Origin of the sequence: Nocardia sp. NPDC051911, from assembly GCF_040681035.1 — a bacterium.
Classification (GTDB): domain Bacteria; phylum Actinomycetota; class Actinomycetes; order Mycobacteriales; family Mycobacteriaceae; genus Nocardia; species Nocardia sichangensis.
This window is the reverse complement of sequence record NZ_JBFAXY010000005.1, coordinates 112,165-168,017: the sequence shown is the minus strand read 5'-3', so window position 1 is coordinate 168,017 and position 55,853 is coordinate 112,165. Positions and strand designations below refer to the sequence as shown.

General features: G+C 68.5%; 54 protein-coding genes and 4 pseudogenes (1 of these 58 running past the window's edge). 28 read left to right on the top strand and 30 right to left on the bottom strand.

Translation table 11 applies throughout. From position 1 onward, the window contains the following. The 3 genes from AB0L97_RS08435 to AB0L97_RS08425 all read right to left on the bottom strand — a co-directional run. Positions 1 to 146, bottom strand: partial view of a sigma-70 family RNA polymerase sigma factor gene (locus AB0L97_RS08435; protein ID WP_364426475.1) — the 5' portion only. Its footprint begins 796 nt before the window's first position; the window shows 146 of its 942 coding nt (coding positions 1-146); its start codon is at positions 144 to 146; the stop codon falls past the left edge of the window. 10 nt (positions 147 to 156) lie between these two features. Continuing rightward, the gene (locus tag AB0L97_RS08430) at positions 157 to 1,347 is read right to left on the bottom strand and encodes an FAD-dependent oxidoreductase (protein ID WP_364426472.1); all 1,191 of its coding nucleotides are present in this window, start codon (positions 1,345 to 1,347) and stop codon (positions 157 to 159) included. A 221-nt stretch (positions 1,348 to 1,568) separates the two neighbouring features. After that, entirely contained in the window at positions 1,569 to 2,261 is a 693-nt protein-coding gene (locus tag AB0L97_RS08425) for a GntR family transcriptional regulator (protein ID WP_364426469.1), read from the bottom strand. Between the two features lie 63 nt (positions 2,262 to 2,324). Here AB0L97_RS08425 and AB0L97_RS08420 point away from each other — a divergent pair. The 6 genes and pseudogenes from AB0L97_RS08420 to AB0L97_RS08395 all read left to right on the top strand — a co-directional run. After that, positions 2,325 to 2,852: pseudogene (locus AB0L97_RS08420) on the top strand (YbhB/YbcL family Raf kinase inhibitor-like protein); the annotation flags it as partial. Positions 2,853 to 3,244: 392 nt separating this feature from the next. Further along, positions 3,245 to 3,598, top strand: a complete 354-nt coding sequence (locus AB0L97_RS08415) for a phosphotransferase (protein ID WP_364426466.1) — start codon at positions 3,245 to 3,247, stop codon at positions 3,596 to 3,598. 362 nt (positions 3,599 to 3,960) lie between these two features. After that, a complete protein-coding gene (locus AB0L97_RS08410; protein WP_364426463.1) occupies positions 3,961 to 4,896 on the top strand; it encodes a hypothetical protein in 936 nt (311 codons plus the stop codon). A 90-nt stretch (positions 4,897 to 4,986) separates the two neighbouring features. Then, positions 4,987 to 5,664, top strand: a complete 678-nt coding sequence (locus AB0L97_RS08405) for a 1,4-alpha-glucan branching protein (RefSeq protein ID WP_364426460.1) — start codon at positions 4,987 to 4,989, stop codon at positions 5,662 to 5,664. Between the two features lie 90 nt (positions 5,665 to 5,754). Then, the gene (locus AB0L97_RS08400; protein ID WP_355074023.1) at positions 5,755 to 6,351 is read left to right on the top strand and encodes a DUF308 domain-containing protein; all 597 of its coding nucleotides are present in this window, start codon (positions 5,755 to 5,757) and stop codon (positions 6,349 to 6,351) included. Between the two features lie 44 nt (positions 6,352 to 6,395). Then, complete coding sequence (locus AB0L97_RS08395) at positions 6,396 to 7,826, top strand: S8 family peptidase (protein ID WP_364426456.1); 1,431 nt, start codon at positions 6,396 to 6,398, stop codon at positions 7,824 to 7,826. 335 nt (positions 7,827 to 8,161) lie between these two features. Here AB0L97_RS08395 and AB0L97_RS08390 read toward each other — a convergent pair whose 3' ends face one another. Together AB0L97_RS08390 and AB0L97_RS08385 are read right to left on the bottom strand one after the other, a co-directional pair. Further along, entirely contained in the window at positions 8,162 to 8,998 is an 837-nt protein-coding gene (locus AB0L97_RS08390; RefSeq protein WP_364426453.1) for an alpha/beta hydrolase, read from the bottom strand. Then, a complete protein-coding gene (locus tag AB0L97_RS08385) occupies positions 8,995 to 9,579 on the bottom strand; it encodes a WHG domain-containing protein (protein ID WP_364426450.1) in 585 nt (194 codons plus the stop codon). Before AB0L97_RS08385 ends, AB0L97_RS08390 begins: the two co-directional genes overlap by 4 nt. 194 nt (positions 9,580 to 9,773) lie before the next feature. On the opposite strand from AB0L97_RS08385, the gene AB0L97_RS08380 reads away from it, so the two are divergent. From AB0L97_RS08380 to AB0L97_RS08360, 5 genes and pseudogenes are all read left to right on the top strand, one after another. After that, a complete protein-coding gene (locus AB0L97_RS08380) occupies positions 9,774 to 10,271 on the top strand; it encodes a MarR family transcriptional regulator (RefSeq protein WP_364426447.1) in 498 nt (165 codons plus the stop codon). Positions 10,272 to 10,308: 37 nt separating this feature from the next. Next, positions 10,309 to 11,799 (top strand): annotated as a pseudogene (locus AB0L97_RS08375) (MFS transporter); the annotation flags it as partial. Positions 11,800 to 11,865: 66 nt separating this feature from the next. Further along, positions 11,866 to 12,849, top strand: coding sequence for a carboxypeptidase-like regulatory domain-containing protein (locus AB0L97_RS08370; protein ID WP_364426781.1), 984 nt, complete (start codon positions 11,866 to 11,868; stop codon positions 12,847 to 12,849). After that, positions 12,846 to 13,667, top strand: a complete 822-nt coding sequence (locus AB0L97_RS08365) for a YceI family protein (protein ID WP_364426444.1) — start codon at positions 12,846 to 12,848, stop codon at positions 13,665 to 13,667. The genes AB0L97_RS08370 and AB0L97_RS08365 overlap by 4 nt, the downstream gene beginning before the upstream one ends. A 96-nt stretch (positions 13,668 to 13,763) precedes the next feature. After that, positions 13,764 to 14,594 carry an alpha/beta hydrolase gene (locus AB0L97_RS08360; protein WP_364426441.1) on the top strand — a complete coding sequence of 277 codons (831 nt, stop codon included), beginning with the start codon at positions 13,764 to 13,766 and terminating at the stop codon, positions 14,592 to 14,594. Positions 14,595 to 14,631: 37 nt separating this feature from the next. Here the strand turns inward: AB0L97_RS08360 and AB0L97_RS08355 are convergent, their stop codons facing one another. Then, positions 14,632 to 14,874 carry a helix-turn-helix domain-containing protein gene (locus AB0L97_RS08355; protein ID WP_159929549.1) on the bottom strand — a complete coding sequence of 81 codons (243 nt, stop codon included), beginning with the start codon at positions 14,872 to 14,874 and terminating at the stop codon, positions 14,632 to 14,634. Between the two features lie 199 nt (positions 14,875 to 15,073). On the opposite strand from AB0L97_RS08355, the gene AB0L97_RS08350 reads away from it, so the two are divergent. Genes AB0L97_RS08350 through AB0L97_RS08340 form a run of 3 tightly spaced genes read left to right on the top strand, consistent with a single transcriptional unit; the run spans position 15,074 to position 16,739 of the window. Next, positions 15,074 to 15,358, top strand: coding sequence for a hypothetical protein (locus AB0L97_RS08350; RefSeq protein WP_364426436.1), 285 nt, complete (start codon positions 15,074 to 15,076; stop codon positions 15,356 to 15,358). Beyond that, a complete protein-coding gene (locus AB0L97_RS08345) occupies positions 15,358 to 15,906 on the top strand; it encodes a DUF6879 family protein (RefSeq protein ID WP_355074012.1) in 549 nt (182 codons plus the stop codon). Before AB0L97_RS08350 ends, AB0L97_RS08345 begins: the two co-directional genes overlap by 1 nt. Before the next feature lie 5 nt (positions 15,907 to 15,911). Next, a complete protein-coding gene (locus AB0L97_RS08340) occupies positions 15,912 to 16,739 on the top strand; it encodes a helix-turn-helix transcriptional regulator (protein ID WP_364426432.1) in 828 nt (275 codons plus the stop codon). Between the two features lie 66 nt (positions 16,740 to 16,805). Here the strand turns inward: AB0L97_RS08340 and nuoN are convergent, their stop codons facing one another. From nuoN to AB0L97_RS08265, 15 genes and pseudogenes are all read right to left on the bottom strand, one after another. Further along, positions 16,806 to 18,431, bottom strand: coding sequence for an NADH-quinone oxidoreductase subunit NuoN (nuoN, locus tag AB0L97_RS08335; RefSeq protein WP_364426429.1), 1,626 nt, complete (start codon positions 18,429 to 18,431; stop codon positions 16,806 to 16,808). Further along, a complete protein-coding gene (locus AB0L97_RS08330; protein ID WP_364426426.1) occupies positions 18,428 to 20,050 on the bottom strand; it encodes an NADH-quinone oxidoreductase subunit M in 1,623 nt (540 codons plus the stop codon). Before AB0L97_RS08330 ends, nuoN begins: the two co-directional genes overlap by 4 nt. Continuing rightward, positions 20,047 to 21,933, bottom strand: coding sequence for an NADH-quinone oxidoreductase subunit L (gene nuoL / locus AB0L97_RS08325; RefSeq protein WP_364426423.1), 1,887 nt, complete (start codon positions 21,931 to 21,933; stop codon positions 20,047 to 20,049). The genes AB0L97_RS08330 and nuoL overlap by 4 nt, the downstream gene beginning before the upstream one ends. A gap of 1 nt (position 21,934) precedes the next feature. Next, positions 21,935 to 22,234 carry an NADH-quinone oxidoreductase subunit NuoK gene (nuoK, locus tag AB0L97_RS08320; RefSeq protein WP_355074002.1) on the bottom strand — a complete coding sequence of 100 codons (300 nt, stop codon included), beginning with the start codon at positions 22,232 to 22,234 and terminating at the stop codon, positions 21,935 to 21,937. Further along, positions 22,231 to 23,061: an NADH-quinone oxidoreductase subunit J gene (locus AB0L97_RS08315; protein ID WP_355074000.1), complete on the bottom strand. Its 831-nt coding sequence runs from the start codon at positions 23,059 to 23,061 to the stop codon at positions 22,231 to 22,233. Before AB0L97_RS08315 ends, nuoK begins: the two co-directional genes overlap by 4 nt. Then, positions 23,058 to 23,642, bottom strand: a pseudogene (nuoI, locus tag AB0L97_RS08310) (NADH-quinone oxidoreductase subunit NuoI); the annotation flags it as partial. The pseudogene nuoI and the gene AB0L97_RS08315, both read right to left, overlap by 4 nt. 6 nt (positions 23,643 to 23,648) lie before the next feature. Further along, positions 23,649 to 24,926, bottom strand: a pseudogene (nuoH, locus tag AB0L97_RS08305) (NADH-quinone oxidoreductase subunit NuoH); the annotation flags it as partial. Between the two features lie 16 nt (positions 24,927 to 24,942). Continuing rightward, a complete protein-coding gene (locus AB0L97_RS08300) occupies positions 24,943 to 27,480 on the bottom strand; it encodes an NADH-quinone oxidoreductase subunit G (RefSeq protein WP_364426418.1) in 2,538 nt (845 codons plus the stop codon). Next, positions 27,477 to 28,799: an NADH-quinone oxidoreductase subunit NuoF gene (gene nuoF, locus AB0L97_RS08295; RefSeq protein WP_355073997.1), complete on the bottom strand. Its 1,323-nt coding sequence runs from the start codon at positions 28,797 to 28,799 to the stop codon at positions 27,477 to 27,479. The genes AB0L97_RS08300 and nuoF overlap by 4 nt, the downstream gene beginning before the upstream one ends. Next, positions 28,796 to 29,563 carry an NADH-quinone oxidoreductase subunit NuoE gene (nuoE, locus tag AB0L97_RS08290; protein ID WP_355073996.1) on the bottom strand — a complete coding sequence of 256 codons (768 nt, stop codon included), beginning with the start codon at positions 29,561 to 29,563 and terminating at the stop codon, positions 28,796 to 28,798. The genes nuoF and nuoE overlap by 4 nt, the downstream gene beginning before the upstream one ends. Beyond that, positions 29,560 to 30,885 (bottom strand): NADH-quinone oxidoreductase subunit D, encoded by a 1,326-nt coding sequence (locus AB0L97_RS08285; protein WP_364426413.1) that lies wholly within the window; start codon positions 30,883 to 30,885, stop codon positions 29,560 to 29,562. The genes nuoE and AB0L97_RS08285 overlap by 4 nt, the downstream gene beginning before the upstream one ends. Next, positions 30,885 to 31,661, bottom strand: coding sequence for an NADH-quinone oxidoreductase subunit C (locus AB0L97_RS08280; RefSeq protein ID WP_364426410.1), 777 nt, complete (start codon positions 31,659 to 31,661; stop codon positions 30,885 to 30,887). The genes AB0L97_RS08285 and AB0L97_RS08280 overlap by 1 nt, the downstream gene beginning before the upstream one ends. Next, positions 31,658 to 32,212: an NADH-quinone oxidoreductase subunit B gene (locus AB0L97_RS08275; protein WP_040866749.1), complete on the bottom strand. Its 555-nt coding sequence runs from the start codon at positions 32,210 to 32,212 to the stop codon at positions 31,658 to 31,660. The genes AB0L97_RS08280 and AB0L97_RS08275 overlap by 4 nt, the downstream gene beginning before the upstream one ends. 51 nt (positions 32,213 to 32,263) lie before the next feature. Continuing rightward, positions 32,264 to 32,644 carry an NADH-quinone oxidoreductase subunit A gene (locus AB0L97_RS08270; protein ID WP_067807371.1) on the bottom strand — a complete coding sequence of 127 codons (381 nt, stop codon included), beginning with the start codon at positions 32,642 to 32,644 and terminating at the stop codon, positions 32,264 to 32,266. 466 nt (positions 32,645 to 33,110) lie between these two features. After that, positions 33,111 to 33,530 (bottom strand): hypothetical protein, encoded by a 420-nt coding sequence (locus AB0L97_RS08265; RefSeq protein WP_355073991.1) that lies wholly within the window; start codon positions 33,528 to 33,530, stop codon positions 33,111 to 33,113. Between the two features lie 141 nt (positions 33,531 to 33,671). Here AB0L97_RS08265 and AB0L97_RS08260 point away from each other — a divergent pair, with 141 nt between their 5' ends. From AB0L97_RS08260 to AB0L97_RS08250, 3 genes are read left to right on the top strand one after another with little or no spacing between them, the layout of a single operon-like run. Further along, the gene (locus AB0L97_RS08260; protein ID WP_364426404.1) at positions 33,672 to 35,213 is read left to right on the top strand and encodes a hypothetical protein; all 1,542 of its coding nucleotides are present in this window, start codon (positions 33,672 to 33,674) and stop codon (positions 35,211 to 35,213) included. A 3-nt stretch (positions 35,214 to 35,216) separates the two neighbouring features. Next, entirely contained in the window at positions 35,217 to 35,660 is a 444-nt protein-coding gene (locus tag AB0L97_RS08255; RefSeq protein ID WP_364426401.1) for a hypothetical protein, read from the top strand. Further along, positions 35,657 to 37,201 (top strand): FHA domain-containing protein, encoded by a 1,545-nt coding sequence (locus tag AB0L97_RS08250; protein WP_364426398.1) that lies wholly within the window; start codon positions 35,657 to 35,659, stop codon positions 37,199 to 37,201. Before AB0L97_RS08255 ends, AB0L97_RS08250 begins: the two co-directional genes overlap by 4 nt. Before the next feature lie 16 nt (positions 37,202 to 37,217). On the opposite strand, the gene AB0L97_RS08245 is transcribed toward AB0L97_RS08250, so the two are convergent. Both AB0L97_RS08245 and AB0L97_RS08240 read right to left on the bottom strand, forming a co-directional pair. Next, positions 37,218 to 38,072 (bottom strand): SAM-dependent methyltransferase, encoded by an 855-nt coding sequence (locus AB0L97_RS08245; RefSeq protein WP_364426395.1) that lies wholly within the window; start codon positions 38,070 to 38,072, stop codon positions 37,218 to 37,220. Between the two features lie 74 nt (positions 38,073 to 38,146). After that, positions 38,147 to 39,010 (bottom strand): LysR family transcriptional regulator, encoded by an 864-nt coding sequence (locus AB0L97_RS08240; RefSeq protein ID WP_355074429.1) that lies wholly within the window; start codon positions 39,008 to 39,010, stop codon positions 38,147 to 38,149. Between the two features lie 156 nt (positions 39,011 to 39,166). Here AB0L97_RS08240 and AB0L97_RS08235 point away from each other — a divergent pair, with 156 nt between their 5' ends. The 5 genes from AB0L97_RS08235 to AB0L97_RS08215 are packed head-to-tail and all read left to right on the top strand — an operon-like array spanning position 39,167 to position 44,038. Beyond that, positions 39,167 to 40,609, top strand: coding sequence for a form I ribulose bisphosphate carboxylase large subunit (locus tag AB0L97_RS08235; protein ID WP_355073982.1), 1,443 nt, complete (start codon positions 39,167 to 39,169; stop codon positions 40,607 to 40,609). 21 nt (positions 40,610 to 40,630) lie between these two features. Then, on the top strand, positions 40,631 to 41,053 hold the full coding sequence (locus AB0L97_RS08230) for a ribulose bisphosphate carboxylase small subunit (protein WP_355073980.1): 423 nt from the start codon (positions 40,631 to 40,633) through the stop codon (positions 41,051 to 41,053). Beyond that, positions 41,043 to 42,047 carry an AAA family ATPase gene (locus AB0L97_RS08225; RefSeq protein ID WP_355073978.1) on the top strand — a complete coding sequence of 335 codons (1,005 nt, stop codon included), beginning with the start codon at positions 41,043 to 41,045 and terminating at the stop codon, positions 42,045 to 42,047. The genes AB0L97_RS08230 and AB0L97_RS08225 overlap by 11 nt, the downstream gene beginning before the upstream one ends. A 24-nt stretch (positions 42,048 to 42,071) precedes the next feature. Next, positions 42,072 to 43,148, top strand: coding sequence for a class 1 fructose-bisphosphatase (locus tag AB0L97_RS08220; protein WP_364426390.1), 1,077 nt, complete (start codon positions 42,072 to 42,074; stop codon positions 43,146 to 43,148). 11 nt (positions 43,149 to 43,159) lie between these two features. Continuing rightward, positions 43,160 to 44,038, top strand: coding sequence for a phosphoribulokinase (locus AB0L97_RS08215; protein ID WP_355073975.1), 879 nt, complete (start codon positions 43,160 to 43,162; stop codon positions 44,036 to 44,038). Between the two features lie 7 nt (positions 44,039 to 44,045). On the opposite strand, the gene dinB is transcribed toward AB0L97_RS08215, so the two are convergent. Next, a complete protein-coding gene (gene dinB, locus AB0L97_RS08210) occupies positions 44,046 to 45,287 on the bottom strand; it encodes a DNA polymerase IV (RefSeq protein ID WP_364426386.1) in 1,242 nt (413 codons plus the stop codon). Positions 45,288 to 45,416: 129 nt separating this feature from the next. Here dinB and AB0L97_RS08205 point away from each other — a divergent pair, with 129 nt between their 5' ends. From AB0L97_RS08205 to AB0L97_RS08195, 3 genes are read left to right on the top strand one after another with little or no spacing between them, the layout of a single operon-like run. Next, on the top strand, positions 45,417 to 45,797 hold the full coding sequence (locus AB0L97_RS08205) for a BlaI/MecI/CopY family transcriptional regulator (protein ID WP_043691105.1): 381 nt from the start codon (positions 45,417 to 45,419) through the stop codon (positions 45,795 to 45,797). Then, positions 45,794 to 46,744, top strand: coding sequence for a M56 family metallopeptidase (locus AB0L97_RS08200; RefSeq protein ID WP_364426382.1), 951 nt, complete (start codon positions 45,794 to 45,796; stop codon positions 46,742 to 46,744). The genes AB0L97_RS08205 and AB0L97_RS08200 overlap by 4 nt, the downstream gene beginning before the upstream one ends. An 18-nt stretch (positions 46,745 to 46,762) precedes the next feature. After that, positions 46,763 to 47,872: a crosslink repair DNA glycosylase YcaQ family protein gene (locus AB0L97_RS08195; protein ID WP_364426379.1), complete on the top strand. Its 1,110-nt coding sequence runs from the start codon at positions 46,763 to 46,765 to the stop codon at positions 47,870 to 47,872. Positions 47,873 to 48,186: 314 nt separating this feature from the next. On the opposite strand, the gene AB0L97_RS08190 is transcribed toward AB0L97_RS08195, so the two are convergent. Together AB0L97_RS08190 and AB0L97_RS08185 are read right to left on the bottom strand one after the other, a co-directional pair. Beyond that, entirely contained in the window at positions 48,187 to 49,614 is a 1,428-nt protein-coding gene (locus tag AB0L97_RS08190; protein WP_364426376.1) for a DHA2 family efflux MFS transporter permease subunit, read from the bottom strand. A gap of 12 nt (positions 49,615 to 49,626) precedes the next feature. Next, positions 49,627 to 50,427 carry a thioesterase family protein gene (locus AB0L97_RS08185; RefSeq protein ID WP_364426373.1) on the bottom strand — a complete coding sequence of 267 codons (801 nt, stop codon included), beginning with the start codon at positions 50,425 to 50,427 and terminating at the stop codon, positions 49,627 to 49,629. Positions 50,428 to 50,481: 54 nt separating this feature from the next. Between AB0L97_RS08185 and AB0L97_RS08180 the strand changes: the two genes are divergently transcribed. From AB0L97_RS08180 to AB0L97_RS08170, 3 genes are all read left to right on the top strand, one after another. After that, positions 50,482 to 50,955: a helix-turn-helix domain-containing protein gene (locus tag AB0L97_RS08180; protein ID WP_364426370.1), complete on the top strand. Its 474-nt coding sequence runs from the start codon at positions 50,482 to 50,484 to the stop codon at positions 50,953 to 50,955. Between the two features lie 52 nt (positions 50,956 to 51,007). Beyond that, entirely contained in the window at positions 51,008 to 51,421 is a 414-nt protein-coding gene (locus AB0L97_RS08175; protein WP_364426367.1) for an NUDIX domain-containing protein, read from the top strand. A 218-nt stretch (positions 51,422 to 51,639) separates the two neighbouring features. Next, entirely contained in the window at positions 51,640 to 51,951 is a 312-nt protein-coding gene (locus AB0L97_RS08170) for a hypothetical protein (protein WP_364426364.1), read from the top strand. A 62-nt stretch (positions 51,952 to 52,013) separates the two neighbouring features. On the opposite strand, the gene AB0L97_RS08165 is transcribed toward AB0L97_RS08170, so the two are convergent. Genes AB0L97_RS08165 through AB0L97_RS08150 form a run of 4 tightly spaced genes read right to left on the bottom strand, consistent with a single transcriptional unit; the run spans position 52,014 to position 55,735 of the window. After that, complete coding sequence (locus tag AB0L97_RS08165) at positions 52,014 to 52,613, bottom strand: ATP/GTP-binding protein (RefSeq protein ID WP_355074427.1); 600 nt, start codon at positions 52,611 to 52,613, stop codon at positions 52,014 to 52,016. Further along, the gene (locus AB0L97_RS08160) at positions 52,594 to 52,968 is read right to left on the bottom strand and encodes a DUF742 domain-containing protein (protein ID WP_356964326.1); all 375 of its coding nucleotides are present in this window, start codon (positions 52,966 to 52,968) and stop codon (positions 52,594 to 52,596) included. The genes AB0L97_RS08165 and AB0L97_RS08160 overlap by 20 nt, the downstream gene beginning before the upstream one ends. An 8-nt stretch (positions 52,969 to 52,976) precedes the next feature. Further along, a complete protein-coding gene (locus AB0L97_RS08155) occupies positions 52,977 to 53,390 on the bottom strand; it encodes a roadblock/LC7 domain-containing protein (RefSeq protein WP_355073958.1) in 414 nt (137 codons plus the stop codon). A gap of 2 nt (positions 53,391 to 53,392) precedes the next feature. After that, positions 53,393 to 55,735, bottom strand: a complete 2,343-nt coding sequence (locus AB0L97_RS08150; protein WP_364426359.1) for a nitrate- and nitrite sensing domain-containing protein — start codon at positions 55,733 to 55,735, stop codon at positions 53,393 to 53,395. Between the last annotated feature and the right edge of the window lie 118 nt (positions 55,736 to 55,853).

The following is a 55,853-nucleotide window of genomic DNA, read 5'->3' as shown; positions in this document are numbered from 1 at the left end:
ACGTACTCCTGGTCGGCGGCCTGCCACCGCAGGAACGCGTCCTGCACCGTGTCCTCGGCATCGGCGGCCGAGCCGAGCAGACGGTAGGCGAGGGAGGCCAGCCGATTGCGGCTGGCCTCGAAACGCGCCACGGTGGCAGTGTCCATGGGCACGACCCTATGCGGCGACCACGTGGGGCGAGTGCTCTGCGGTGGTGGCCGAGCGATAGTGGCGACTCGGCTTTCCGAAGGTCGGGTGGCTCACGCTCCAGGCGGCAGTCCGAAGGATCGCCGACTTGACGCGCGCGGCCGTCCCGCCGCACAGGGCCCACGACTTCGCACGTGCGTCACCGTCGACCAGCTGGAAGATCCCATCCTTGCGGCCGAGACTGATGTGGTTGCCGACATACGCCAGCGAGGTCGTCGAGACCTTGCGCCCGGTCCGGTCCCCGATGATCGCGGCGGTCGCCTGCATGCTGGTGAATCCCGCGGAAGCGCAGGACATCGGCAACGGCCGACCGTTGTCACCGATGACGAAGACGCTGTCACCGGCGACGTAGACGTCCGGGTGGGAGACCGACCGCATCTGACGGTCGACCGTGATCTGGCCGTTGGCCACCACCTCGAGGCCGCTGGCGGCGGCGATCGGGTGGACGGCGAAGCCTGCGGCCCACACGGTCGCGTCGGAGGCGAAAGCGGTGCCGTCGGCGGCGACCGCTGCCGCCTCCTCGACGCGCTCGATGGTGGTGTGCTGGTGGACCGTGATATCGAACCTGTCGAAGGCGCGCAGCAGGTGACGGCGAGCCTTCGTGCCCAGCCAGCCGCCCAGTTCGCCGCTGGTGGCCAGGCCGACCCGAAGGCCTGGGCGTGATTCGGCGATCTCGGTGGCGGTTTCGATCGCGGTCAGATTGCCGCCGACTACCAGCACCTTCCCGTCTCCGCCCAGCTCGTCCAGGCGTGCACGCAGGCGCAGCGCGGACGGCCGCGCGGCCACGGGGAAGGCGTGCTCGTGGACGCCCGGAACGCCGTGGTCGGCGGCAGCGCTGCCGAGCGCGTAGAGGAGGGTGTCGTATCCGAGCCACTCGACGCCCTCGGCGTCGGCGACTGTGACACTCCGGTGCTCGACGTCGATGTCGGTTACCCGCGCCAGTCGCAGCTGGATGCCGGTACCCGCGAACATCTCCGCCAGCGGCCGGTGGCGGAGATCCTGCCCGGCGGCGAGCTGATGCAGGCGCAGCCGCTCGACGAAATCGGGTTCGGCGTTGACGACGGTGATCTCGAAGTCGTCGGAATGGAGTTGGCGCGCCAGGTATCCGGCGGAGAAGGCTCCGGCGTATCCGGCCCCGAGGACGACGATGCGGTGCTTCATGGTTCGCTCCTGTCTGGTTCGCGTGCTCCCTGAACGAGACAGCTCCCCAATCCCTGACAGCATCGACCAGTGACGTGAGTCACTCCCGAAACTCGCATGACCTCACGGCTGTCGGGCGGAGAAGGCGATCCGTTCGCCGAAGGAAGCTGCTGGTGCTGTCCGCGTCCCCGGCGGCCCCACCGGGGGCGGGCTGCACCTGTCCGGCACTCCAGCCTCACCGATCACGGTTCCAGTCCGGCGGCAGTCAGGGTGAGGTGCCGGGCCAATGCGTCGGCTGCGGCGTCGGCGTCACGGGCCAGTGCCGCCTCTTCCAGACGGCGGTGTTCTTCGAGGCCGTCGCGGTCGGGGTTGCGGCGGGTCGACCAGCGGCGGGTCAGCTCGCTGGCGGTCCACAGCCGGTCGAAGGTCTCCAGTAGGACTGGGTTACCGCAGCCCTCGACCAGGGCGCGATGAAAGAGCCGGTGTGATTCGGACCATGCCTCGCTGTAGTGTTCGCCGTCTCCCGGTAGGTACACCGGAGTGCCGGCCAAGCGGTGGTGGGCGGCTCGCACGCGAGCCTCCCAGTCCAGGTCGCCGCGCTCGATGGACATACGCAAGAGGACTGGCTCGATAGTCCGGCGGGCCTCCGCGATCTCCTGCCATCGGCGGTCGGAGAAGGCGGGAACGGCGAAGCCGCGGTTGGGTAGCCGGTCGGCGAGGCCCTCGCCGACCACCCGCACCAGCGCCTCGCGGACGACGGCAAGGCTCACGTCCATCTTCTTCGCCAGATCCTGCGGCTTGAGGGCCTGACCGGGAGCGTATTCTCCGCGCATGATCGCGCCCCGTAGGTGCGCGTAGACCTGCTCGGAGAGCATCTTCTTTCCGGGTGAGTCCGGAGTGCGCAATGTCCGATGCATACTCAGATAATAGATCATCTAGAGAATAATCGATTATTTTTGTACCGTGGATGTCGGTAGATGAACGGAAAGAAGACACCGATGAGCGCCAACGACCCCTTCGCCCGCCTCCCCGAGGCGGCCTCCTTCACCGTCACCAGCACCACGGTCACCAACGGCGGCGCTTGGTCGCCCGCGCAGTTCTCCTCCGGCGTTCCCGGCGGGAAGGACGTCTCCCCGCAGCTGTCCTGGAGCGGCGCGCCGGAAGGCACGGCGAGCTACGCCGTCACCGTCTACGACCCCGACGCTCCGACCGGGTCGGGATTCTGGCACTGGGCGGTCGCCGACATCCCGGCCACCGTGACCGAGTTGCCCGAGGGTGCCGGCGACGACACGGGGGCGGGTCTGCCGACCGGCTCCTTCCAACTGCCCAACGACGCCCGCGCGGCCAGGTTCAGCGGCGTGGCCCCTCCGCCGGGGCACGGACCACACCGATATTTGGTCGTGGTGCATGCCCTCGACGTCGAATCCATCGGCGTGCCGGTCGATTCCACCCCGGCCCTGCTCGGCTTCGCCATGACCTCGCACATCCTCGGCAGGGCGGTTCTCATCGCCACTGCGGAAACGCCGCCTGCCGAAGGGAAACCGGCAGACGCCGAACGGGTCGAGGTCTCCCGGCTCATCCCCGCATCCCCCGATGCCGTCTTCGCGGTGCTGACCGACCCGAAAGGGCACGTGGACATCGACGCATCGGGAATGCTGATCGACGCCGAAGGGAAGCCGGTCGAGCGTCCCGGCGACCGATTCCTGGTCCACATGGATCGCGAGGCCCTCGGGGACGTTCCCCTGGGCAGGTACGAGGTCGAGGTCGTCATCACCAGGCTCGTTCCGGACGAGGAGATCGCCTGGACAGTCGAAACCGGTGGCCGCCGATTCGGCCACATCTACGGCTACCGGTTGGCACCGGCCGAGGGCGGCACCCTCGTCACGTCGTATTGCGACTGGTCACAGATCGATGAGAAGTGGAAGCAGCGGCTCAGCTTCCCGGTGGTTCCCCGGTCCTCCCTCAAAGCCACCCTCGGGATCCTCGAGCGCACCGTCCGCCGCCGAGCCGGCCTCTGACCACCGGGACCGCCAGACCCGGCCGGTGTGGGGCACCGTCCTCGACCGCGGCAGGGCAAACATCCGGCGCAGAACTGGAAGTCGTTGTCCGCGAAGGCATGCTCTCCGGCGTGCTCGATTTCGGCGCGCTGGGCGCTGGCGATCCGGCGACGGATCTGGCTGCTGCATGGCTGATTCTGCCGGTGGGCAAGTCCACGCGGTTCTTCGATGCCTACTCCGCTACTGCGGCCAGCCGGTGCCGAAACGTGACGTGAGCGCGTGAGCGCCTCCAATCCTTTCGGCCGCGCGGCGGATAGGGTCGCTGGTCAGCTCACGCTGGTCGTTGACCTCGTATTTACTGAGCCAGGACGGCCGCCGCACTGCCTGAAGTGCGTGATACGTCCTCGGTGGGGAAGCGAGGTTGCGCAGAATCGAACGCTACGATCTGGCCGTGTCGAAGGTGTGCAACTATCCGGGCTGTACGCGCCCGATTCCGAGCGGAGCAGGACCCGGTCGTCCCTCGGAGTACTGCGACCGGCCCGACCACACGCGCTGGCGTGCGTGGCGCGAGCGGCAACGGCAACAGCAGGAGGCCGAGACTGCGGCCACTGCCGTCACTGTGACGCAGCCGGGGCCGGTGACCGTTGCGCGATTGCGGGCCGATGAACTGCTCACCCAATTCCGGGGACTCGCCGAGCAGTTGAACACCACGCTGAACGCCGCGGTCGCGGAGTTGTCCACGCTGGCCGACCCGGCGGTCGCGGAAGCCCAGGTGCAGGCGGTTCAGGTGGACGCGGCGCGGCGGATCGCCGAGGCGGAAGGCGCGGCGGTAGTGGCCGAGCAGGCGCGGCGGGAGGCGCAGGAGGCGAGGGAACTCGCCGAATCCGCCGCCGACGACGCGGCCGGCGCCGCCGAACACGCCGAAGGGCTGGTCGCCGAGGCGAATTCGGCGCGCGACGACGCGCTGCGTGAGGTCGAACGCGTCACCAAGCAGGCGGCCGATGACGTGTTCGCCGCACGCAGCGCAGCGGAAGCCGAAGTCCGCACCGTGCGCCGCGAGTCCGCCGAGCAGATCGAACGCATCGAAAAGCAAGCCGCCGAACAAGTCGAGCGCGGCGAGCGTCGCGCGGAGACCGACATCGCACACGCCCGGCGTGAGGCGGAAGCCCTGGTCGCGGCCGCCCATTCCGAGCGCGATCTCGCCGTGCAGCGCGCGGCGGACGCCGAACGAGCGGCCGAACGAGCCGAGCGCGCCGCCGCGGAGCGCGCCGAAGCCGCCGACGAAGCGCGAGCCGAATGGCGCCGAGTACGCGCCGAACTCGACACCACCCGCGCCGAACTCGCCGAAACCCGTCGCGCCGCGGCCGCCGAACTGGCCGCCGTCCGCGCAGAGGCCGCCGCGACTGTCGACAAGGCGCGCGCGGAAGCCGCTCAGCGGCTCGAAGCGCTGGACGAAGCTCGCGTGCAGACCCTCGCGCGCGCCGAACGCGCCGAAGCCCAGCTCGACGAACTCCTCGCCGAAGCTCGCCGCAAATCACCCGCTACCGAGCCCGACCGGCGCGACGACGCCTGAGCGGGCGCAGGGCTTCCGTACTAGGCTCTCGGTGCATCTCGGTGCATCTCGGTGCATCTCGGTGCATCTCGGTGCATCTCGGTGTGCGACGTGCGCGACGTGCGCGACGCGCGCGACGTGGAGGAGGAGTCGAGCATGGCCGTCATCCATCGGACCACCATGGTTCCCACGAAGATGGAACTGCTGACCTCGTGGCTGCCCGGCCGCGCGTGGTGCCGCGGTGAAAAACCAGCGGATCTGCACAAAGCCGGTGGTTTCCGGCTCGATGACCCGGACGGGGAAGTCGGGATCGAATTCGTGGTGATCACCGATCACTCCGGCGCGCAGCCGCACACCTATCACGTGCCGCTGACCTACCGGGGCGCACCGCTGCCGGACGCCGCCGAGGCGCTTGTGGGCATTTCCGAACACGGTGTCCTCGGCACCCGGTGGGTGTACGACGCCACCCGTGACCCGGTCGCGGTGGCCCAGATCGTCTCCGCGCTCATCGGGAACGCGCGGCCTCAGGCCCAAAGCGAGAGCGACACGCCCGACCCCTCGGTCACGGTACACGTCGCGGATACGCTCTCTCTCGCAGGAGGTTTCGGTCCAGCTCGGGATGGATTGTTCTACACCGACATCCCGGTGGGCGATCGGATCCTTCGTATCCATCGCCTTCTGCAAGTGCCGGTCTCGCCTGTGGAGTCGGCGGTTGCCGGTCGGGTCGACGCGTGGTGGCGGCTCGACGACACCATTGCCACCGGCGTATTCATCAGCCTGACTGCGTAATTCGAACGGAGCGGTGTGCCCGCGCGCACGACGAGGATCGGGATGGGGCAAACGAGCCGCTAACCGCGGCTCTGGTCATATCATGTAGCTATGCCCGAAAACGGAGTCGAAGGGCGTACGGAACCACTGGCCGGGGCAGCCCGGCAGACGGTACTGGTGGCCGGTGCCTGCTCGATGATCATGGGTGTGGCCCTAGCGGTGTGGCCGCACAAATCGCTGCCGACAGCGGAACTGCTGTCCGGCGGCTACCTATTGCTCAACAGCGCCCTACAACTGGTCGTGGCGCTCGGTGCCCGCTTCGTGACCCCGCTGCGGATGCTGGTGCTGGTCAGTGGGGCGCTGTCGGCCCTACTCGCGGTGCTCTGCTTCGCGGGCGGGAATTCGGCTCCGCTGCTGTCGTTCTGGATCGGATTGGCGTGGGCGATCCGAGGGATCTGTCACGCCACCGTGGCGGTCTGGGTCGATGATCTGCCCGGGCGCGGACGGCAGGAGTTGTTCGGGCTGATCACGCTGGCACTCGGTCTACTGGTCGGTTCGGTGTCGTTCGAGTCACCGGACACGCTCGGCTGGGTAGCCGGATCGTGCATGATCGCGATCGGGACGCTGGAGGCCTTGTTCTCCGTGGGCTCCCGCCGCGACACGGTCGCGCTGCCGGGGATGGTGCCGACCTTGCGCTTGGATGGCTGATCTCGAGGTGGCGAGCAGGATGCTATCCAGGTTGACTGGGCGCCATGGCATCCCAGCAATCCGAGCTCCGGTCGCCCGCGGAACTCATCGTGGTCACCCATGGCGCCGGTACCGCGATCACGCCGATCGCTCTGAGCGACAGTCACAGCGCGCAAGCTCGTCTGACGGAACTACTTCCGGCCGGGAGCGAACTGGTGCGCATCTTCGGACCGGCGAACCGCTTGGAGCGCAGGCTCGCCGGCACCTCACGCCTGGAGACCGGAGCGGAGTATCTCAACTACTTCTACGTCCGCGGTGTCACCGGCCGACTCGACGAACTGGCCGAGCGGTTGCGGACCGCGGACGACATCGCGGCGGCATATGTGAAACCGCCCGCCGAGCCGCCGATAGCGCCGGAAGGCGCGCGAGCGATCACCGGCCGTTCCGCCGCCGAGGCCCCGCCGGTCACGCCGGATTTCGCGGTACGGCAAGGATATCTGGATGCCGCCCCGCAGGGGATCGACGCTCGGTGGGCGTGGACGGTGCCGGGGGGCCGCGGGACCGGTGTGCGAGTGGTGGATGTCGAGGGCGCGTGGCGGTTCACCCATGAGGACTTGCAGGTCAACCAGGGTGGGGTGATCGGAGGCACCCCGTCACCGGAGCAGGGTTGGCGCGACCACGGCACGGCGGTCGCCGGAGTGATCAGCGGTGACGTGAATGCCTACGGCATCACCGGGATCGTGCCCGAAGCGTACATCCGCGCGGTGTCGATCTTCGGGTCCGGATCGGCGTCCGCGATCCGCTCGGCGGCGGACGTGCTCAACCCTGGCGATGTGATGCTGCTCGAACTGCATCGGCCTGGCCCGCGTTTCGCCTACGCCAACCGGCCGGATCAGCGCGGCTATATCGCGATCGAATGGTGGCCCGACGACTTCGCGGCGATCAACTACGCGGTCGGTAAAGGCGTTGTCGTGGTGGAGGCGGGAGGCAATGGCGGCGAAGACCTCGACGCCGCGATCTACGACTCCCGCCCCGCGGAGTTCCCGAGCACGTGGCGCAATCCCTTTCGCGGCGGCGAAGCCGACTCCGGTGCGATCATCGTCGGAGCCGGCGCACCTCCACCCGGCTTCCATGGCCGCGACAACGGCACGGCCCGCTCCCGCTTGCCGTTCTCCAACTACGGAAAGCGGGTCGATGTGCAGGGCTGGGGGCTGGAAGTCACCACGACCGGGTACGGTGACCTGCAAGGCGGTCCGGACGAGGACCTCTGGTACACCGACGTGTTCAGCGGAACCTCGAGCGCGTCCCCGATCGTGGTCGGCGCGGTCACCAGCTATCAGGGCATGAGTGCGGCGGCGGCCGGACGCAAGACCCCTGCGGAAGTGCGCGCCCGGCTGCGGGAAACCGGATCACCGCAAACCGATGCCGCTGATCGGCCCGCATCCCAGCGCATCGGCAACCTGCCGGATCTGAAATCGATGATCCTGCCCCGGTAGGCCGCCGGGGTCGGGATACTCGACTCGATGCGTGCAGCCGACCGATTCCATAGGCCGCAATCCACTCATAAGATAGTTGATGGAAATGGAATCCGGCCCGAGTCGAGCGGCGACTCATCGCCTGCTGGTCTCCGCCGCCGAATCGGCAGGTCCGCGAGGAAGGTTCGAACCGCCGCGTTGACCGAACTGGCCGACGGGCGTGGCCGCCTCCGCCGTCACGCGGGTGACGTCCATCAGCACCAGCGGAAAGCCGAGCGGCGGCGAGGTGGACAGCCCGTCTTACCCGCTGCCGGTTCTCCGCGCATAGCCGCAATCGGTCGGTCGCACCGCACTGATCAGTCCACGCGCGCGGCGAGCAGCAAGTCGAGCAGCAGATCGGCGAATTCGGCAGGTGCGTCGGTGAATCCGCTGTGCCCGCCCGGGAATTCGGTGAGCGGAATGTTCAGCTGCTCGGCGAGCGCTTCCGCGGGACGGTGGGGGAGCTTGCCCTTGCTCTCTCGTCCTGCCCCGAGCACAAGGCGGTCGCTGACCGGCGCCAAGGCCGCGACGTCGGGGAGATGGGAGGTGATCGTGCGCAACTCGTGCGCCATGTTGCGCGGCGCGTTGGCGTGCAGGCGTTCGATCATCGCCGCGGCGCGCGGGGAGAGTTCGGCGGGCTCGGGCATCCGCACACCTCCGCCGATGCCTTCGAGGAAGCGGGCGCCCGCGGCGGCGAGACCGTCGGTGACGAACAGTTCGTACACCTCGTCGACGAACGCTTTGTGCTCGGCGGCATCGGGCAGCACCCCGAAGGAGGGCGGCTCGTGCGCGATAACCAGACGCAACCGCTCGGGATGCCGGGCGAGCAGGTCGAGCGCGACCACCGCCCCACCGCTGCCGCCGAACACGTAAGCGTCCTCGTCCTCGGGGGTGAGGTGCTCGAGGAGCAAGTGGGCGTCCTCGCTCTGCACCTCGACCTCGATGTCGGCCGGTGGGCCGGGGTCGAGCACACTGCGCGAGTAGCCGCGCGGGTCGATGGTGACCACGGTGAAGTGTTGTGCGAGTGGCTCGAGGATGGGATCGAACACCGCCGCGTCGCCTCCGCTGCCCGGCAGCAACAGCAGCACCGGCCCGGCGCCGCTGACCTCGTAGTACAGAGTGGCTCCCGGGACTCGCAGGGTGCCGGATCTCATGATTTCTCCTTGTCGGTCGGCCACTGCTCCAGGGCGACGTGCAGGGCGTCGATGATGCGTTCCCAGGACTCGGCGGTCGAGCGCGTGTGCCCGAAGCCGCCGGTCGCCTCCAGAACGCTGTATCCGTGGAAGGTGCTGCGCAGCAAGCGGACCGCGTCGGTCCGGTCGGGTTCGGCCAGACCGTAGGCGCGCAGCATGCCGTAGGTCAGCTCGATGGCGTGCAGCGCGCCGGTCGCGGTGGGCGTCATTTCGGGATCGAACGGAAGCTGGGTCGCGGCGTAGCGGCCGGGGTGACGCAGGGCGTAGTCCCGCCAGGCGTGGGCGTAGGCGGCGAGCGCATCACGTCCGGCGCGACCGGCCACGGCGGACGCGATCAGTTCGGTCTTCTCCGTAGCCGCCAGAACGGACACCCGCGCGCGGAGGTCTCGCAGATTCTTCACGTGCGAGTACAGGCTGGCGTCCTGGACGCCGAACTTCTTGGCCACCGCCGACATGGTGACGTTCTCCAAGCCGATTTCGTCGGCGAGATCGGCCGCGGCCCGCGTGATCCGATCCGCGGTCAGTCCCGCTCGGGCCATCATGTGCACACCTCCTCGCTCTTGGATTCCTAGTTTCTATCCTAGAACCCTTAAGTTTTGCAATCGGCGTCGCGGGCTCGGCCCTTCTCGTTCGCGGCGGGCCACCTGGGTCACCTGTGAGTGGTTAATTGCTTAGCGCAAGTAAGCACGCTATAGTTGCGTAGCACAAGCAACTAATTCTCGCGCTGGGAGTGGGCATGGCGGTATCACCCGATGCGGCTCGGAGCCTGATAACTGAGCTCTATTTCATGGGCCGTGCGATGCGCGCTGTTCTGTCGCACCCGGAAGAAGGGCACCTGCTTCCGGGTGGCGTCGGCGTGCTGGGGTCCCTCGAGGCCAGGGGGCGATGCCGGCAAGTGGATCTGGCCGTGGACTTGTGCATCAGCCCATCGACACTGAGCAGGCATGTCGCCGAGTTGGTGAGTTCCGGCGACATCGCCCGCCATGCCGATCCCAGCGATGGCCGGGCCACCCTCATCGAAATCACGGACCAAGGACGCGATCTGCTGCGACGCATCCGAGTGTCGCGGGCGCGGGGATTGCAGGCCGCTCTCGCCGATTGGAGTGAGGACGAGGCCGAGCAGGCCGTCGTGGTTGTTCAGAAGCTCAGGAATTCACTGGCCGCAGTCGCGCACCACACCGCGGTGGGCGGGAGCGAGCCGGTTTCGACAGAGAGTCAGGAAGTAGATGTCTAGTTCAGTCGAGTCGGTGACGCGACGCGACCCCTCCGCGATGACCCACCGCGAGGTCCTGGAAGCGATGACCGGGCTGCTGGCGGCGTTGTTCACGGCGCTGCTCAGCACGACGATCGTCTCGACCGCGCTGCCGACGATCATCGGCGAGCTGGAGGGATCGCAGACCGCCTACGCCTGGGTCATCACCACGGCGCTGCTGGCGAACGCCGCCTCCACCCCGATCTGGGGGAAATTCGCCGACCTCTTCAACAAGAAACTGCTGGTCCAATCGGCCATCGTGGTCTTCGTCATCGGCTCGATCATCGCCGGACTCGCCCACACCGTGCCGATACTGCTGGCCGCGCGCGTCGTCCAAGGCATCGGCATGGGCGGGCTGACCGCGCTCGTCGTCGCGATCATCGGCTCCATCGTCGCCCCCCGCGAACGCGGACGCTACTCCGGCTACATGGGCGCGGTGATGGCGGTCTCGATGTCCGGCGGCCCCATCCTCGGCGGCGTCATCGTCGACAGCCCACTCGGCTGGCGCTGGTGCTTCTTCGTATGCGTGCCACTGGCCGTGATCGCACTGGCGCTGCTGCAGCGCACCCTGCGGCTGCCCACCGAACGCAAGGACGGCGTGTCGATCGACTGGCTCGGCGCCGCGCTGCTGACCGCCGGTGTCTCGGTGCTGCTGATCTGGGTGTCCTTCGCCGGGAAGGCGAACTACTACGCGTGGATCTCCTCCGAGTCGGCGCTCTACGTCGGCGCCGGTGTGCTGCTGCTGGCGACCGTGTGGGTCGAGTCCCGCGCCAAGTCGCCGATCATCCCGCTGCCGATCGTCACCGAACCCACCACAGCCCTGGCGATCATCGCCTCCATCGCCGTCGGCGTCGGCATGTTCGGCGCGACCACCTTCCTGGGCCAATACTTCCAAACCGCACGCGGCTACTCCCCGACCATCGCCGGTGTTCTGACCATCCCGCTGGTCGCGGGCATGCTGATCGCCTCGGTCGGCTCCGGCCAGCTCATCACCCGACGCGGCAAATGGAAAAGCTTCGTCGTCGCCGGCGCCGCGCTGCTGGTAACCGGATTCGCACTGCTGTCCACCATCGACCACGCCACCAACCTGTGGCAGGTCGGCGCCTACATCACCATCGTCGGCCTCGGCGTCGGCATGATGATGCAGAACCTGGTCCTGGCCGTACAGAACACCGTAAGCGTGCACAACATCGGCGCCGCCTCCAGCAGCGTCGCCTTCTTCCGCACCTTCGGCGGCGCCATCGGCGTCTCGGTGCTCGGCTCGGTGCTGGCCAGCCGGGTCAGCGAACTGTCCGCGGAGGGATTCGCCAGGCTCGGCGTGCGGACCGGCACCACGGGCGGCGGCAATCTGAATCTCAATGCCTTGCCCGCGCCTATCGCGACCATCGTGCGCGCCTCCTACGGTGACGCGACCGGGCGGATCTTCCTCATCGCCGCCGCCGCGACGGTCGTCGCGCTCATCGCGGCGGCGTTGCTGCCGAACCGTCCGCTGCGCCGCACGATCGACATCGATCCCGCACTCGACCCGACCACGAAAAACTCTGCGGTGCAGGACGATCCGACTGCCACGGACGACATGGCCGCACTGGATGCCGAACTGGACGCATTCGCGGAGTCGAGCTGGGAGGAAAACCAACTCCGGGAAGGCGCCGAGCGGGTGTTGCCCGAGCCGGTCCCAGCCGCGTCGATCGGGCGGCATGCGGTGGTAGAGCAGAACGGTCGTGTGTACCGGATGGCCGCGCCGTCACAGAACGGTCAATCGACTGGCGGCTTGTCGGGGTCGGACTTCGATGGTGGGGCGTTGGGTGGTCGTGTCCATCGTGAAGACGGTCGTCCGGTGCCGGGTGCGGTGTTGACGTTGGTTGATCACGGTGGCCGTCAGGTCGCGCGGGCGAACAGCGCTGCTGATGGTGGTTATGCGATCACCGCGCCGGAGACGGGTGACTATGTGTTGATCGTGTCGGCGATGGGGCACCAGCCGACCGCGGTGAACGTGCCGGTCGGCCAGCGGCCCCATCGCCTGGATCTGACCTTGGTGGGCTCCGGCGAGTTGTCGGGTGTCGTTCGTACCGCCGGCCCCGGTGTGCCGCTGCCGGGTGCGACCGTCACGTTGACCGATCCGCGTGGCGAGGTGGTCGGGTCGGCTGTCACAGGCGGCGACGGCACCTACGTATGTCGCGGTGTGGTCTCAGGTGTCTATACCCTGGTCGCGGTCGCTGGACATATGCGTCCCAGTGCCACCACATTGACGGTGCCGGACAGCGGTGTCTTGCGTCATGACATCGAGTTGGCCACGATGGCGGTGCTTGCCGGCTCCGCGTGGGCCGAGGGCAGCCGAGCGGTGCCGGATGTCCTGGTCAGTGTGCTCGACGCCGCGGGGCAGGTGACCGCCACGGCACGCACCGACGAGAACGGCCGGTATGTCGTGACCGATCTGCCCGAAGGGCAGTACACCGTCGTTGCGCGCGGTTATCCGCCGGTGACCGGGCAGGTCACCGTGTCCGGTGGCGAGGTCGCCCACGATGTGCGGCTCGGTTACGAGATCGAGGATCGTCGATGAGCGGATTGACCGGTCGTGTTCGCACCGCACAAGGGTGGCCGGTGCCGAACGCGGTGTTGACAGTGACGGATATGACGGGGCGCCAGATCGCCCGTGCGGTCGTCGACGAGACCGGGGCGGTGGGCACTGAGCTGTTGCCCGCGGGTGTTCATACCGCGGTGCTCACCGCTGTCGGGTTCGAGCCCGTAGCCCGGACCGTGCGGATCTCTCCAGCAGGGACGGGTGTGCTCGGGGAGATGGTGTTGGCGCCGATCGCCGGGACGGTGGCGGCACCGCCACCGGGGCCGTGGACGATCGATCCGGTGCATTCGACGGTGATCGCAACGGTGCGTCATCTGGGTATAGCGAGTATCAAGGCCCGATTCGCCGAGGTGAGCGGGCGGCTCGATATCGGTGAGCCGTTCGAGCGGTCCACCGGACACGCGGAGATCAAAGCGGCGAGTATCGATACCGGTATCTCCGCGCGTGACAATCACCTCCGTTCGCCGGAGTTCTTGGATGTCGACACCTATCCGCTGATCGCATTCACCGGCAGCGGGTTGCGTCGTACCGGTGGTGACACCTGGGTGATGCCGGGTGAGCTCACCCTGCACGGGCAGCGCCGTCCGGTCGATCTCGAGGTCGCCTACGGTGGCTTCGGAGCGGATCCATGGGGCGGCGTGCGTGCTGCTTTCCACGCCGAAACAGTGTTGCATCGCAACGATTTCGCGATCGATTACAACGCGGTCGTGCGCGCGGGAGTGGCCGCCGTCGGCACCACCGTCAAAATCGACCTCGACATCGAAGTCGTACAAGGCGAGCAGCTACCCGCGATCTAGCCGGCTGCGGAGAAATCATCTGCGCTGGGTCGATGAATTTCGTTCGTGCACATCGTCTGCATTCCGAAGAGGGAACCGACTGCACGAGGAGAACCCATGACCCATCTGCCGTCCGCGGTCACCGCGCGGACCCTCGACGTCCCGGGTGCGCACCTGTACTACGAACTGCGTGGCACGGGCCCGCTGGTCGTACTGGCGGGCGCGCCGATGGACGCCGCCGCGTTCGCGCCGTTGGCCGACCTGCTGGCCGTGGACCACACCGTGCTCACCACCGACCCGCGTGGGCACCAAGGTTCCACGCTGAAGGACGCCGAAGCGGACTCGACGCCGGAACTGCGCGCCGACGACCTCGTCCGGCTGATCGCGCATGTCGACGCCGGGCCCGCCGTGGTCTTCGGTTCCAGTGGCGGTGCGGTGACCGCGCTCGCACTCGCCCGGTCTCGTCCTGATCTCGTCACTACGGCGATCGCGCACGAACCACCGATCAACGCGCTGATCGCCGACCGGGACGCGCATCGAGCCGCGACCGACGACCTCGTCGCCACCTATGCCCGAGGCGACGTGCTCGGCGCTTGGCGGAAGTTCTTCGCGGCCGCGAACATTGCGATGCCCGAGCCGGTGCTCGAGCAGATGTTCGGCCCGGAGCGCGACCCGCGGCAGCTGGCCAGTGAACGTTACTGGTTCGCCCACGAGATCCGCGGCACCACCACCTGGGAACCCGATATCCGCGCCCTGCGCCACGCGTCCACTCGTCTCGTCATCGGTATCGGCGCGGAATCCGCCGGGCAATTCTGTGATCGCACCTCGCGCGCGCTCGCCGCGGCGCTCGACCTGACGCCAACGCTGTTCCCCGGTGGACACACCGGATTCGTCGACGATCCCGGCGCCTTCGCCGACCGGCTGCGCGAAATCCTCGACAAGTCCTGAATCGGCTGGAGTCGCCTGCGAAGTCTCGGGATCCGGCTCACAACGTGAATCTGCGGCCCTTCGCGGCCCACTCGCCGCGGCCGCGCGGCGTGATGGCCCAGCGGCCGCGGTGCTGGCAGTCCATGATCAAACCGCGCGACTGCAGGCGCAGCAATGCGCTGCGCACCGACCAGGCGGTCAGCCGCGCCTGCTGCGCCAGCTGCTCCACAGTGAGCAACCCGCCCGGCGCCAGCACACCCAGCACCGCGAAATCGGCGGCAGTCCTGGGGCGTCTCATCATGTCGCGGCCCTTTCCCTCGAGGAGAAGGCAGCCCGGGACCGACATCGGCGCGGTGGCCCGGGTTGCCGAATCGACGGTAGAAGCCACACCGATACCGCCGCCCACATTTTGCGCGACTTTGCGAAGTGCGTTGACCGGCATCGGGTCCGGTGGGGACGATTGCACGACATCGTCCGCCAGCTCTCGCAAAGGATCAGCTATGAACCTGCGACTTCTCGGATCCGGATCCGACCATGGAGCTTGCCCCGCCGTGTATGCGACCGACACCGGCGTGCTCGTGGTGCAGGGCGATGCCACCGACCGCACGGGCACGGTGCGTGTACCGCACCAATTGCTGGACTGGCTGGAACCAGGCATGTGGCTACGGGTGGAGCCGAGTGGAACCTGCGGATCGGTGCTGGTGGCCGGCGAACCGGTCACCGACCCCGAACTGCTCGCCCAGTTGACCCTCGACTGTCACGAAACCGCCGTGGTGGTGCGCTGATGCTGCACGTCGCCGGTGACCGCTGTTTCGAGCCGCTCTTTCGGGCGGCTCGATTCCGCGCTTTCCACTTGGAGGTGAGAGATCAGTACCTGATGGAGGACGAGCAGGAAGCGTTGCGCCGCTTCGATGCCGGAGTAGCGTACGAGCGAGAGGAACAGCCCGAGTCGTGGAAAGCCTGGGATGCTCTGATGGTCGAGTCGGCCACCCGCGGAGTCACGCTGGAGCGACTACGTGTCGTGACGGTCCCGCATACCGGCTACACCCGGTGGTTGTTGTCGGCGACCGACGACAACATCGCCACCGGCGAGGCGGTGCGCTGGCTACCGCGGCATCTGGTCGACGCGGCGGATCTGCCGCACGACGACTACTGGCTGTTCGACTCGGACACGGTGGCCTTCAACACCTTCGCCGAGAACGGGGCGTTCACCGGGCTGTCGATCAGTACTGATCCGGCGCTGGTCGCCCGGTACCTGCGGGTGCGGGAACGGCTGTGGCCCATGGGCATCGATCATCAACGATATTGCGAGAGTGAGCACGTACCCGAGTGAACGGTGTGTCGGACGCACGCGAGGTGCTGGGCGCGCGCCTGCGTGAACTTCGTCGCGCTGCCCACCTCACCGGCCTGGAGCTGGCCGCGAGGTGCGGCTGGCATTCGAGCAAGGTCTCCCGGATCGAGGGCGGCAAGCAGACGCCGTCGGAAGCGGACCTCGCCGCGTGGTGTGAAGCGTGCGGTAACACCGCCGTGCTGGACGATCTGGTCGCCAATGCGCGCAATCTGCAGTCGATGTACCTGGAATGGCAGCGCACCGTCGCCTCCGGGCACGCGCGCAGGCAACGGCAATCGATCCATTTGGAATCGCAGACCTCGCAGATCCGCTGGTACGCGCCGGACACGTTGCCGGGGCTGCTGCAAACCGAGGGCTACGCGCGCGCGATCCTGACCGCCTGCATCGCGGTGACCGGTGGGCGCGACGACCTGGAAGAAGCGGTGGCCGCGCGCATGACCCGTAAGCAGGTGCTCTTCCGGGCGAAACACCGGTTCCACTTCGTGGTCAACCAGGCCGCGCTCTGGCGCACGGTCGGCGACGCGATCGTCATGGCCGAGCAACTCGCCCACCTGCTCGCGGTGATGGCCAACCCGACTGTGCGGTTGGGCATCATCCCGATCTGCGCCGAGTACCGCGCCCCCGCGACGAACTTCGTCATCTACGACCGCTCACAGGTGCTGACCGAGACGGTCTCGGCGGAGCTGACCATCACGCGCCCGTCCGAGATCGCGCTGCACGAGAAGACCTTCGCGATCCTTGCCGACCAAGCCGAGTACGGCGATCGAGCCCGGGCGCTGATCGCGAAAGCGCTGCAAGGCCGGCGCGGCGCCTGAGTGCGTCGAGCCGTGAGACGACGATGCCGCCGCGGTCGTGCGGCGGCATCGGGGCGAGCGGGCCGGTCAGCGAACGAACGTCGCCGCCTGATCGGCGAGATCGAGCAACGGCTGCGGAAAGACACCGAGCGCGAACGTGATCGCCGCGGTGACCGCCACGATCGTCGTCGTCAGCGGCGGGCTGACCAGCAGCGGCGCGTCGGCGGGCGGGTCGGTGAAGAACATGAGCACGATGACCCGCAGGTAGAAGAACGCCGCGACGGCGCTGCAGATCACGCCGATGACGACCAGTGGCGCCGCGCCGCCCGAAGCGGCGGCTTCGAAGACGGTGAACTTGCTGACGAAGCCGCTGGTGAGCGGCAACCCCGCGAAGGAAAGCAGGAACAGCGCGAATACCGTTGCCAGCCAGGGTGATCTGCGGCCCAGCCCCGCCCACCGTGGCAGGCCGGTGGCCTCGTCACCGTCCGGCTCGCGGACCGAGCTGACCACCGCGAACGCGCCGAGTGTGCCGATTCCGTAAGCCAGCAGATAGAACAGCACGGCCGCGACACCGCGGTCGTTGGCCGCCACCGGGCCGGTGAGCAGGAACCCGGCATGCGCCACCGAGGAATACGCAAGCATTCGTTTGACGTCGGTCTGCGTGATCGCCATGACCGCGCCGACGGCCATGGTGGCGATCGCGACGGCCGCGAGGATGGGCCGCCAGTCGTCGCGCAGACCGGGCACCGCGACCTGCAGCACACGCACCAACGCGCCGACCGCCGCGATTTTGGTGGCGGCGGCCATGAACCCGGTGATCGCGGTGGGAGCGCCCTGGTAGACGTCGGGCACCCAGGACTGGAACGGCACCGCGCCGATCTTGAACAGCAGGCCGACCGCGAGCATCGCGATCCCGAGGACCGCCAGCGTCGCGTTGTCCGGATGCTGGGCGATCGCGTCGGCGATGCCGCCGAGTCGCACCGTAGCCGCCTGGCCGTACAGCAGCGCGACGCCGTAGAGGAAGAACGCCGAGGAGAACGCGCCGAGCAGGAAGTACTTCAGCGCCGCCTCTTGGGAGAGCAACCGCTTGCGCCGGGCCAGACCGCACAGCAGATACAGCGGCAGCGACAGCACTTCGAGGGCGACGAACATGGTCAGCAGGTCATTGGACGCCGGGAACAGCAGCAATCCGCCGACGGCCAACAGCGTCAGGGGGAACACCTCGGTGGTCGCGACACCCGCGCGCAGCGCCGCGGCTTCGGTCGCGCTGCCGGGCACCGCCGAGGCCTGGGGCGTGAACGCGTCCACACCGCGTTCGAGGGTGGCGGCGGCTCGGCTCCAGGTTCCGGGGCCCGACCGCGCCCGCAGACGCGGCTCGGCTCCGCGCTCGGCGATGAACAGGATCCCGAGCAGCGACACCACCAGGATCGTGCCCTGCAGGAACAGCGTCACGCCGTCGATCGCGACCGCACCGGCGACAGCGGTGGATTCGGTGCCCGCCAGCAGCACCACCGCGATCAGCGCGGCGACCAAGCCGACCACGCTCAGTACCAGATGGGTGGCATAGCGGTAGTGCCGGGCGACGAACGCTTCGGCCAGTACACCGAGTACGGCGGCGCCGAACACGATGAGCATGGGGGACAGGGCGCCGTATTCGATGCTCGGCGCGGGAACGCTCGCGGCGAGCGTCGCGGTGGAGGCGAGGTCGGTCATTTGTGGACACCTCCGGGATGGTGGGTCGATCCCGCTTCCGCCGGTGGTGTCGACGGTGCGGGGTCGGTCCGGCCGATGGTGGTGAGGGTCTGGCTCACCGCGGGATTGATGAAGTCGGTCAAGACTTTCGGGTAGATGCCGAGGAACAGCAGCGCGGCGATCAGCGGTACCACGACGGCGAGTTCGCGCGGGGCGAGATCCCAGATCCGCTCGTTGCCTTTCTTCACCGGTCCGGTCATCATCCGCTGGTAGAGCCACAGGACGTAGAGGGCAGCGAGCACCAGCGCGCTCGCGGCGATCACGGCGGCGAACTGGTAGCGGGTGAAGGTACCGATCAGCACCAGGAATTCGCTGACGAAGGGTGCGAGCCCGGGTAGCGAGAGCGTCGCGAGACCGGCGATGAAGAACGTGCCCGCCAGCACCGGGGCCACCTTCTGCACGCCGCCGTACTCGGCGATGAGCCGGGTTCCGCGCCGGGACACCAGGAACCCGGCCACCAGGAACAGTGCGGCGGTGGAGATGCCGTGATTGACCATGTACAGCGTCGCGCCGGTCTGCCCCTGGCTGGTCATGGCGAAGACGCCGAGGATGATGAAACCGAAGTGGGAGATCGAGGTGTAGGCGATCAGGCGCATCACGTCGGTCTGCCCGATGGCCAGCAGCGCGCCGTAGACGATGCCGATCACCGCGAGCGTGATCACCAGCGGCGCATAGGTGCTCGACGCGTCGGGGAACAGGGGCAGGCAGTAGCGCAGCATGCCGAAGGTGCCCACTTTGTCGACCACCGCCATCATCAGCACCGCGCTGGAAGGCGTGGCGGCGACGGCGGCGTCGGGCAGCCAGGTGTGCAGCGGCCACAAGGGCGCCTTCACCGCGAAAGCGAACATGAACCCGAGGAACAGGGCATTGAGCACCGCGGGACCCGCGCCGAGCTGCCCGGCGTTGGCGGCGGCGACGACGGTGCGGAAATCGAACGTGCCCGAGGACCCTTCGCCCAAACCTTCGCGGGCGGTGAGTACGTACAACCCGATGACCGCGGCCAGCATGATCAGCCCGCCGAACAGGTTGTACAGCAAGAACTTCACCGCCGCGCGCGAGCGCTGCCTGCGCACCAGCGCGTCGCCGGTGCGCGGCCCGAACCCGCCGATGAGGAAGTACATCGGGATGAGCATCGCCTCGAAGAAGACGTAGAACAGCAGGATGTCCAAGGCGACGAAGGAGACCAGCACCATCGCCTCGACGAGCATGATGAGCGCGACGTAGGTGTGGGCCACCCGCCTGCCGCTGCCGACTTCGCGTTCGTCGTGCCAGCCCGCCAGGATCAGCAGGGGCACCAGTGCCGCGGTCAGCAGCACCAGCACCAGTGCGATGCCGTCCAGTCCGAGGGTGTATCCGGCGCCGAACGCCGGAATCCACTGATGGGATTCGACGAACTGGTATTGCGCGCCGCCGGGATCGAAGCGCACCGCCAGCGCGATGCCGATACCGAGCGTGAGCACCGAGATGGCCAGTGCCACCGCGCGCGCGAGCGTGCGTCGCGCGGCGGGCAGCACGAGCACGATCGCCGCACCGACGACCGGCGCCAGCCACAGCGTCGTCAACCAGGGGAACTCGCTCACCACAACCTCACCGCCAGCAGGGCTGCGGCCACCAGGGCCGCGCCGGTGAACATGGACAGGGCATAGGAGCGCACGAAGCCGGACTGCACACGCCGGGCTCGTGCGGACAACCCGCCGATCAGCGCCGCGGTGCCGTTCACGACGCCGTCGATGCCGCGATTGTCTAGGAAGACCAGCGCCCGGGTGAGGTACTGTCCCGGCCGCATGAACGCCGTTTCGTTGACCGTGTCGCCGTAGAGGTCGCGGCGCGCCGCGACGGTGAGCGCGGAGACGGCTTCGGGTGCGGTCTCGGGGATGTCGCGCTGCGCGTATTGCGAGTAGGCCACCCAGACTCCGACGGCGACCACGCCCAGCGCCAGGATGGTGACCAGCGCCGCGGGAACGGCTTCGGTGCCGTGGTGGGCGCCCACGACCGGTTCGAGCCAGTTCTGCAATGAGGAGCCGAAGACGAACACCGCGCCCGCCCCGATCGAGCCGAGGGCGAGCAGGATCATCGGCCCGGTCATCACCGCGGGGGCTTCGTGCGGGTGGGTGTCCGGTTTCCAGCGCCGTTCGCCGAAGAACGTCATCAGCATGACCCGCGTCATGTAGAACGCGGTCAGTCCCGCGCCCAGCAGCGTGACCAGTCCCAAGGCGACTCCACCGAGACCGCCTTGGTTGAACGCCGCCTCGATGATCCGGTCTTTGGAGAAGAATCCGGCGAACGGCGGAACACCGATGATGGCGAGGTAGCCGAGGCCGAAGGTGACGTAGGTGATCGGCAGCAGGGTGCGCAGTCCGCCGTAGCGGCGCATGTCGGTTTCGTCGTTCATCGCGTGCATCACCGAACCGGCGCCGAGGAACAGCCCGGCCTTGAAGAACCCGTGGGTGAGCAGATGCATGATGGCGAAGGCGTATCCGGCGGGGCCGAGTCCGGCGGCCAGCACCATGTAGCCGATCTGGCTCATGGTGGAGGCGGCGAGCGCCTTCTTGATGTCGTCCTTCGCGCAGCCGATGATCGCGCCGAACAGCAGGGTGACCGCGCCGACCAGCACCACGCCGAGGCGCGCGTTCGGTGCGAGGTCGAAGATCGCGTTGGAGCGCGCGATCAGGTACACGCCCGCGGTGACCATGGTTGCCGCGTGGATGAGCGCCGACACCGGGGTGGGGCCTTCCATCGCGTCACCGAGCCAGGATTGCAGCGGCACCTGCGCGGACTTGCCGCACGCGGCCAGCAGCAGCAACAGGCCGATCGCGGTGAGTGTGCCCTCGCCCGCGGCGGACGCGGCGCCGAACACGACGTCGAAGTCGATCGACCCGAACGTCGCGAACATGACCATCATCGCGATCGCCAAGCCCATGTCGCCGACCCGGTTGACGACGAAGGCCTTCTTGGCCGCCGTTGCCGCCGAGGGCTTTTCGTGCCAGAACCCGATCAGCAGGTAGGAGGCCAGGCCGACGCCCTCCCAGCCGAGGTAGAGCACGAGGTAGTTGTTCGCCAGGACCAGCAGCAGCATGGCCGCGAGGAAGAGGTTCAGGTAGGCGAAGAACCGCCGCCGAGCCGGATCGTGGCTCATGTAGCCGATCGAGTAGATGTGGATCAACGAGCCGACGCCGGTGATCAGCAGCGCGAAACAGATCGACAGCTGATCGAGTCGCAGCGAGAAGTCGACCTGCAGACCGGCTACCGGAACCCAGCTGAACAAATCCTCGCGCACCGCGCGGTCGGCGGTGTCGCGCCCGAGCATGTCGGCGAACGCGAGCGCGGCGACCACGAACGAGGCCAGGGCCAGCGCGGTGCCGAGCAGATGGCCCCACTTGTCGGCGTAACGTCCGGTCAGCAGCAGGACGATCGCGCCCGCCAGGGGGAGGGCGGGCAGCAGCCACAGCGTTGCGGTGTCCACGTCAGAACTTCAGCAGGTTGGCGTCGTCGACCGAGGTCGAGCGGCGGGTGCGGAAGATGGTCATGATGATGGCCAGGCCGACGACCACCTCGGCCGCGGCGACCACCATCGTGAAGAACGCGAACACCTGTCCGTCGAGGTTGGCGTGCATCCGGGCGAAGGTGACGAACGCGAGGTTCACCGCGTTGAGCATCAACTCGATACACATGAACACGACGATGGCGTTGCGCCGCAGCAGCACTCCGGCCGCGCCGATCGTGAACAACAGGGCGGACAGGAACAGGTAGTTCTCGGGATTCACCGGTTGCCTTCCTCGTCGCTGGGTGTGTCGGCCGCGTCCGCCGCGGGCGTGGTGCCGACCGAGATGACGGCCGCTTCGGTGAGCGCCCTGGTGCGGCGGTGCCGCAGGATGGTGCTGACCGACAGTTCCTCGAACGACCCGTCGGGCAGCCGCGCGGGAATGTCCACCGCGTTGTGCCTGGCGTAGACGCCGGGGGTGGGCAGTGGTGTGGCGCGGTGGCCCTTCTCACGGAAGCGGCGGCGCGACAGTTCACGCTGATCGGTGCGGGGGCCGAAGTGCTCGCGGTGCGCGAGCACCATGGCGCCGATGGTTGCGGTGATCAGCAGGGCGCCGGTGAGTTCGAAGGCCCACACGTAGCGCAGGAAGATCAGTTCGGCCAATTCGGCGATCACGTTGCGGCCGGGGAAACCGTTGGCGGGGAAAGTGGTTCCGGATTCGCGCACGCCGTGGGCGATGCCGCCGCTGAGCAGCAGCCCGAAGCCGATGCCTACCGCGGCGGCGGCGAGTCGCTGGCCGCGGATGGTCTCCTTCAGCGATTCGGCGGAGTCGACGCCGACGAGCATCAGCACGAACAGGAAAAGCATCATGACCGCGCCGGTGTAGACCACGATCTGCACGATGCCGAGGAACAGTGCGTCCTGGGCGATGTAGAACGCGGCCAGCGCGATCATCGTCGCGGCCAGGCACAGTGCGGAGTGCACGGCCTTGGGGGCGAACACCATGCCGAGCGCGCCGAGCACGGCGATAGGGGCGAGGATCCAGAATTGGACGGTCTCGCCGGTGGATGCGCGGGTCAGTGGCTCCGCGGCCAGGATCAGTTCGGTCATCGTGTCACTCCTTCCGCGCCGGCGGCGGCGGGTTTGCGGAGCGCGTCGGTCGCCGTGGCACCGCTGGTGGCAGGCGCGCCGGGCACCCGGCCGAGGTAGTAGTCGGCCTCGTCGGCGCCGGGGTGCATGGCGTGCGGCGGTGGGGTCATCCCGGGCTGCAACGGGGCGAGCAATCGGTCCTTCTCGTAGATCAGGTCGGCCCGGTTGTCATCGGTCATCTCGTAGTCGTTGGTCATCGTCAGCGCCCGGGTGGGGCAGGCTTCGATGCACAGGCCGCAGCCGATGCAGCGCAGGTAGTTGATCTGATAGACCCGGCCGTATCGTTCACCGGGCGAGAACCGTTCGGTCTCGGTGTTGTCGGCGCCCTCGACGTAGATCGCGTCGGCGGGGCAGGCCCATGCGCACAGCTCACAGCCGATGCACTTCTCCAAGCCGTCGGGATGCCGGTTGAGCTGGTGTCTGCCGTGGTAACGCGGCGCGGTCGGCGTCCTCTGCTCGGGATAGAACTCGGTGTTCGGCTTCTTGAACATGGTGCCCGCGGTGACCGCGAACCCGCCCAGTGGATCGAACAGCCCGGCTTTGGTGCGGGTGGCGTCGCGTGTGTGCGCGTCGGCGGGCAGCGGCGGAACCGGGAAGCCGAGGAAGACCGTCGACTCGGGGGAATCCGCGGTCACGGGTTGCTCGACCGGTGGCGGCGCCGCCTGCGCCCGGCCCGCCCGCAGGAATTGCAGCACCAGCAGACCGGTGACCACCAAGCCGCCGATCACCAGGATGGGGGTTTGCACCCGATAGCCCTCGGCCTGCAACACCCGTGCGGTGGCCACCACCATGACCCAAGCCAGCGAGGTCGGGATCAGCAGTTTCCAACCGAGGTTCATGAACTGGTCGTAGCGCAGCCGGGGCAGTGTGCCGCGCAGCCAGATGAAAACGAACAGGAACGTCCAGACCTTCGCGGTGAACCACAGCACCGGCCACCAACCGGAATTGGCGCCGTCCCACATGTTCAGCGGCCACGGGGCGTGCCAGCCACCCAGGAACAAGGTGGTGGCCAGCGCGGACACCGTTCCCATGTTGACGTACTCGGCCAGCATGAACATGGCGAACTTGAGCGAGGAGTACTCGGTGTGGAAGCCGCCGACCAGCTCGCCCTCGGCCTCCGGCAGGTCGAACGGCGCCCGGTTGGTCTCGCCGACCATCGAGACGCAGTAGATCAGGAACGACGGCAGCAGCAGGAAGACATACCAGGTGCCTTCCTGCGCGGACACGATGCCGGAGGTGGCCATGGTGCCCGCGAGCAGGAACACCGTCGCGAAGCACAGCGCCATCGCGATCTCGTAGGAGATGACCTGCGCGGTCGAGCGCAACCCGCCCAGCAGCGGATAGGTCGAGCCCGACGACCATCCGGCCAGCACGATGCCGTAGACGCCGATGGAGGTGATCGCGAGGATGTACAGCACCGCCACCGGCAGATCGGTGAGCTGCAACGGCGTGATGACACCGAAGAACGACACCTCGGGCCCGAAGGGGATCACCGCGAACGCCATGAAGGCGGGCACCACCGAGATGACCGGCGCCAGGATGTAGATCGGCTTGTCCACGATCGCCGGGACGATGTCCTCCTTGAGGGCCATCTTCACGCCGTCGGCGATGCTCTGCAACGAGCCGAACGGCCCGGTCCGGTTGGGGCCGATCCGCATTTGCATGCGTGCCACGATCTTTCGTTCCGCGAGCACGGCGATCAGCGGAATCAGCATCAGGTAGACGAAGACGGCCAGCGCCTTGACGATCACCAGCCACAAAGGGTCGTGCCCGAAGCCGGCGGGCGCGTAGGGATCGGAGGCGGCGCGGGTAACCGTGGAGGTCAAGGCGAGCGCGGCGAGATCACTCATGACGGTGCTCCTTCATCCTCTCGTCGGCGTGCCGCAGATGCACGATCGCGCCGGGCTGCACGGCGAGTTGCTCGGCGATGGAGCAGCCGGGCGAGTGCTGCGGCAGCCAGACCACCCGGTCGGGCAGGTCGCTGATCATCAGCGGGAGCGTGACCGTGCCGCGGCTGGTGGCGACCGTGACCGGGTCGTCGGGTTGTACGCCGATCTCGGCGGCGGTGGCGGCCGACAGGCGCACCACCGGGGGCCGGGCGATGCCGGCCAGATTCGGTTCGCCGTCCTGCATCCGGCCTTCGTCCAGCAGCATGCGCCAACTGGCGAGCACCGCCGTTCCCGGCTCGAGCCGCGGCAACGGGTTCGGCCCGTGCGCGGGGGCGGTGACGGGTGCGCCGTCCCACGCGCCGAGTTCGGCGAGTTCGGCGCGGGCGGATTCGATGTCGGGCAGGCCGAGGCGCACCGACATCTCTTCGGCGATGGCGTGCAGCACGCGCTGATCCGACAGCGGCGCGGTCTGGCGGCGCACCATGTCGTCACCGAGCGCGGCGGCGAACGGGCGCGGCCTGCCCTCCCAGGTGCGGAAGGTGCCGGATTTCTCCATGGCCGCGGCTACCGGGAAGACCACGTCGGCGCGTTCGGTGACCGGGCTGCGGCGCAGTTCCAGACTCACCACGAACCTGGCCGCGTCGATCGCGGCCAGCGCTGCGGCCGGATCGGGCAGGTCGGCGACATCGACTCCGCCGATGACCAGCGCGCCGAGGCCGGAGGCGGCCTCCAGGATCGCCGTGGTGTCCCGGCCCGCGCCGACGGGCAGCTCCGGCACGTTCCAGACAGCGCGGACCTGTTGGCGGGCACGGGGATCGGCGACGGGCCTGCCGCCGGGAAGCAGGCCGGGCATGGCGCCCGCTTCGACCGCGCCACGTTCGCCTGCCCGGCGCGGCACCCAGGCGAGGGCGGCCGAGGTTTCGTCGGCGAGGCGCACCGCGGCCGACAGCGCGCCCGCGACGCCCGCCATCCGCTCGCCGACCATGATCACCGCACCGGGTTCGCGCAGCAGCCGGGCCAGATCGGCCAGCTGGGCGGGATCCGCGCCGGGCGTGGTGATCTCGCCGGTGCGGATGGCGTCGAGCAGATGCGGTTCGGCGCCCGGCGCGGCGCGCATCAGCCGTCCGGACATGCGCTCGAGCCCGCGCGAGGAGTACGGCGCGAGCGAGTAGATCGGCAGGCCGCGCTTGCGGGCCGCCTTGCGCAGGCGCAGGTAGACGATCGGCGATTCTTCCTCGGGTTCGAATCCGACGAGCAGGACGACCGGTGCGGCTTCCATGCTGTCGTAGGTGACCGCGCCGTCCTGGCCCGCGACGCGGGCGGCGAGGAAATCGGCCTCCTCGGCAGAATGCGCGCGGGAGCGGAAGTCGACATCGTTGGTGCCGAGGGCGACTCGCGCGAACTTCGCGTAGGCGTAGGCGTCCTCCTCGGTGACCCGGCCGCCGACCAGCACGCCGGCGTTGCCGAAGGACGCGGCCAGCCCCTCCGCGGCCGCGGCCAGCGCTTGCGACCACGAGGCGGGGGCGAGTTCGCCGTCCCAGCCGCGCACCAGGGGGGTGGTGAGCCGGTCGGGTCCGGTGGCGTAGGCGAAAGCCCACCGGCCCTTGTCGCAGTTCCACTCCTCGTTGACCTGCGGGTCGTCTCCGGCCAGCCTGCGCAACACCTTGCCGCGCCGGTGGTCGGTGCGCTGGGCGCAGCCGGAGGCACAGTGCTCGCAGACGTTCGGGCTGGACACCAGGTCGAACGGGCGCGCGCGGAATCGGTAGGCGGTGCCGGTGAGCGCGCCGACGGGGCAGATCTGCACGGTGTTGCCGGAGAAATAAGAATCCAGCGGTTCGGCCTGCGCGGTGCCGACCTGTTGCAGCGCGCCGCGATCCATCAGTTCGATGAACGGGTCGCCCGCGATCTGCTGGGAGAAACGGGTGCAGCGGGCGCAGAGTACACAGCGTTCCCGGTCCAGCAGCACGGCCGTGGACAGCGGAATCGGTTTGGGATAGGTGCGTTTGCGGCCGTCGAACCGGCTTTCGGCGCGGCCGGTGGACATCGCCTGGTTCTGCAACGGGCACTCGCCGCCCTTGTCGCACACCGGACAGTCCAGCGGATGGTTGATCAGCAGCAGCTCCATCACGCCCTCCTGCGCCTTGTCGGCGGCGGGGGAGGTGAGCTGGGTGCGCACCACCATGCCGTCGGCGACGGCCATGGTGCAGGAGGCGACCGGCTTGCGCTGCCCTTCGACTTCGACCAGGCATTGACGGCATGCGCCGACCGGGTCGAGCAGTGGATGGTCGCAGAAGCGGGGGATCTGGATGCCGATGAGCTCGGCGGCCCGGATCAGCAGTGTGCCGGGCGGCACGCTGACGGCGGTGTCGTCGATGGTCACGGTCACCAGGTCGGCGGGCGCGGGCCCGCCGTTGTTGTCACGCACGGCGGCAGGCCCGTTCGCCGCCCGGCCGCCACCCCTGATCGAATCGCTCCGCGATACCGGTTTCATCGGACCTCTTCTCCTGACTCGGCCCATGCCGTGCTGCGCGCCGGGTCGAACGGGCAGCGGCCCAGCCGCAGGTGTTCGACGTACTCCTCGCGGAAGTACTTCAGCGAGGAGATGATCGGGCTGGCCGCGCCGTCGCCGAGGGCGCAGAACGACTTGCCGTTGATGGTGTCGCTGATGTCGAGCAGCTTGTCCAGGTCGGATGCGACGCCGGTGCCCGCCTCGATACGGTGCAGCAGCTGCACCAGCCAGTAGGTGCCCTCCCGGCATGGGGTGCACTTGCCGCAGGACTCGTGGGCGTAGAACTCCGTCCAGCGCAGCACGGCGCGCACCACGCAGGTGGTGTCGTCGAAGATCTGCAAGGCTTTGGTGCCGAGCATGGATCCCGCACCCGCGACGCCTTCGTAGTCGAGCGGCACGTCGAGGTGTTCCTCGGTGAACAGCGGCGTGGACGAGCCGCCCGGAGTCCAGAACTTCACCCGATGCCCGGCGCGCACGCCACCGGCGTAGCCGAGTAGTTCGCGCAGCGTCACGCCCAGCGGGGCCTCGTACTGCCCGGGCCGGGTGACGTGACCCGACAGCGAATAGAGCGTGAAGCCGGGCGAGCGCTCGCTGCCCATGGAGCGGAACCACGCGATGCCGTTGCGGATGATGGGCGGCACGCTGGCGATGGACTCGACGTTGTTCACCACGGTCGGGCAGGCGTACAGACCCGCGACGGCGGGGAACGGCGGGCGCAGCCGAGGCTGGCCGCGGCGCCCTTCCAGCGAGTCCAGCAGTGCGGTCTCCTCACCGCAGATGTAGGCGCCCGCGCCCGCGTGCACGATCAGCTCGAGGTCGTAGCCGGAGCCGAGGATGTCATGACCGAGAAAGCCCGCCTGGTAGGCCTGGGCCACCGCGGCCTGTAGCCGCCGCAGCACCGGAACCACCTCGCCGCGCACGTAGATGAACGCGTGCGCCGCGCGGATGGCGTAGGCGGCGATGACGACGCCTTCGATCAGCGCGTGCGGGGCGGCCAGCATGAGCGGAATATCTTTGCAGGTGCCTGGTTCCGATTCGTCGGCGTTCACCACCAAGTAGTGCGGTTTGGTGACGCCGTCGGGACCGGGCCCCTGCGGGATGAAACTCCATTTCATGCCGGTGGGGAAGCCCGCGCCGCCGCGCCCGCGCAGGCCCGCGTCCTTGACGGTCTGGATGATCTGATCCGGGTCCGTCCGCAGGGCGGTGCGCAGCGCCTGGTAGCCGTCGTGGCGCAGGTAGGTGTCCATCGTCCAGGACTGCGGATCGTCCCAGTAGGTGCTCAGCACCGGGGTGAGCGTCATCGCCTGCCCTCCGTGTCCTCTTCCGGCGCGGGGGCGCGCATGCCCTGTTCGCGGGCCACCCGCAGGCCGGCGAGTGTCGCGTCACCGGCCGCGCCGTCGAGCACACCGGGGCGCTCGTCGGGGAAACCGGCGAGGATGCGGGCGGTCTGCTTGAACGTGCACAGCGGCGCGCCCCTGGTCGGGGTGACCTGCTGTCCGGCTCGCAGCGCGTCCACCAGCGCCCGCGCGGACTCGGGGGTCTGGTTGTCGAAGAACTCCCAGTTGACCATGACGACCGGCGCGAAGTCGCAGGCCGCGTTGCACTCGACGTGCTCCAGCGTGATCGATCCGTCCGCGGTGGTCTCGCCGTGCCCGATGCCGAGGTGGCGCTCGAGTGCGGCGAGGATGGCGTCGCCGCCCATGACCGCGCAGAGCGTATTGGTGCAGACGCCGACGTGGTAGTCGCCGGTCGGTGTGCGCCGGAACATCGAGTAGAAGGTGGCGACCGCGGTGACTTCGGCGCCGGTCAAGCCCAATTGCTCAGCGCAGAACTCGATTCCGGTGCCGGTGACGCAACCCTCCTCGGACTGCACCAGGTGCAGCAGGGGCAGTAGCGCCGAGCGCGGATGCGGATAGCGCGCGATGATCTCCTTGGCGTCGGTTTCGAGCCGTTCGCGCACGAAGGGCTGGTACGGCTCGGGCCGGGCGCTGAGCTTCAGCAGGACCCGCGTGCCACCGGTCCCGTAGCCACCGTTCGGGGTATCGCCGTCCGTTGCCGGGTTCATCGGTCCACTCCGCCCATGACGGGGTCGATGCTGGCGACCGAGGCGATGACGTCGGCGACCATGCCGCCCTCGCACATCGCCGCGACCGCTTGCAGATTGGTGAACGAGGGGTCGCGGTAGTGCACGCGGTAGGGCCGGGTGCCGCCGTCGCTGACCATGTGCACGCCGAGCTCGCCGCGCGGCGACTCGACGGCCGCGTACACCTGGCCGGCCGGAACGCGGATGCCTTCGGTGACCAGCTTGAAATGGTGGATCAGGCCCTCCATGGACCTGCCCATGATCTTGCCGATGTGCTCGGGAGAGTTGCCGAGTCCGTCGGCGCCGAGTTGCAGGTCGGCGGGCCAGGCGATCTTCTTGTCGTCGATCATGACCGGGCCGGGCCGCAACCGGTCCAGGCACTGCTCGACGATCTTCAACGATTCCTTCATCTCTTCCACCCGGATGACGTAGCGGCCGTAGCAGTCGCATCCGGTGGTGATGGGAACGTCGAATTCGTAATTCTCGTAGCCGCAGTAAGGCTGGGCTTTGCGCAGGTCGTGCGGCAGGCCGGTGGCGCGCAGCACCGGGCCGGTGATGCCGAGGGCCATGCAGCCCTGCAGGTCGAGATAGCCGATGTTCTGGGTGCGGGCCTTCCAGATCGGGTTGGCGGTGAGCAGGCGCTCCATATCGCGCAGCCGTTCGGGCAGCAGCGCGAGCAGTTCGCGCACCTTGGTGACGCCGTTGTCGGGGAGGTCCTGAGCCAGGCCGCCGGGGCGGATGAACGCGTGATTCATCCGCAGGCCGGTGATCGTCTCGAACACGTCGAGGATCAGCTCGCGTTCGCGGAAGCCGAACAGCATCGGCGTCAACGCCCCGAGCTCCATGCCGCCGGTGGCCAGGGCGACCAGGTGCGAGGAGATGCGGTTGAGTTCCATCAGCAGCACGCGGACGATGGTGGCGCGCTCGGGGATATGCTCGGTGATGTCGAGCAGTTTCTCCACGCCAAGGCAGTACGCCGTCTCGTTGAAGAACGGCGACAGGTAGTCCATCCGGGTGACGAACGTGACGCCCTGGGTCCAGTTGCGGAATTCGAGATTCTTCTCGATCCCGGTGTGCAGGTAGCCGATTCCGCAGCGGGCCTCGGTGACCGTCTCGCCTTCGATCTCGAGGATCAGGCGCAGCACACCATGGGTGGACGGATGCTGCGGACCCATGTTGACGACGATGCGTTCTTCGCCCGCGCCGGACAGCGTCTCGGCCACCTGGTCCCAGTCCTGGCCTGCGACGGTGACCGTGGCGGGCTCGGGCGCGGTGACCTCGGGTTCGGTGTCGGTGTCGCTCATCAGCTGTATGCCCTCCGCTCGTCGGGCGGCGGGATGCGCGCGCCCTTGTATTCGACCGGGATCCCGCCGAGCGGGTAGTCCTTGCGCTGGGGGTGACCGCGCCAGTCGTCCGGCATGGTGATCCGGGTCAGCGAGGGGTGCCCGTCGAACCGGATGCCGAAGAAGTCGTAGGTCTCGCGCTCATGCCAGTCGGTGGTCGGATACACCTCGTAGAGCGAGGGGATGTGCGGGTCCGCGTCCGGTGCGGAGACCTCCACGCGTAGACGGCGGTTGTGCGTGATCGACATGAGGTGGTAGACGGCGTGCAGTTCACGGCCGGAGTCCGCCGGGTAGTGCACGCCGTCGACGCCGAGGCAGAGCTCGAATCGCAGTGCGGGATCGTCGCGCAACGCGCGGGCCACCGTGGGTAGATGCTCCCGGCGCACGTGCAAAGTGAGTTCGCCTCGGAAGACGATCACCTTCTCCAGCGCGGCGTCGGAGCGGGCGCCCGTGGCGGCGAGCGCGGCGTGGAGCGCGGCGACCAGCTCGTCGAAGTACCCGCCGTAGGGGGCGGGCGTGCCGCCGGGCAGGGTGACGGGGCGGACCAGGCGGCCGTAGCCGGAAGTGTCGCCGGTGCCGGTGACGCCGAACATGCCGCGGCGCACGCCGATCACGTCGGCCTCCGCCGGCCTGGAATCCTCCTCGGGCAGTGTGCCTTCGGGGCCCGCGGTGGCGGCGGCATCGATCGCGTCGTGCGCGGGCGGTGTTTCGGTGTCGTCGGGGGTGTCGAAGGTCATCGCAGCAGACCCTCCATCCGGATGGTCGGCGTCGAGGCGAGCGCGGCCTGTTCGGCGGCGCGAATGGCTTCCTCGCGGTTGACGCCGAGCGGCATCTGTTGAATCTTGGCGTGCAATGCCAGGATCGCGTTCAGCAGCATCTCCGGCCGGGGCGGGCAGCCGGGCAGGTAGATGTCCACCGGCACCACGTGATCGACGCCCTGCACGATGGCGTAGTTGTTGAACATCCCGCCGGAGGAGGCGCAGACGCCCATCGCCAGCACCCATTTGGGTTCGGTCATCTGGTCGTAGACCTGGCGCAGCACCGGAGCCATCTTCTGACTCACCCGGCCCGCGACGATCATCAGATCGGCCTGCCGCGGCGAGGCGCGGAAGGCCTCCATGCCGAAGCGGGCGATGTCGAAACGGCCCCCGCCGGTGGCCATCATCTCGATGGCGCAGCAGGCGAGCCCGAAGGTGGCCGGCCACAGGGAGCCCTTGCGCAGGTATCCGGCGAAATCCTCGACGGTGCTCAGCAGGAAGCCGCTGGGCAGTTTTTCCTCGAGACCCATGTTCTACTGACTCGCTTCCACTCGTCGGCTACGAATTCGGCTGCGCGGTGGTCAGTCCCAGCTGAGCCCACCCCGTCGCCATTCGTAGGCGTAGGCCACCGAGACGTTGACGATGAACAACGCCATCGCGGCCAGACCGAAGAGACCGAGCGCATCGAAGTGGACTGCCCACGGGTAGAGGAACACGATCTCGATGTCGAAGATGATGAACAACATGGCGGTGAGGTAGTACTTCACCGGAAAGCGTTGCCCGGTAACGTTTCCCGGTCCGCCCGCCACGGCATGCGGCGTGGGTTCGATACCGCATTCGTAGGGTTCCAGCTTTGCCCGGTTTCGTCGTTTCGGGCCGACCAGGGCGGACAGGACGATGGAGAACAGCGCGAACGCCGCCGCGATCGCGCCGAGTACGAGTGTCGGCACCTCGATGTTCACGACTGCACTTCCCCTCCTTGCGAGCGGCAGCTGACAACAGCGTCCGAGGCGGGCTGACGTCGTTGTCCGCCTCGGCCAGACTCGCCCCTCGGCTCCACCCGGGGACGGTCATGACCGGATCCGTCTCCGTGTGAGGTAGGGCACAGCCTACAACTGAACCGGCGGCCTGCACCGCGTTTGGCGACGGCTTTTGATCGAATTCAGTACAAGCATTTATGACCGAAACGGTGGTAATCCGCGCGAGGGGTCCGCACCGTTGGGTGAACGGTCAGTTGGAAACGTTGAGGTGTCGGGTACGGCGACGTCAAATGTGGTCCCGAGCGGGTTCTCAGTCGGAAAAGGCGACAAACTGCGCGGCGAACAACGGCGCCGAGGGCGGCGCGGTCGAGGGTCGCTTACCGGCGGTCCGGGCGCGGCGGCGCGCCCGGGTGAATTAATTCATGATCGCTATGAATCGCTGGCGGGTTCAGGCCGCAGAGCGGCTGCGCAGCAGAGCCACGACGGCCTCGGTGAGCCGGAGCGGATCGATGGGATGCGCCACCGCTGCCTCCGCGCGCGACCAGCTGGCAAGCCATGCGTCGTCGGCCCTGCCGGTGAGCACCAGCAGCGGCGGGCACGGATCGACTTCGTCCTTCAACTGCTTCGCGATGCCGAGCCCGCCGACGGGGGCGGCCTCGCCGTCGAGCACAGCCAAGTCGATGCCACCGGCGTCCAGCTGCGCGATCACCACGGGAGCGGTGGCGACCTCCAGGTACTCGAACTCCGGTAGCTCTGCGCTCGGACGCTTGCCCAAGGCCTGGATCACCTGGCGCCTGGTGTCGGCGTCGTTGCTGTACACGAGGACCCGCAGTGGGGTGGAACGAGTGGAATCGGCCACGAACGGCATGGTACGTCCGCGAGGGCATACCGCGTGGCAGGTTCGGCGCAGATGGTTCACACGCGTCGTGCGCGGCGCGTCACCAGTGCGGTCGTCCGGCGAAAGCCGATGGCAAGCAGTTGATAAGGATCTGCCGGTAAAGTCCGGCCAATGCGGGGAGATATCACGCAGGCCCTCGTCGACACCGACGTATGGACCGATGAAATGCTCGGCAGCGCCGGGATTCCGGTGTTCGACGTACCGTTCGTGACCATCGGCAGCGGGATCGGATCGTTCGTCACCTACGACACGCTCCGGATCTTCGGCGTGCCCGCCGAAGCGATGGCGGTGCTCGGTCCGCAGGAGCACCCGTGGACCTCCTACGAGTACCTCACCAGGGTGTCGCAGATCCCCCGTGGCGAACGCCTGCGCAGCGACTCGGCCTCCACGCCGGACAACATCTGGGGCTTTCCGTCCTACGCGGTGCGGGAGGCGATCGCGGACAAGTCGATCAAGCCGCTGTGGAACGTCTTCGTCGAGCCGATCTTCGCCAACTACTACACCCCGCGTGCGGGCCAGGCGTTCGCCTCCATGGAGCGGGAATTCCACCGCATCGGCTACGCCCGCTCGCTGCACCGCGGGCACGTGCGCATGGTCCGCAAGCGCAACGGCGGCGGATACTTCACCATCCTCACCCCGCCCGCGGGTTCGGCACCGACCAAGCGGGTCGCTTTCCGCAGCACGTATGTCCATGTCGCCGTCGGCTATCCGGGGCTGAAGCTGCTGCCGGATCTGCAGGAGTATCGCGAGACCCATCGTGATCCGACCCGTGTGGTCAATGCCTACGAGCCGCACGAGCACGTCTACCAGGCGCTCCAGCGGCGGCCCGGCACGGTGCTGATCCGTGGCAGCGGGATCGTGGCCAGCCGCGTCCTGCAACGGCTCATCGACGACCGGGACAAATACCGGCTCGACACCCGGATCCTGCACCTGTTCCGCACGTATATCGCAGGCTCGCACGGCAAGAACATCTTCAGCAGGCGCAAGGGCGGCGACGGATGGGCCTACCAGGGTTTCAACTATCCGAAGTCGGTGTGGGGCGGTCAGCTCAAGCAGAAGGTGCGACGACTGCAAGGCGAGGAACGGGCGCGCGCGTACAAGGAGATCTCCGGCACCAACACCCCCATCCGCGACAACTGGCAGGAACAGTTGCGCCGTGGCCGCCGGGAGGGGTGGTACCAGGTGATGGCCGGCACGATGCGCGCTCCGCGTCCTGCCGCTGGACGGCAAGGCGTGGTCGCCACGATTCTTCCGGATTCCAGCGCGCCCTTGCCTTTTCCGCCGCCGACGCAACCGTTCGACACGACCGTCGACTACATCATCGACTGCACGGGGTTGGAAGCCGACGTCCGGGAGCACCGGCTGTTGGCAGACCTGCTCGACCACACCGGCGCGGGCCGTAATCCGCTCGGTCGGCTGGACGTGGACACGACTTTCGAGCTGATCGGCACCCGCAGCGGCACAGGACGGATATACGCCTCCGGCAGCGCGACGCTCGGCGGGCCGTTCGCCGGGGTGGACACCTTCCTCGGCTTGCAGATCGCCGCGCAGGAGATCGCCGACGACCTGGCCGCGGTCGGGTTCTGCCGCAGGATGGGGCCGCTGCGCTCGACGCGGCAATGGTGGCTGTGGGTTACGAACGAGAAGATCTGAGCGATGCTTCCTACCTTGAACGGGCGAATCCAGACCCGTCTGCTCGCGCTGAGCGTGATCGGCTTCGTCGTCGCGCTGCTCATCACCCCGTTCCTGCCGACCGGGTCCTCGAGCATCGGTCAGGCGTACCGGGTGACGTTGTCGGTGCTGCTGGCGACCGTTCTGGTCGGTGTGCTCTGGGAACTGCTCTACCACCTGCTCCAACAGTTCCGCTGGGAGAAGGACTGGCCGACCTTGTTCGGTCTGGTCACCATCCTCAACGAGGGAGCGCTGATCTGGGTGCTCGTGCGCTACACCACGGTGGTGCTGCCCGAGCATCTGCGTCCGCCGCTCGCTGCCTTCCTCATCCAGTTCGTCGTCACATGGATCGCCTTCTGGCTCATCGTGAACGGGCCGATGCGGGTGGTCTTCCATCGGTGGCGCTTCCAAGGCGGCCGGTTCCTGTGAGCGCGCAGATCGAGGTGTTGCCCGGCACCCACCTGGTGGCGAGCGCGAATGGCGCGGTCGTGGTCGTCGCGCACCGGGGCGACGGGCTCCTCACGGCGGACACGGTCGCTGCCCGCACGATGACGGCGCTGCTGGACATCGTTCGCGAAGCCGTCGCACGCGACCGGCGCCGCAGCGGGCGCGCGGTGGCGCGACTGGCCACGACCTGGCTGATGGGCCTGTCCAACGGCGAGGAGGAGGAAGTCGAATTCGGGGTGATCACGCCAGTGGACCAAGGTCTCGCGGTGTTTCTGCACGGTGGGGTCACCGCGGTGCTCGCCGGTCCGGGCCACACGGAGGTGCTGCGCGGCCGGGACGCCGGATTCACCGTCGACCGCATGGTGACGCCCGCACCCGGCAGCGGCGCCGGGTTGTTCGTGGACGAGGCGGGCTGGACCGCGGAATCGCTACCGGGGCGGGGGATTCTGTCGCTGGATGCGGGCGCCGCGCCAGGGTCCGGCGCGGTGCTGTGGTCGGGCGCGATCGGTGATGAGCCGGACCGCCACGGTGACGCCGAGTCCCCGCGGCGACCGCACGCCGGATCCGCGCCGCCATCTCCCGTCGAGCCCCGGCCGGAGCCGCCGCACGTCGCGCCACGACCGGCGGCCGAACCGCATCGCCTCGAGGATCGGCCGCCGATGCCGGATCAGATGCCGCAACCGATTCGCACCGCCGGACCGCAGGCGATGCCGCAACCACACCGGCCGGGCGGGCAGGCGGGTTCCGAGGAGTCCGAAGCGCAACCACGACGGGCGCCGAGCCTGCGGAAGGGCGAGGAGTCCGGCGATGCCGCGACGGAAGTCGATCTCCAAGCGCCGGCGCGGCGGGCCACGCCACGCGAAGGCGTGACGCCCCCGGCGGCGCAGCCCGTACCACCGGCGCCGGACCAGAGCCCGGCGCGGCCCGCGCACCGCACCGATCGGGATCACGCGATCGCCAACGACGCGAATCTCGCCGAGACGATGGTTCCCTCGACCGGCGTCGTCGCCGACGCGCTCGGGTCGACCGGCTCGAACGCGCTGGGACATCGCGTGATCGTGCCGGGTTTCCAATGCGCCCGGCATCATCACAACGATCCTCGGGTGTCGTTCTGCACGGTCTGCGGGATCCGGATGGATCAGCTCACCTGCGTGCTCAGCGAAGGGGTGCGCCCACCACTCGGTGTGTTGCTACTGGACGACGGCACGTCGTTCGTCCTGGACAGCGACTGCGTTCTCGGCCGCGAACCGGAGCATTCGGACGCGGTCGCGCGTGGCGCGCGCCCGGTGCGGCTGGAGGACAGCTCGGGCGGAATGTCGCGGGCGCATGCGGAGATCCGCCTCGTCGACTGGGATGTCACGGTCGTGGACGGCGGTTCCACCAACGGCACCCACATCCGTCATCCCGGACGCCAGGACTGGGTCCGAGCGGTCCCCGGCCAGCCGATCGTCCTCGCACCCGGAGCCCAGATCCAACTGGGCGGCCGCGTGCTCACCTTCGACTCTCAGCACGGCCAGCTGTAGCCGAGGACGGCGTCGCTCAGGTGTGGCGGAAACGGATGATGCCCGACCAGGGGGTGCGCATGGGTTTGCGGGGGTCGGGCTGGGGGAGATAGGTGAAGGGACGTAGGTACCAAGGTGCGCGGTGGAACTTGCGGGCGTGCAGCAGCAGGCTTTCCAGTTCGATCGGCTGCCAGCCGAGGTCTTCGAAGAAGCGGACGCCGTTGGCGGGTTCGAACTGCATCGGCGCGTTGGCGAAGGTGTCGCCAGAGCGCATCTTGCGCATGCCCAGACTCAGGTCAAGCAGCCACCAGGCGATCTCGGGGCGGGCCAGTGCGGTCGCGAGATCGGTGACCGTCGGCGGGTCGAGGTACATCAGCAGCCCCTCGGTGAGCACCAGGGCCTTGGACGCGCCGGTGGCGCTCGGGCCGATCGCGCCGAGCGCCTCGTCGAGGAACTTCATCCGCGCGTCCGGGTCGGCGAGATCGACCGCGCGGCGGATGAGCACGCAGTGCGGCGTCTCGCCGGCGAGGGCGCTGTCCTTCTCGGCGACGATCTCGGGTAGGTCGGCCTCGATCCAGAGCAACTCGTCGGGCAGATCGAGCCGATAGGGGCGAGCGTCCAGACCGGCGGCGAGGTTGAGGACGCGGTCGCAGCCCTCGCCGATCGCGGTGGCTACGAGGTCATCGATCAGTTTGGTCCGGGTGACGATCGGCCACCCGTGGCGCATCACCCTAGGCGCGTTGTCGGCGATGGCGTGGCCGCGTTCGCCGGCCAGCCGGTCGGCGAGCGGATCGCGGAACAGCGCGTCCGGGCGGATCGTCTCGCGTGCCCGGTAGGCCGCGACCCAGCGCGCGGTGTCCGAGACGTTGGACGGAACATCCCCTCGGGTCATGCGAGTCAGTCTGTCATATCCGTCCAGTCGGTTTCCATGGCGGCTGTGGTGCCGGTTCGCGCAGGTCGCGGGCCTCAATGCGGGTGGAAGGCATCGGAACCGACCTCCGCGGGGTCGAGCAGATGGGCGAGGAACAGGCGGGTGGTCGGCGTCGGTGTGCGGGTGGTGATGGCATGCCAGGGACGATCCAGCGGTGTGCCCTCGACCGGGAGCACGCGCAGCGCGCCGTTCTCCAGGTCCTGGGAGATGGCGTCGCTGTGGATCAACGTCACGCCGAGTCCTTCTCGCGCGGCGGCGAGGACGGCGCCGTGGGAGCCGAGAGTGAGCACGGGCGGTTCGATCCGGAGTTGGTCGAGCAAGGCGAGGGTGGCCTCGCGGGTGCCGGAGCCGCGCCCGCGCAGCAGCCAGGTGGTGTGCAGCGGGTCGAGTTCCGGTAGGCCGACCACGACCAGACGGCTGGGCCGCCGGGCGCGCACCACCAGCCCGGTGTCGCGTGGCGGGCGGCCTGCGATGACGAGATCCGTTTCATGGTGCTGCAATTCGAGGAACAGCGCGTCGCGCGGATGCACCGACAGGCTCAGTTCGATGTCGGGGAACCGGCGGCGGAACGAGGCGAGCGGCCGCAGCAGGACGTACTCGCCCGCGGTGGCGACCACGCCGATCCGCAGCCGCCCGGTCTCGGCGCGGCGCACGGCCGCCTGCGCCTCCTTCATCAACCCGAGGATGCCGCGGCAGTACTCGGCGTAGACGCGCCCGGCCTCCGTGAGCGCGATGCCGCGCCCGGACTTCGCGATGAGCTTTGCCCCCAGCAGTTTCTCGATGTGCGCGACGGCCGCGGAGACGGCGGCCTCGGTGATGTGCAACTGCGCCGCGGCGCGGCGGATGCTGCCGTGGCGGGCGACGGCCAGGAAGGTTTCCATCCGAGCCGCGCTCACCATACCCACCCGAGAACGGTAACAAACTCAACGAATATGTTGAGTGTCGCGAGAAACAATCAAATTGTTTGTCGGTATCCGGCCCGTCATCCTGGAAATCCCAAGGCACGCCCGTTCGCCCGGGTGCGGGTGTCCCGCAGTGGCACAGCAGGAGGAACGATGGCCGAAGAAACCGAACGCGACCGCTGGGATCCGGGTGTCCAATCCTATGCGTCGATGGGGTATTACGCGCCCGACTACCAGCCGTCGGATACCGACGTGCTCGCCGTGTTCCGGGTGACTCCGCAGCGCGGTGTCGATCCGATCGAGGCGGCGGCCGCGGTGGCGGGTGAATCCTCCACGGCGACCTGGACGGTGGTGTGGACCGACCGGCTCACCGCCCACTCGCGCTACCAGGCGAAGTGTTACCGCATCGACGAGGTCCCCGGGCGGCCGGGGGAGTACTTCGCCTATATCGCTTACGATCTCGACTTGTTCGAGGAGGGATCGATCACCAACCTGACCTCCTCGATCATCGGCAACGTGTTCGGGTTCAAGCCGCTGCTGGCGCTGCGGCTGGAGGACATGCGCATTCCGGTGGCGTACGTGAAGACGTTCCAAGGGCCGCCGCACGGCACGGTGATGGAACGCGAATATCTCAACAAATACGGCAGGCCGCTGCTCGGCGCGACGGTGAAACCGAAACTCGGGCTATCCGCCCGCAATTATGGACGCGTCATCTACGAGGCATGCAAAGGCGGCCTGGATTTCACCAAGGACGACGAGAACATCAACTCGCAGCCGTTCATGCGCTGGCGCGACCGGTACCTGTTCGCGATGGAGGGCGTCAACCGTGCGATGGCGGAGACCGGCGAAATCAAAGGCCATTACCTGAATGTGACCGCGGCGTCGATGGAGCAGATGTACGAGCGCGCGGAGTTCGCCAAGGAACTCGGCAGCGTCGTCATCATGATGGACCTCACCGTCGGCTTCACCGCGATGCAGTCGATGTCGCATTGGGCGCGCCGCAACGGGGTGCTGCTGCATCTGCATCGCGCGGGGCATTCCACCTACACGCGGCAGAAGACGCACGGCGTCAGCTTCCGGGTGCTGGCCAAGTGGTGCAGGCTGATCGGCGTCGACCATCTGCACGCGGGCACCGTGGTCGGGAAACTGGAGGGCGACCCGGCGACGACCAAGGGGTTCTACGACACGTTGCGGGAGAACCACATCCGGACCGAGCCGGCCAACGGGATCTTCTTCGACCAGTACTGGGCGAGCCTGCCCGGTGTGATGCCGGTGGCTTCCGGCGGCATCCATGCCGGGCAGATGCATCAGTTGCTCGACCTGTTCGGTGACGACGTGGTGCTGCAGTTCGGCGGCGGCACGATCGGGCATCCGCTCGGCATCGCCGCGGGCGCGGAGGCGAACCGGGTCGCGCTGGAGGCGGTCGTGCAGGCCCGCAACGAAGGCCGCGACCTGTTGAAGGAAGGCCCCGATGTGCTCAGGAAGGCGGCCGAGATCTGCCGTCCGCTCGATGTCGCGCTTGCCACCTGGGGCGATGTCACCTTCGACTACACCTCCACCGACGCGCCGGACGCCGTGCCGACGGCCAGCCGCTGACCATCCAGGAAGGACGAGCCGATGTATCTGAGGCACGGAACATTCTGCTACTTGCCGCCGCTGACCGACGAGCAGATCGCCGCCCAAGTGCGCTACGCATTGCTCAACAGCTGGCCGGTGTCCATCGAGTACACCGACGATCCGCACCCGCGTAATGCCTATTGGGAGATGTGGGGGCTGCCGCTGTTCGACTTGGACGAGCCCGACGGCGTGCTGGCCGAGATCAACGCGTGCCGGGCGACTTTCCCCCGGCACTACGTGCGGGTGCTCGCCTACGACGCCCGCTACACCAGGCAGACGACGGCGCTGAGTTTCCTGGTGCAACGACCGCCCGACGAGCCGGGTTTCGTGCTCACCCGCACCGAGGGTCCCGACCGGATGCAGACATACGGCCTGCATTCGTATGCCACGACCGTCCGGCCGGGAGAGCGGTATGGCGGCTGAGCGCAACGGCTCCGGATTCCGTCTGCACCGGCCGGGGGCTGATGTCCCCGGCGCGGTGCGGACGGCGTCGCCCGATCCGGAAGAGCCGGAAATCCTGGCCGAGGACGCGGTGCTGGACTTGTCGAGCGACATCGCGGGTCACGACGTCGAGGAAACGTTGCGCAGGCTGGACGCGGAGTTGATCGGGCTGGCTCCGGTGAAGCGGCGGGTCCGCGAGATCGCGGCGCTGCTGTTGATCGACCGTGCCCGGCAACGTTTCGGACTGACCTCCTCGCGGCCGACCATGCACATGAGCTTCACCGGCGGTCCCGGCACGGGCAAGACCACGGTGGCATTGCGGATGGCGCAGATGCTGCACGCCCTGGGCTACATCCGCAAACCCAAGGTGCACACGGTCACCCGCGACGATCTCGTGGGTCAGTTCATCGGGCACACCGCACCGAAAACCAAAGAGGCGCTGGCCAAGGCGGCGGGCGGGGTGCTGTTCATCGACGAGGCCTACTACCTGTTCCGGCCGGAGAACGAACGCGACTACGGGCAGGAGGTGATCGAGATCCTGTTGCAGGAGATGGAGAACGAACGCGCCAGCCTGGTGGTGATCTTCGCGGGCTACCCCGACCGGATGGACCGCTTCTTCTCCGCCAATCCGGGCCTGTCCTCACGGGTGGCCCACCACCTGGAGTTCGCCGACTACACGCACGCGGAGCTGCTGGGAATCGCCGAGCTCATGGTGGCGGCGGAGAACTTCCACTTCGACGACGCGGCGCGGACCGCTTTCGGGGAGTACCTGGAACACCGGATGGCCCGCCCGCGCTTCTCCAACGCGCGCAGCGTCCGCAACGCGCTCGACCGTTGCCGGTTGCGGCAGGCCAAGCGTCTCGTGGAACTGCGCAGACCGCTGACCAAGACCGATTTGATCACGCTGACCGACCGGGATGTCTACGGCAGCAGCGTGTTCACCGACCCCGAGCCCGCCGGCGAGCCGACCGTGTGACCCCGGTGACGAGATCGAGGCGTTATGCCAGAAGGACTGAAGACCCTCACCCGCTTCACCATCGAACAGGAGCATCGGCATCCCGGATCGTCCGGTGAGTTCTCCGCCCTGGTGAACGTGATCGCGACCGCGACGAAGATCGTCGCCAATCAGGTCACCAGGGGCGCGATCGTCGGCTCGATCGGTGCGTCCGAGCCGGACAATCTGCCGCCGACGGTGCATCGCAAACTGGACGCGATCACAAACGACATCATCGTCGCCGAAACTCAATGGACCGGGCACCTTTCGGCGTTGCTGTCCGAACAGATCAGCGAGATCCATCCGGTGCCCGCCACCCATCGGCGCGGGAAGTACCTGCTGGCCTTCGATCCGCTGGACGGTTCGTCGAACATCGACGTAAATCTGCCGGTGGGCACCATCTTCAGCGTCTTGCGTGCGCCCGCGCAGGGCCCGGGCCCCGCGGCGGCCGACTTCCTGCAGGCCGGCGTCGAGCAGGTGTGCGCGGGGTTCACCCTGTACGGGCCCGCGACCATGCTGGTGCTGACGACCGGCAGCGGGGTCGACGGGTTCACCCTGGACCGGGAGATCGGCGCGTTCGTGCTGACCCACCCGCGGATGCGCATCCCCGAGGACACCTCTGGATTCGCGATCAACGCGGCGAATGAGCGGTTCTGGGAACGACCGGTGCGCCGTTACGTGCACGAGTGCCTCGACGGCGTCGACGGCCCCCGCGAGCGGGATTTCAATATGCGCTGGGTGGCCTCGCTGGTCGCCGACACCTTTCACATCCTGACCCGAGGCGGGGTGTACCTGTACCCCCGCGACACCCGCCCGCCCACGCGTCCGGGAAGGGTGGCATTGCTCTACGGCGCCAATCCGATCGCGTTCATCGTCGAACAGGCCGGGGGCTCCGCGACCACCGGCAGCGAGCGAGTGCTGGAAGTGACGCCCGGCGACGTCCATCAGCGGGTGCCGCTGATCTTCGGCTCCCGCAACGAAGTCGAGCGCATCGAGCGGTATCACCGCGAACCGGACGAGGGCCCCAGCTTCGACAGCTCGCTGTTCGGCAGGCGGTCGCTGTTTCGTCCGGCCCAGCGCTGAAGAGGAGAACCATGTCGGTCAAGCACCCGGTCGTCGCCATCACCGGGTCCTCCGGGGCGGGGACCTCCAGCGTGACGCGGACCTTCCAGGAGATCTTCCGCCGCGAAGAGATCAACGCGGCCATCGTCGAGGGCGACGCGTTCCACCGTTACGACCGCAACGAGATGAAACTGGCCATGGCCGAGGCGGAGCAGAGCCGCAATCTGCGGTTCTCGCATTTCGGGGAGGAGGCCAACCTGCTGAAGGAACTGGAGACGCTGTTTCGCGACTACGGCGAGACCGGGGTCGGAACGGTGCGCCGGTACCTGCACGACGAGGCCGAGGCGAAGCCCTACGGCCAGCCGCCGGGCACCTTCACGCCGTGGGAGGAGCTGACGCCGGGCAGCGACCTGCTGTTCTACGAGGGCCTGCACGGCGCGGCGGTCACCTCCACCGTGGATGTGGCGCGATACACCGATCTGCTGGTCGGCGTCGTGCCGATCATCAATCTGGAGTGGATTCAGAAGGTGATCCGGGACAAGACCGAGCGCGGGTACTCCAGCGAGGCCGTGATCGATACGATCCTGCGGCGGATGCCGGACTACGTCACCTACATCTGCCCGCAGTTCTCCCGCACGTACGTCAACTTCCAGCGGGTGCCGACCGTGGACACGTCCAATCCGTTCATCGCGCGCACCATTCCGACGGCGGACGAGAGTTTCGTGGTGATCCGGTTCGCCGACCCGAAGGTGATCGACTTCCCCTATCTGCTGTCGATGCTGCACGACTCGTTCATGTCGCGGACGAATTGCATCGTGGTGCCCGGCGGGAAGATGGAGCTGGCCATGCAGCTGATCTTCACGCCGCTGATCCTGCGGTTGATGGACAAGCGGCCGAAACGCTCGTATTGAGGCGTGGCTAGTCGGGGAGAAGAGGAACCGAGAGGCCCTCGCCGCGGTTGAGGAGGGCGGCGCGGGTGACGGCGGCGGAGCCGAAGCGCTTGCGCAAGTCGTCGAGGGTGGCGTCGAGGCTGTTGGTGGCACGGGCTTCGAAGGGCAGGGCGAGCTGGACGGAGTCGGCGTCGTCGAGGTTGGTCAGCGCGAGACCGATCAGGGTGAGGCCGCGTTCCTGGATGACCGGCATCGCCCCGGCGAGCAGGGTGCGGGCCGCGCTCAGGATCGTCTCGGTGTGGTCGGTGGCCCCGGCGAGAGTATGCGAGCGGGTGGCCCGGGTGAAATCGTCGAAACGCAGGCGTAGCACCACGGTTCGGCACACCCGGTCGGCGGCGCGTAGGCGACGGCCGAGCCGATCGGTGAGCCCGTGCAGGTAGGCCTCGATCTCGTCCGGCGGCCGGTGCTTGCGGCCGAGGGCACGCTGGGCGCCGATCGAGCGCCGCCGCCGGCCGGTCTCGACCCGGCGCGGGTCACGCGCCCAGGACAAGGCGTAGAGGTGGCGTGCCGCGGCGGGACCGAGGATCGCCCGCAGCGGGCGCTCGCCGAGTTCGGCCAGTTGGCCCACCCGCGTGATGCCGTGCTCGTGCAACGTGCGCGCGGTGACATCGCCTACACCCCAGAGCCTTTCGACCGGCAGCGGATGCAGGAAGTCCAGTTCGCCGTCCGGCGGCACCAGCCGTAATCCGTCGGGTTTGGCGACGGCGCTGGCCACCTTGGCGAGGAACTTGGTGCGAGCGATGCCCACCGAGATGGGCAGGCCGACCCGGTCGCGGACTTCCGCACGCAGCCGCGTCGCGATGGTGACGGGCTCGCCCGCGATCCGGCGCAGTCCGCCGACGTCGAGAAAGGCCTCGTCGATCGAGACGCCCTCGACCACGGGTGTGGTGTCGCGGAAGATCTCGAAGACGGCTCTGCTCGCCTCGGCGTAGGCGGACATGCGCGGCGGCACCACGATCGCGTGCGGGCACAACCGGCGCGCCTGTCCGCCGTTCATCGGGGTGCGCACTCCGAACGCCTTCGCTTCGTAGCTGGCAGCCAGGACGACGCCGCCGCCGACGATCACCGGTTTGCCGCGCAGCCACGGGTCGTCCCGCTGCTCGACCGAGGCATAGAAGGAGTCGAGGTCGGCATGCAGGATCGATGCCTCCGGCCGCGCGAGAATCCGGGGCCTGCCAGATCGGGAGACGGGCGCGTCGGACACGAACATATGTTCGCATATGGCCCCGACAGGGTGCGGTCGGAGCGGGCGGATCTACTGGTTGCCTCCGTAGTAACCCACCCAAACCGGTAACCTGTTCCCACGACGGGGCACAGCTCGGATGAGGGAGTCGGTACGGTGCGTGGATTCGGGGATCTGGAGGCGGTGATCATGGACCGCATCTGGGATCAGGACGCAGAGGACACAACGGTGCGTGAGATCTTCGACGAACTGTCGGCTCAGCGCGACATCGCGTATACGACGGTGATGTCGACCATGGACAACCTGCATCGCAAGGGGTGGCTGGCGCGCGAACGCGCGGGCAAGGCCTATCGATACTGGCCGACGCTCACCAGGGAAGAACACAGCGCCCGGCTCATGCTGGAGGCGCTGGGTTCCGGCGGACGCTCGGATCTGGTGCTCAGCCATTTCGTCGATCGGATCAGCGCCGAGGAGTCGGCGGGGCTGCGTGCCGCGCTACGCAGACTCGCGGCGCGTAAGTCACCAGAAGTGCCGTGAGCCTGGCCCTGGCTCTGACGTTGTACGGCGGCGTCGTGGCGGCCTTCGGTCCGCCCGTGCTGCGCAGACTGACCTATCGCGGGATCGCGCCGCGGCTGGGTGTGATCGCCTGGGTTGTCGCGATCATCGGTGCGCTGAGCGCATGGGGGGTCGCGGCGGCGGTGCTGACCGTCGAGTTCGCCACCTACTGGGGACATCCGAAGGACGCGTTGCACGCGTGCGCCTCGTTCCTGTGGGCTCCGGTGGATGCGCACGGCGCCGCGGCCGGCCGTGCGGCCACGTTCGCGGTGGCGGCGCTGGTGTCCACCGGAACCGTCGCGCTGGTGGCGCGCGCCGTGGGAGTCGTGCTGGACATGCGCAGGCGCACCAGCGTCCACGCGCGGGCGGTCCGTCTGGTCGGCAGGCCGGTGCCGGGAATCGGGGCGGTCGTGCTCGACTCACCGGAGCGGCAGGTGTATTGCGTGCCGGGACGACCCGACACCATCGTGGTCACCACCGCCGCGCTGGCGGCGCTGGACGAGGATCAACTCGCCGCGGTACTCGCGCACGAACGCGCGCACCTGTCCGGCAGGCACGCGGCGTTGACCGCGGTGCTGCGCGCGGTGGCCACCACACTGCCCGGCCTGCGGTTGTTCACCGGTGGCGCGGCCGAGATCGCTCGCCTGCTGGAGATGTGCGCCGACGACAAGGCCGCCGACGAGCACGGTTCGCTGCCGCTGCTGGGCGGGCTGCTGGCGATCGTCGGCATCGCCGAGCCCGCGCCGCCGGGTGCGCTGGCCGCGGCGGGGACGGCGGTACTGGCCCGCGCCGAACGGCTGGCCGACCCGGTCGGCGCGATTCGGCGCGCCACCACCCGCACCGCTTTGCTCGGCGTGATCGCGATGACGGTCGCCGGGTCGGCGCTGGCCGCCGCGCTGGTCGCCTGCGCGGGCACGATGCTGAACTGAGCAGGAGAAGGAGCGCGAATGCGGGCCACCTGGGATCAGGTTTTCGCCTGGCGGCTGGACCGGCACTATGTCTTGTCCCGGACCGACGAAGGTGCGGTAGCGGTGGCCGGGCGTCTGTGCGGTGTCCAGGCTCAGGTCACCTCGGCGGCCGAACTGGCGGTCGCACTGCGCAGCACGAAGCCCGAATCCGGCGCGCTGGTGCGCGCGCTCGACGAGGGCGCGCTGATGAAGACCTGGGCGATGCGCGGCACGCTGCACGCGCTGCCTTCAGAACAGGCCGCCGCCGTTCTCGCGCTCATCGGTTCCGCGCGCACCTGGGAGAAACCCTCGTGGCAGAAGAACTTCGGCGCTTCGCCCACGGAGGTGGCGGCACTGACCGAGGCGGTCGCGCAGGTACTCGACGCCGCGGTGCTCACCCGGGAGGAGTTGGTCGAAGCCCTGGTGTCCGCACCGGAATTCCATCGGCTGGGGGAGGAACTGCGATCCGGTTGGGGTGCGCTGCTCAAACCGCTGGCCTGGCAGGGCGTGCTGTGTCACGGCCCGGTACGAGGCACCAAAGTGACGTTCACCAGTCCCGCGCACCTGGTGCGCGACTGGCCCGGCCTGCCCGCTCTCGACGCCGCGGCGCGGGTGGCGATCCTCGGCTATCTCGGCGCCTACGGCCCGGCGACGCCGGAGACCTTCGACGCCTGGCTCAGCCGCAACAGCCTGCGCAAGACCACCGTGCGCCGCTGGTTCGCCGAGTTGGGCGACCTGATCACCGAGATCGACGTGGAGGGCCGCCGCGCCTTCCTGCCGACCGACCAGGTCGACGCACTGGCCGCCGCCGCGCCGAGTGCGACGGTGCACCTGCTCGGCGCCTTCGATCAATACGTGCTGGGACCGGGCACCGGTGACACCGTGCTGCTGCCTGCCGCGCACCGTGCGAAGGTGAGCCGCGCCGCGGGCTGGATCTCACCGATCGTCGTGGTGGGTGGGCGCATCGCGGGTGTCTGGGAGCTCGCCGAGGACGCCGTCGAGATCACCATGTTCGACGGTGCGCCGTTGCCTGCGCGGGGCCTGGAAGCGGCCGTCGCCCACGTGGCGCTGGCGGCCGGGCGCGAGAGCCTCACGGTGCGAGTCGCGTAGCGTTGCCATGCTGTGCCGACCGAAACGGGCTACTGGTGCCGATCCTGCCGCTCGTGGTCCGGCGATTTCAGCGCCCAGCCGCTGAACCGCCCGTCGCGTGGGACCCTGGTCGGCGTCCGGTGCTGTTCGGACGTCGACCAGGGATCGACCAAGTGTGCGGTCACGAATCGGCCGATGACAACCACTACGGACAGCGCCGCGATGGATCCGGAAAGTGCGGCCGCGGATCGCCGAGCAATGGCGGCGCGACCCGCGCTGTCGAATCGGCGCTGTCGAGCGGAGTGTCACGCACGGGCCATGGGCTTGGACCCGGATCAGGCGACGGCCGACTCGATAGCCGATTCTGGTTGTGCGACAGTGGGTTTCGTAATACGCGCGGTCGCGCCGACCAAGCCCGCGAGGACCGCGACCACGGCCGTCGCGTACCACCCGTGCCGGAACGCGTCGAGTGTCGCCTCCGGGCTTGTAGGTGAGCCGAGCACCGCGACCAGGCCCGCGACGCCGACGGCGAGACCGAGCTGGCGCGCCATGCTCAGCACGGCCGATCCGGTGGCGAACCGCTGCGGCGGCAGTCCGCCGGTGCCCGCGGCGAAGGCGGTCGGCAGGGTGAGGCCGACGCCGATGCCGCTGACCACCATGCCGCCGAGCAAGCCACCGACATAGTCGGGCGTCAGGGTGACCGCCCGCGCCCACCACAGCATGCCCGCGCCGAACACGATCCCGCCCGCGGCGATGACCGGCCCGGCCCCGATCCGGCCGATCAGCCGTCCCGCCAGGGCGGCGACCACCGGCACCATCAGCGGGCCCGGCGCGATGGCCAGTCCGGTGCGCAACGCCGACCAATCCCAGACGTTCTGCGCCCACAGCACCACCGACAGCAGCATCGCGCCGAAGGCCACGTTGAACAACACCGCGTTGCCGGTCATCCAGGCGAAGTTGGGCGCGCGCAGCAGCGCCGGATCCACCACCGGGCTGTGGTGCCGGGCCGAGGAGACGACGAACGCCACCGCCAGGATCGCCGCCAGCGCGAACGCGACCAGCACCCGCGCCGACGACCAGCCCCAGCCCTCGCCCTTGACCAGGCCGAGCACCAGGCTCGCGATGGCCCCGACCAGCAACGCCGCACCAAGCAGGTCGGGCAGCCGCCCGCCGTCGCCCTCGGGATCGGGCAGCGTCCGCAGTCCGACCACCACGGCGGCCAGACCGATCGGCACATTCACCAGAAATACCCAGCGCCAGCCGAATTCGACGAGAAGGCCGCCGAGGACCGGGCCGAGCGCCGCGCCGAGCCCGCCGAAGGCGACCCACAGCCGCACGGCGGCGGCGCGGCGCGATGGGGGGCTGGCCGCGAGCACCAAGCCGAGCGAGGCGGGCGTCAGCAGCGCGCCGCCGACGGCCTGGAGCACGCGGAACAGCACCAGCGACCCGACGTCCCAGGCGGTGGCGCACAGTGCCGATCCGACGACGAAGACCACCAGCCCGAGCAGGAAGGTGGTCCGGATGCTGCGACGGTCGCCCAGTCGTCCCGCCGGGACCAGCAGCGCGGCGAACACGATCGCGTAGGCGTTGAGTACCCAGGACAGTCCCGAGATCTGCGCTCCGCCGAGGTCGGCGGCCATGTCCGGCAGGGCGACGTTGACGATGAACAGGTCCAGGCTCGACAACAGGACGCCGAGGGAGACGACGGCGAGCACGACCCGGTAGTCGGTGGCCCGGTTGGGCGGCGTGGATGAAGAATGCACGATCGTCTCCGTTCAGCCGAGCACGCGGCGGGTCTGGCGGGCCGAGGCGAGCAGCAGACCGCTTCGATCCCAGATCGAGGTGTCGTCCACCGACCAGCCGCCGCCGGTCGAGGCGTTCACCGTGCGCACCAGCACCGGCGAGCCCTCGGTCGGCACGTCGTGCAGGTGCATCGACAACGCCACGGTGGGAATCGCGACGGGCGCGCGCAGTGTGGGAAAGACGGCGGGCGGCAGGGCATCGGCGAGGATCGCGAGGGCCGCGGCATCGGTGGGCAACTCGGGGACGAGTTCGATCCACGCGCACATCATCGGTTCGTCCGCACCGGTCAGCGGCAGCGGCCCGGCTGCCGGACGGATGTCGAAATGCACGCCCACCGGAACGATTTCGGGCGGGAGGGCGAAGTACGCACAGGAATCGGGATCGGGCACTCGCGGCGCGGGCGCGCCTGCGTAATCCGCGACGCCCGACGCCATGGCGCGACCGAGCGTGACGGACGCCCCGGCGATCGGGCTGCCGTCCTGGTCGGCGCCCACCTCCACCACGACGGTGCTGCGGCCGACGGCGCGTGCGGTCGCGTGGAAGGTGAGCACTTCGTCTGTGGGGCGCCCCAGGAACCGGAGGTCCACGGCCCGCACCGGCAGCGGTTCCGCGGCGGCCGCGCGAGCCACCTCGATGAGCAGTGCCGCGATCACGCCGCCGTGCGGGCCGGTCCAGCCGCGCCAGGACCGGTCGACGCGCGCCTGCCACCCAGCGGTGCCGGTCTCGGTGAGCGTGAACTCCTCGGCGAGTGTCCGCTTAGTGAGTTGTTTCATGCAACGCACCATAAGCGAGTGAGTTCTATGAAGCAACCGACTATGCTGACGGATATGCGCAGGACGAGCTTCGAGGACATGAACTGCTCGCTGGCCCAGTGCCTCGAGGTGGTCGGAGAGTGGTGGACGCTGCTGATCGTGCGCGACGCTCTGTTCGGCGTGACGCGCTTCGACGACTTCCACGCCCGTCTCGGCATCGCCCGCAACGTGCTCACCCAGCGTCTCGAGCATCTGATCGAGCATGGGGTACTGACCAGAGAGCCCTACCAGGACAATCCGGTTCGCTACGACTACCGGCTCACCCCGAAAGGCCGTTCGCTGTGGCTTGTCGTCACCGCGATGCGTCAGTGGGGCGACGAATGGGCCGCCCCGGACGGCCCGCCGGTGCAGACCGTACACACCACGTGCGGGAACCTCGCGACCGTCGAACCGGTGTGCTCCGAGTGTGGTGAGCACATCGCCCCACGCGACCTGCGCCCCGTTCTCGGCCCCGGCGCCAAGGATCCTTCCCTCCTGCCATCGCGCTGAGGCGGGTGCGGCCGGTTCCGCGTTCACCGCCGCGCGGCGATAGGCTGCGGCGGTGGCGGACGGGCGAGTGCGGCAACTGATCGACACGGTGGCGTGGGTGCGCATCGAGGAGGGATGCATTCTCTGCGCCAGACCGCGCGGCAAAGGCGTCTTCTATATCCCGGGCGGCAAGCGCGAGGGCGCTGAAACCGACCTGCAGACACTGCTGCGCGAGATCGAGGAGGAACTCACCGTCGCCCTGCTGCCGGAGACCGCAGCGCATGTCGGCACCTACGAGGCGGTGCACGGCCCGACGGACGGCGCGCTGGTGCGGATGAGTTGCTACACCGCGGATTATCGTGGAACGCTGGCCGCCAGTAGCGAGATCGAAGAGGTCGCGTGGTTCTCCTATGCCGATCGCGCCCTCGTCCCCCCCGTGGATCAGCTGCTGTTCGACGATCTGGTGCACGCGGGTCTGCTGCGGTGAATCGCGGGCCGAACAGCGCTACCGTCGGCGATATGTCCTGGTTTCGGCCGCTTCTGCGCTACGCAGCCTACGCACTCCGGGCGCTGCCCCTGGCGGCGCGGCGAATTCCCACCCGATTGCGCGTGCCGCGGCGAATGCTCGGCGAATCCGTTCTGCCGCATAAATTCTCGGCTCTCCGGTCGGTGTCGCACTCGGTGCTCAGTGGTAGGGTGGGCCTGGTGACGTGGTTCCTGGCGTTCCTCGCGGCCCTGGGCGCGTTCCGCGGAGTCTGCTATCCGCTCGTCGCGAGTGATGATCTCGAAGATTCTTGGGGTGGCCCGACATTGGCGGGGGCGTGGGCGGTGCACGCGGCGCTCGGTGTCGGGTTGCTGCCGGTGTGGTTGCTGGCCCTGGCCGGGCTCGGCGCGTTCCAATTGCGGCTGACCCGCGGTTTGCTCGGCCGGAACGGGCCACGGTGGCCCGCTCCGGCGGCGGTCGTGCTCGTCGCCGGTGGCGCGCTGCTGTTCGTCGCCTGGCTGCGGCAGGTGTGAGCCCGGAACTCTCGGGGTTTCAGTCGCCGAGGGAGTGCACCGCGTGTGAACACGCGGCGCGATCAGGTGGTGGCGTGTGCGCGCTGTGCCCGCTGGATCAGATGCTCGACGAGGGTGAGCAGGACGTCTTTGCAAGAGCTGCGGTCGCGGGCGTCGCAGAGCATGACGGGGGTCACCGTGTCGAGGTCGAGGGCGTCACGCACTTCGTCGATGGTGTATCGCGGTGCGCCGTCGAAGCAGTTGACGCCCACCATGAACGGCAGACCACGCCGCTCGAAGAAGTCCACGGCGGCGAAGGAGTTGCCCAGTCTGCGGGTGTCGGCCAGCACGACCGCGCCGAGCGCGCCGCGCGCTAGTTCGTCCCACAGGAACCAGAACCGATCCTGGCCGGGCGTGCCGAACAGGTAGAGCACCAGCTCACGGTCGATGGTGAGCCTGCCGAAGTCCAAGGCGACCGTGGTCGTGGACTTCTGCTCGACGCCCGACAGATCGTCGATGCCGGTGCTCACCTCGGTGATCAGTTCTTCGGTGCGCAGTGGCGCGACTTCGCTGATCGCGGAGACCATCGTGGTCTTGCCGACGCCGAACCCGCCGGCGACGAGGATCTTGACCGAGGCGGCCAGTTGCGGTGTGCCGCTCGGGTCAAAGTTTTCGGATTCCATCCAGTACCGCTCGCAATATGTTGAGGTCATCGGGTCCGGCCTCCGTCGGAACGGGAGCGCGGAAGATCAGTTGCCCGTCGCCGATCAGGTCACCGACGAGGATCTTCGTCACCGCCAGCGGCAAACGCAACTGTGCGGAGAGTTCGGCGACGGTCTGCGAGACCCGGGACAGGCGAAGGATTTCGGCGTACTCGGGTTCACTGCGTCGCAGTGCGGCCGCGGAGGTGTCCGCGACCACGGTGGTGAGCATATCCAGTTCGGGTCCGGCGCCGCTGGTGCGCCCGCGCGTGAGCGCGTAGGGACGCACCAGCGGACCGGCCGCCTCGTCGAACCAGGGCTCACGCGGATTGGTCATGGCGGTCGCTATTCGACATGTCCGACGAGGTCTTGGCGCGGAGTTGTGGACAGGTAGTTGCCTACGCGCTGGACGGTCAGATTCATCTCGTAGGCCACCATGCCGAGATTGGCCGATTCGGCGGCCTGCAGTGCCAGGCAGGCGTTGTCGCCCGCGGAGGTCACGAACAGCACCGCGCGGTCCAGTTCGATGACCGCCTGGCGGACCCCGCCGCCGTCGAATCGGTTGCCCGCGCTGCGCGCCAGCCCGTAGAGCGCCGAGGACATCGCGCCGAAGTGTTCGGCGTCCTCGCGGTTCATTCCGCTGGAGCGGCCCAGCAGCAGCCCGTCGGTGGACAGCACCACCGCGTGGCGGACGCCGGCCAGCCGGTCGACGAGATCGTCGAGCAGCCAATTGAGATCACCTGCGGGAGAAGCGGACACACCTAGCCTTCCTGTTCGTCGGAGATGGCAGCGCGACGGCCCTGCCTGGTCCCGTTCTCGATGGCGGACATCAGATCGCGGGCTTGCTCGGCGGAGCGGGGTGGCTGCGCGGGTGCGGCCTGCTCCTGGACCGGCTGCGCCAGTTGCGGTGCGAGGTTGGTCTGGCGGCTCCGGCGGGGCAACGCCGGACGGCCGTCCGGACCCGCTTGCGTCGGCGCCTCGGTATACGGGCGCGGTCCGTAGCGCGGGGGTGCGGCCGGTTCGGCGGAAAGGGTCGCCACCGGCGATGCCGACTGCGCGAACGTCCCGGTATCCGCCGCGACCGCGGCACCGGCGACGAGTTTGCGTCGGCTGCCGGGATCGGTGAGTTCCGCCGGTGTCTGCGGTGCGACGGAATCCGTCGCGATCAGCGCGGTCGGAATGAGCACGATGGCCTTGATACCGCCGTAGTCGGAGTCCGACAGCCGCACCGCGATGCCGTGGCGCGTAGCCAGCTGCGCGACCACGAACAGCCCGAGCCGGGAGTCCGCCGACAACGCCGCCACGCCGAAATCCGGCGGGTTGCGCAGCATCTCGTTCATCTTGGTCAGCTCGGCTTCGGACATGCCCATGCCCTGATCGCCGATCTCGACCACCACGCCCTTGCCGACCACGTTGCCGGTCACCTCGACCCGCGACTGCGGCGGGGAGAAGGAGGTCGCGTTGTCCACCAGCTCCGCGAGCAGGTGGATGAGGTCGGCGACCACCGTGCCGAGTACGCGGACCTCGGGCAGCCGCGCCACCCGGACCCGCGCGTAGTCGAGGGTCTCACCGACGGCGCTGCGCACCAAGTCGACCAGCGGCACGGGGTTGCGCCACTGCCTGCCCGGCTTGCCGCCGCCGAGGATGGTGAGGTTCTCGGCGTTGCGCCGCTCCCTGGTCGCGAGATGATCGAGGCGGAACAAGGTGTCGAGCAGGATCGGGTCCTCCTGCCGCTGCTCGGCTTCGTCGAGGATCTCCAGTTGCCGGTGCACGACGATCTGGCTGCGGTGCGCGATGTTCAGGAACACCGCTTTGACGCCCTCCCTGGTACGAGATTCGGCGACCGCCGCGGAGACGGCCGCGGAATGCGCGTGCTGGAAAGCCTTGGCCACCTGGCCGATCTCGTCGCTGCCGTAGTCCAGGTTCGGGGATTCGACCGCGGGATCGACGGTCTCTCCGTCGCGCAGCCTGCGCATCATCTCCGGCAGCCGCTCATCGGCCAGGGCCAGCGTTTGACCGCGCAGCCGCTTCAACCGGCGAATGACCCGATTGGCGATCACCACGGCGATGAGAAACGCCAGCACGCTGACCACCAGCACGCCGCCGCCCGCGAACGCGGATCTGGTCGCCGCCGCGGCCGCCTTGTCCTCCGCGAGTTTCTGCGATGCCCGGTTGTGCCCGGTCCAGGCGTCCATCAGGCCGCGGTTGACCTCGGCGGCGGCGCTGCGCCATTCCTGCGTGTTCAGTGGCAGCGGCGGCGGACTCGATGAACGTGTACCGCTGCCGGATGTGCTCGAGCCGGTCGGCGCGGCAGGAGTCACGGCGCGCTGGGCGATGGCGTTCTCCATCGCGGAGAGCTGCTGCCAGGCCGGGCTCGCGGTCAGCGTCTGCAGTTGGTGCTGTTCGGCGCCCTGCAGTTCGGCGCTGAGCGCGGCGATCTCGGTGTGGTAGAAGCCGACCTGACGGACGTACTCCTCGGCGGGAATGGCCGGTGGCGCGGTGGCGCCGTCGACGTACAGGCCGCCGAGCGCGTTGCTGCGCGCCATCGCCTCGGTAGCGTTGAACAGGCGCATGCCGGTGGCGATCCGCACGCCGATTTCGGTGTACGGGGCGGTCTGCTCGGCGACTTTGGTGCCGACGGAGATCACGTCGAGCAGGCGGTTGAAGAACATGTACGCGTCCGAGGGCGGCAGCGCTGCGGCGTCGACGCCGGAACGCACGGCGGTCATGTTCTGCGTGAGGGTGGTGAAGTTGGCGACGTTGTCGCCGAGCTTGGAGTCGTCGATGTCGCGGAGGCCCTCGGAGGCCTGGACCAAGCCGCGCAGCGCACCGTCCAGTCGCATCCGCGCGGCGCCGAGTGGTACCGCCGCCGTGGGGTCGCCGCTCAGCTGTGCGAGCGTCAAGTAGCGTTCCTGCTGGACCGCCTCCATCAATTCCCTGGTCGAGGGAATGGCTTTCTGATTCTCAGCGGCCCAGTCCTTGGCTTTGGTTCCTTCCGCGACCAGATAGCTCGCAGCGCCCACGCCGACGACAAGCAGAGTCAGGCTCGGAATGAGCGCGATCGCCAGAATCCGGGTGCGGACCCCGAGCCTCGCTCTGAACATCGGCACAACGTAATCCACGAACCCGGCGATCCGGGCGTCCTGTCCCGGTGAGCGGGACTGGAGTTGACGTGACACACGTCCTCATGATTCGGCGGCGCTCTACCGAAAATTATTGCCG

Bases quoted from the DNA above. Each gene is read 5' to 3' on its own strand.
- AB0L97_RS08355 (WP_159929549.1), bottom strand. From the start codon at position 14,874: ATGATGAGACGCCCCAGGACTGCCGCCGATTTCGCGGTGCTGGGTGTG.
- AB0L97_RS08350 (WP_364426436.1), top strand. From the start codon at position 15,074: ATGAACCTGCGACTTCTCGGATCCGGATCCGACCATGGAGCTTGCCCC.
- AB0L97_RS08215 (WP_355073975.1), top strand. From the start codon at position 43,160: ATGTCGGTCAAGCACCCGGTCGTCGCCATCACCGGGTCCTCCGGGGCG.
- AB0L97_RS08225 (WP_355073978.1), top strand. From the start codon at position 41,043: ATGGCGGCTGAGCGCAACGGCTCCGGATTCCGTCTGCACCGGCCGGGG.
- AB0L97_RS08345 (WP_355074012.1), top strand. From the start codon at position 15,358: ATGCTGCACGTCGCCGGTGACCGCTGTTTCGAGCCGCTCTTTCGGGCG.
- AB0L97_RS08230 (WP_355073980.1), top strand. From the start codon at position 40,631: ATGTATCTGAGGCACGGAACATTCTGCTACTTGCCGCCGCTGACCGAC.
- AB0L97_RS08380 (WP_364426447.1), top strand. From the start codon at position 9,774: ATGGCGGTATCACCCGATGCGGCTCGGAGCCTGATAACTGAGCTCTAT.
- AB0L97_RS08165 (WP_355074427.1), bottom strand. From the start codon at position 52,613: ATGGAATCCGAAAACTTTGACCCGAGCGGCACACCGCAACTGGCCGCC.
- AB0L97_RS08285 (WP_364426413.1), bottom strand. From the start codon at position 30,885: ATGAGCGACACCGACACCGAACCCGAGGTCACCGCGCCCGAGCCCGCC.
- AB0L97_RS08240 (WP_355074429.1), bottom strand. From the start codon at position 39,010: ATGGTGAGCGCGGCTCGGATGGAAACCTTCCTGGCCGTCGCCCGCCAC.
- AB0L97_RS08195 (WP_364426379.1), top strand. From the start codon at position 46,763: ATGCGGGCCACCTGGGATCAGGTTTTCGCCTGGCGGCTGGACCGGCAC.
- AB0L97_RS08365 (WP_364426444.1), top strand. From the start codon at position 12,846: ATGAGCGGATTGACCGGTCGTGTTCGCACCGCACAAGGGTGGCCGGTG.
- AB0L97_RS08160 (WP_356964326.1), bottom strand. From the start codon at position 52,968: ATGACCAATCCGCGTGAGCCCTGGTTCGACGAGGCGGCCGGTCCGCTG.
- AB0L97_RS08185 (WP_364426373.1), bottom strand. From the start codon at position 50,427: ATGAAACAACTCACTAAGCGGACACTCGCCGAGGAGTTCACGCTCACC.
- dinB (WP_364426386.1), bottom strand. From the start codon at position 45,287: ATGTTCGTGTCCGACGCGCCCGTCTCCCGATCTGGCAGGCCCCGGATT.
- AB0L97_RS08400 (WP_355074023.1), top strand. From the start codon at position 5,755: ATGCCCGAAAACGGAGTCGAAGGGCGTACGGAACCACTGGCCGGGGCA.
- AB0L97_RS08180 (WP_364426370.1), top strand. From the start codon at position 50,482: ATGCGCAGGACGAGCTTCGAGGACATGAACTGCTCGCTGGCCCAGTGC.
- AB0L97_RS08265 (WP_355073991.1), bottom strand. From the start codon at position 33,530: ATGCCGTTCGTGGCCGATTCCACTCGTTCCACCCCACTGCGGGTCCTC.
- nuoE (WP_355073996.1), bottom strand. From the start codon at position 29,563: ATGAACCCGGCAACGGACGGCGATACCCCGAACGGTGGCTACGGGACC.
- AB0L97_RS08235 (WP_355073982.1), top strand. From the start codon at position 39,167: ATGGCCGAAGAAACCGAACGCGACCGCTGGGATCCGGGTGTCCAATCC.
- AB0L97_RS08280 (WP_364426410.1), bottom strand. From the start codon at position 31,661: ATGACCTTCGACACCCCCGACGACACCGAAACACCGCCCGCGCACGAC.
- AB0L97_RS08390 (WP_364426453.1), bottom strand. From the start codon at position 8,998: ATGAGATCCGGCACCCTGCGAGTCCCGGGAGCCACTCTGTACTACGAG.
- AB0L97_RS08150 (WP_364426359.1), bottom strand. From the start codon at position 55,735: ATGTTCAGAGCGAGGCTCGGGGTCCGCACCCGGATTCTGGCGATCGCG.
- AB0L97_RS08315 (WP_355074000.1), bottom strand. From the start codon at position 23,061: ATGACCGAACTGATCCTGGCCGCGGAGCCACTGACCCGCGCATCCACC.
- AB0L97_RS08430 (WP_364426472.1), bottom strand. From the start codon at position 1,347: ATGAAGCACCGCATCGTCGTCCTCGGGGCCGGATACGCCGGAGCCTTC.
- AB0L97_RS08425 (WP_364426469.1), bottom strand. From the start codon at position 2,261: ATGATCTATTATCTGAGTATGCATCGGACATTGCGCACTCCGGACTCA.
- AB0L97_RS08395 (WP_364426456.1), top strand. From the start codon at position 6,396: ATGGCATCCCAGCAATCCGAGCTCCGGTCGCCCGCGGAACTCATCGTG.
- AB0L97_RS08300 (WP_364426418.1), bottom strand. From the start codon at position 27,480: ATGAAACCGGTATCGCGGAGCGATTCGATCAGGGGTGGCGGCCGGGCG.
- AB0L97_RS08360 (WP_364426441.1), top strand. From the start codon at position 13,764: ATGACCCATCTGCCGTCCGCGGTCACCGCGCGGACCCTCGACGTCCCG.
- AB0L97_RS08260 (WP_364426404.1), top strand. From the start codon at position 33,672: ATGCGGGGAGATATCACGCAGGCCCTCGTCGACACCGACGTATGGACC.
- AB0L97_RS08370 (WP_364426781.1), top strand. From the start codon at position 11,866: ATGGCCGCACTGGATGCCGAACTGGACGCATTCGCGGAGTCGAGCTGG.
- AB0L97_RS08275 (WP_040866749.1), bottom strand. From the start codon at position 32,212: ATGGGTCTCGAGGAAAAACTGCCCAGCGGCTTCCTGCTGAGCACCGTC.
- AB0L97_RS08385 (WP_364426450.1), bottom strand. From the start codon at position 9,579: ATGATGGCCCGAGCGGGACTGACCGCGGATCGGATCACGCGGGCCGCG.
- AB0L97_RS08255 (WP_364426401.1), top strand. From the start codon at position 35,217: ATGCTTCCTACCTTGAACGGGCGAATCCAGACCCGTCTGCTCGCGCTG.
- nuoN (WP_364426429.1), bottom strand. From the start codon at position 18,431: ATGACCGACCTCGCCTCCACCGCGACGCTCGCCGCGAGCGTTCCCGCG.
- AB0L97_RS08245 (WP_364426395.1), bottom strand. From the start codon at position 38,072: ATGACCCGAGGGGATGTTCCGTCCAACGTCTCGGACACCGCGCGCTGG.
- AB0L97_RS08220 (WP_364426390.1), top strand. From the start codon at position 42,072: ATGCCAGAAGGACTGAAGACCCTCACCCGCTTCACCATCGAACAGGAG.
- nuoF (WP_355073997.1), bottom strand. From the start codon at position 28,799: ATGACGCTCACCCCGGTGCTGAGCACCTACTGGGACGATCCGCAGTCC.